This window comes from Pseudomonas umsongensis, assembly GCF_012647205.1.
Lineage (GTDB): Bacteria > Pseudomonadota > Gammaproteobacteria > Pseudomonadales > Pseudomonadaceae > Aquipseudomonas > Aquipseudomonas umsongensis.
This window is the reverse complement of the sequence record NZ_CP051487.1, coordinates 6108886-6166556: the sequence shown is the minus strand read 5'-3', so window position 1 is coordinate 6166556 and position 57671 is coordinate 6108886. Positions and strand designations below refer to the sequence as shown.

The 57671-nt window shown below is 58.8% G+C and carries 51 protein-coding genes (2 of these 51 only partly in view); 33 read left to right on the top strand and 18 right to left on the bottom strand.

The window, feature by feature from the left end:
- From HGP31_RS27925 to HGP31_RS27880, 10 genes are all read left to right on the top strand, one after another.
- A protein-coding gene (locus HGP31_RS27925; RefSeq protein ID WP_020796277.1) for a riboflavin synthase crosses the window boundary here: on the top strand, positions 1 to 505 show its 3' portion. It extends 161 nt beyond the left edge of the window; the window shows 505 of its 666 coding nt (coding positions 162–666); its start codon lies off the left edge, out of view; it ends in the stop codon at positions 503 to 505.
- Between the two features lie 31 nt (positions 506 to 536).
- Positions 537 to 1628, top strand: coding sequence for a bifunctional 3,4-dihydroxy-2-butanone-4-phosphate synthase/GTP cyclohydrolase II (gene ribBA / locus HGP31_RS27920; RefSeq protein WP_020796278.1), 1092 nt, complete (start codon positions 537 to 539; stop codon positions 1626 to 1628).
- A gap of 91 nt (positions 1629 to 1719) precedes the next feature.
- On the top strand, positions 1720 to 2196 hold the full coding sequence (gene ribH, locus HGP31_RS27915) for a 6,7-dimethyl-8-ribityllumazine synthase (RefSeq protein WP_003228649.1): 477 nt from the start codon (positions 1720 to 1722) through the stop codon (positions 2194 to 2196).
- Positions 2193 to 2693: a transcription antitermination factor NusB gene (gene nusB, locus HGP31_RS27910; RefSeq protein WP_008000432.1), complete on the top strand. Its 501-nt coding sequence runs from the start codon at positions 2193 to 2195 to the stop codon at positions 2691 to 2693. Before ribH ends, nusB begins: the two co-directional genes overlap by 4 nt.
- Positions 2694 to 2721: 28 nt before the next feature.
- Positions 2722 to 3687, top strand: a complete 966-nt coding sequence (thiL, locus tag HGP31_RS27905) for a thiamine-phosphate kinase (RefSeq protein ID WP_020796279.1) — start codon at positions 2722 to 2724, stop codon at positions 3685 to 3687.
- On the top strand, positions 3684 to 4187 hold the full coding sequence (locus tag HGP31_RS27900) for a phosphatidylglycerophosphatase A family protein (RefSeq protein ID WP_020796280.1): 504 nt from the start codon (positions 3684 to 3686) through the stop codon (positions 4185 to 4187). Before thiL ends, HGP31_RS27900 begins: the two co-directional genes overlap by 4 nt.
- 23 nt (positions 4188 to 4210) lie before the next feature.
- Positions 4211 to 4948, top strand: a complete 738-nt coding sequence (locus tag HGP31_RS27895) for a substrate-binding periplasmic protein (protein ID WP_033044775.1) — start codon at positions 4211 to 4213, stop codon at positions 4946 to 4948.
- 194 nt (positions 4949 to 5142) lie between these two features.
- Positions 5143 to 5760: a GTP cyclohydrolase II gene (gene ribA / locus HGP31_RS27890; protein ID WP_008059515.1), complete on the top strand. Its 618-nt coding sequence runs from the start codon at positions 5143 to 5145 to the stop codon at positions 5758 to 5760.
- Positions 5757 to 6176, top strand: a complete 420-nt coding sequence (locus tag HGP31_RS27885; RefSeq protein WP_020796282.1) for a hypothetical protein — start codon at positions 5757 to 5759, stop codon at positions 6174 to 6176. The genes ribA and HGP31_RS27885 overlap by 4 nt, the downstream gene beginning before the upstream one ends.
- Positions 6176 to 6976 carry a cobalamin-binding protein gene (locus HGP31_RS27880; protein ID WP_168759014.1) on the top strand — a complete coding sequence of 267 codons (801 nt, stop codon included), beginning with the start codon at positions 6176 to 6178 and terminating at the stop codon, positions 6974 to 6976. Before HGP31_RS27885 ends, HGP31_RS27880 begins: the two co-directional genes overlap by 1 nt.
- 54 nt (positions 6977 to 7030) lie before the next feature.
- Here the strand turns inward: HGP31_RS27880 and HGP31_RS27875 are convergent, their stop codons facing one another.
- From HGP31_RS27875 to HGP31_RS27860, 4 genes are all read right to left on the bottom strand, one after another.
- The gene (locus tag HGP31_RS27875) at positions 7031 to 8914 is read right to left on the bottom strand and encodes a TonB-dependent receptor domain-containing protein (protein WP_168759013.1); all 1884 of its coding nucleotides are present in this window, start codon (positions 8912 to 8914) and stop codon (positions 7031 to 7033) included.
- Positions 8915 to 9079: 165 nt separating this feature from the next.
- Positions 9080 to 10978 carry a 1-deoxy-D-xylulose-5-phosphate synthase gene (gene dxs, locus HGP31_RS27870; protein ID WP_168759012.1) on the bottom strand — a complete coding sequence of 633 codons (1899 nt, stop codon included), beginning with the start codon at positions 10976 to 10978 and terminating at the stop codon, positions 9080 to 9082.
- Positions 10979 to 11069: 91 nt separating this feature from the next.
- The gene (gene ispA, locus HGP31_RS27865; RefSeq protein ID WP_168759011.1) at positions 11070 to 11957 is read right to left on the bottom strand and encodes a (2E,6E)-farnesyl diphosphate synthase; all 888 of its coding nucleotides are present in this window, start codon (positions 11955 to 11957) and stop codon (positions 11070 to 11072) included.
- On the bottom strand, positions 11954 to 12196 hold the full coding sequence (locus tag HGP31_RS27860) for an exodeoxyribonuclease VII small subunit (protein ID WP_007970180.1): 243 nt from the start codon (positions 12194 to 12196) through the stop codon (positions 11954 to 11956). The genes ispA and HGP31_RS27860 overlap by 4 nt, the downstream gene beginning before the upstream one ends.
- A 464-nt stretch (positions 12197 to 12660) precedes the next feature.
- Between HGP31_RS27860 and HGP31_RS27855 the strand changes: the two genes are divergently transcribed.
- The 13 genes from HGP31_RS27855 (at position 12661) to HGP31_RS27795 (ending at position 28574) form a co-directional block, all read left to right on the top strand.
- A complete protein-coding gene (locus HGP31_RS27855) occupies positions 12661 to 13449 on the top strand; it encodes a YfaP family protein (RefSeq protein ID WP_020796287.1) in 789 nt (262 codons plus the stop codon).
- Between the two features lie 36 nt (positions 13450 to 13485).
- Complete coding sequence (locus HGP31_RS27850) at positions 13486 to 15213, top strand: DUF2138 domain-containing protein (protein ID WP_020796288.1); 1728 nt, start codon at positions 13486 to 13488, stop codon at positions 15211 to 15213.
- On the top strand, positions 15198 to 15848 hold the full coding sequence (locus HGP31_RS27845; protein WP_033045475.1) for a DUF1175 domain-containing protein: 651 nt from the start codon (positions 15198 to 15200) through the stop codon (positions 15846 to 15848). The genes HGP31_RS27850 and HGP31_RS27845 overlap by 16 nt, the downstream gene beginning before the upstream one ends.
- The gene (locus HGP31_RS27840; RefSeq protein ID WP_168759010.1) at positions 15845 to 20401 is read left to right on the top strand and encodes an alpha-2-macroglobulin family protein; all 4557 of its coding nucleotides are present in this window, start codon (positions 15845 to 15847) and stop codon (positions 20399 to 20401) included. Before HGP31_RS27845 ends, HGP31_RS27840 begins: the two co-directional genes overlap by 4 nt.
- A 1-nt stretch (position 20402) precedes the next feature.
- Positions 20403 to 22034 carry a DUF2300 domain-containing protein gene (locus tag HGP31_RS27835; RefSeq protein WP_168759009.1) on the top strand — a complete coding sequence of 544 codons (1632 nt, stop codon included), beginning with the start codon at positions 20403 to 20405 and terminating at the stop codon, positions 22032 to 22034.
- A gap of 3 nt (positions 22035 to 22037) precedes the next feature.
- Positions 22038 to 22847, top strand: a complete 810-nt coding sequence (locus tag HGP31_RS27830; RefSeq protein WP_168759008.1) for a YfaP family protein — start codon at positions 22038 to 22040, stop codon at positions 22845 to 22847.
- A gap of 221 nt (positions 22848 to 23068) precedes the next feature.
- Positions 23069 to 24337 (top strand): tyrosine-type recombinase/integrase, encoded by a 1269-nt coding sequence (locus HGP31_RS27825; RefSeq protein ID WP_168759007.1) that lies wholly within the window; start codon positions 23069 to 23071, stop codon positions 24335 to 24337.
- Between the two features lie 8 nt (positions 24338 to 24345).
- Positions 24346 to 25050 (top strand): hypothetical protein, encoded by a 705-nt coding sequence (locus HGP31_RS27820; RefSeq protein WP_168756986.1) that lies wholly within the window; start codon positions 24346 to 24348, stop codon positions 25048 to 25050.
- A gap of 134 nt (positions 25051 to 25184) precedes the next feature.
- A complete protein-coding gene (locus tag HGP31_RS27815) occupies positions 25185 to 25427 on the top strand; it encodes an AlpA family transcriptional regulator (protein WP_168759236.1) in 243 nt (80 codons plus the stop codon).
- The gene (locus HGP31_RS27810) at positions 25424 to 25828 is read left to right on the top strand and encodes a recombinase family protein (protein WP_168759006.1); all 405 of its coding nucleotides are present in this window, start codon (positions 25424 to 25426) and stop codon (positions 25826 to 25828) included. Before HGP31_RS27815 ends, HGP31_RS27810 begins: the two co-directional genes overlap by 4 nt.
- A gap of 199 nt (positions 25829 to 26027) precedes the next feature.
- On the top strand, positions 26028 to 26609 hold the full coding sequence (locus HGP31_RS27805) for a recombinase family protein (RefSeq protein ID WP_168759005.1): 582 nt from the start codon (positions 26028 to 26030) through the stop codon (positions 26607 to 26609).
- Between the two features lie 2 nt (positions 26610 to 26611).
- A complete protein-coding gene (locus tag HGP31_RS27800; protein ID WP_168759004.1) occupies positions 26612 to 27241 on the top strand; it encodes a hypothetical protein in 630 nt (209 codons plus the stop codon).
- 139 nt (positions 27242 to 27380) lie between these two features.
- Positions 27381 to 28574 carry a hypothetical protein gene (locus HGP31_RS27795; protein ID WP_168759003.1) on the top strand — a complete coding sequence of 398 codons (1194 nt, stop codon included), beginning with the start codon at positions 27381 to 27383 and terminating at the stop codon, positions 28572 to 28574.
- 98 nt (positions 28575 to 28672) lie between these two features.
- Here HGP31_RS27795 and HGP31_RS27790 read toward each other — a convergent pair whose 3' ends face one another.
- Positions 28673 to 30565, bottom strand: a complete 1893-nt coding sequence (locus HGP31_RS27790) for a nuclease-related domain-containing DEAD/DEAH box helicase (RefSeq protein ID WP_168759002.1) — start codon at positions 30563 to 30565, stop codon at positions 28673 to 28675.
- A 180-nt stretch (positions 30566 to 30745) separates the two neighbouring features.
- On the opposite strand from HGP31_RS27790, the gene HGP31_RS27785 reads away from it, so the two are divergent.
- From HGP31_RS27785 to HGP31_RS27775, 3 genes are all read left to right on the top strand, one after another.
- Positions 30746 to 31603: a hypothetical protein gene (locus tag HGP31_RS27785; RefSeq protein ID WP_168759001.1), complete on the top strand. Its 858-nt coding sequence runs from the start codon at positions 30746 to 30748 to the stop codon at positions 31601 to 31603.
- A gap of 129 nt (positions 31604 to 31732) precedes the next feature.
- The gene (locus HGP31_RS27780; RefSeq protein WP_168759000.1) at positions 31733 to 32944 is read left to right on the top strand and encodes a DUF4297 family anti-phage-associated protein; all 1212 of its coding nucleotides are present in this window, start codon (positions 31733 to 31735) and stop codon (positions 32942 to 32944) included.
- 16 nt (positions 32945 to 32960) lie between these two features.
- Positions 32961 to 34646 (top strand): ATP-binding protein, encoded by a 1686-nt coding sequence (locus HGP31_RS27775; RefSeq protein ID WP_168758999.1) that lies wholly within the window; start codon positions 32961 to 32963, stop codon positions 34644 to 34646.
- A gap of 140 nt (positions 34647 to 34786) precedes the next feature.
- On the opposite strand, the gene HGP31_RS27770 is transcribed toward HGP31_RS27775, so the two are convergent.
- The 10 genes from HGP31_RS27770 to exaC all read right to left on the bottom strand — a co-directional run bounded on the left by HGP31_RS27770 (position 34787) and on the right by exaC (position 48282).
- On the bottom strand, positions 34787 to 38245 hold the full coding sequence (locus HGP31_RS27770; RefSeq protein WP_168758998.1) for a class I SAM-dependent DNA methyltransferase: 3459 nt from the start codon (positions 38243 to 38245) through the stop codon (positions 34787 to 34789).
- A gap of 690 nt (positions 38246 to 38935) precedes the next feature.
- The gene (locus HGP31_RS27765; RefSeq protein WP_033045470.1) at positions 38936 to 39682 is read right to left on the bottom strand and encodes a S24 family peptidase; all 747 of its coding nucleotides are present in this window, start codon (positions 39680 to 39682) and stop codon (positions 38936 to 38938) included.
- 229 nt (positions 39683 to 39911) lie between these two features.
- Positions 39912 to 40439 carry an inorganic diphosphatase gene (ppa, locus tag HGP31_RS27760; RefSeq protein ID WP_020796295.1) on the bottom strand — a complete coding sequence of 176 codons (528 nt, stop codon included), beginning with the start codon at positions 40437 to 40439 and terminating at the stop codon, positions 39912 to 39914.
- A gap of 113 nt (positions 40440 to 40552) precedes the next feature.
- Positions 40553 to 41365: a M90 family metallopeptidase gene (locus HGP31_RS27755; protein WP_020796296.1), complete on the bottom strand. Its 813-nt coding sequence runs from the start codon at positions 41363 to 41365 to the stop codon at positions 40553 to 40555.
- A 4-nt stretch (positions 41366 to 41369) separates the two neighbouring features.
- Positions 41370 to 42026 carry a DedA family protein gene (locus HGP31_RS27750; protein ID WP_168758997.1) on the bottom strand — a complete coding sequence of 219 codons (657 nt, stop codon included), beginning with the start codon at positions 42024 to 42026 and terminating at the stop codon, positions 41370 to 41372.
- Positions 42027 to 42229: 203 nt separating this feature from the next.
- A complete protein-coding gene (locus HGP31_RS27745) occupies positions 42230 to 42691 on the bottom strand; it encodes a GNAT family N-acetyltransferase (RefSeq protein ID WP_020796298.1) in 462 nt (153 codons plus the stop codon).
- Between the two features lie 116 nt (positions 42692 to 42807).
- Positions 42808 to 43644: an ethanolamine ammonia-lyase subunit EutC gene (eutC, locus tag HGP31_RS27740; RefSeq protein WP_420850686.1), complete on the bottom strand. Its 837-nt coding sequence runs from the start codon at positions 43642 to 43644 to the stop codon at positions 42808 to 42810.
- Positions 43641 to 45035 carry an ethanolamine ammonia-lyase subunit EutB gene (locus tag HGP31_RS27735; protein ID WP_020796300.1) on the bottom strand — a complete coding sequence of 465 codons (1395 nt, stop codon included), beginning with the start codon at positions 45033 to 45035 and terminating at the stop codon, positions 43641 to 43643. The genes eutC and HGP31_RS27735 overlap by 4 nt, the downstream gene beginning before the upstream one ends.
- Positions 45036 to 45145: 110 nt before the next feature.
- The gene (eat, locus tag HGP31_RS27730; RefSeq protein WP_020796301.1) at positions 45146 to 46516 is read right to left on the bottom strand and encodes an ethanolamine permease; all 1371 of its coding nucleotides are present in this window, start codon (positions 46514 to 46516) and stop codon (positions 45146 to 45148) included.
- Positions 46517 to 46761: 245 nt separating this feature from the next.
- Positions 46762 to 48282, bottom strand: coding sequence for an acetaldehyde dehydrogenase ExaC (exaC, locus tag HGP31_RS27725; RefSeq protein ID WP_083349792.1), 1521 nt, complete (start codon positions 48280 to 48282; stop codon positions 46762 to 46764).
- A gap of 386 nt (positions 48283 to 48668) precedes the next feature.
- Between exaC and HGP31_RS27720 the strand changes: the two genes are divergently transcribed.
- The 4 genes from HGP31_RS27720 (at position 48669) to HGP31_RS27705 (ending at position 53025) form a co-directional block, all read left to right on the top strand.
- Entirely contained in the window at positions 48669 to 50582 is a 1914-nt protein-coding gene (locus HGP31_RS27720) for a sigma-54-dependent Fis family transcriptional regulator (RefSeq protein ID WP_168758995.1), read from the top strand.
- Positions 50583 to 50769: 187 nt separating this feature from the next.
- Positions 50770 to 52119 (top strand): UDP-N-acetylmuramate:L-alanyl-gamma-D-glutamyl-meso-diaminopimelate ligase, encoded by a 1350-nt coding sequence (gene mpl / locus HGP31_RS27715; protein WP_020798772.1) that lies wholly within the window; start codon positions 50770 to 50772, stop codon positions 52117 to 52119.
- Positions 52116 to 52748, top strand: coding sequence for a flavin prenyltransferase UbiX (gene ubiX, locus HGP31_RS27710; RefSeq protein ID WP_020798771.1), 633 nt, complete (start codon positions 52116 to 52118; stop codon positions 52746 to 52748). Before mpl ends, ubiX begins: the two co-directional genes overlap by 4 nt.
- Positions 52741 to 53025: a YceK/YidQ family lipoprotein gene (locus HGP31_RS27705; RefSeq protein WP_122592679.1), complete on the top strand. Its 285-nt coding sequence runs from the start codon at positions 52741 to 52743 to the stop codon at positions 53023 to 53025. Before ubiX ends, HGP31_RS27705 begins: the two co-directional genes overlap by 8 nt.
- Before the next feature lie 85 nt (positions 53026 to 53110).
- On the opposite strand, the gene HGP31_RS27700 is transcribed toward HGP31_RS27705, so the two are convergent.
- The 3 genes from HGP31_RS27700 to HGP31_RS27690 all read right to left on the bottom strand — a co-directional run bounded on the left by HGP31_RS27700 (position 53111) and on the right by HGP31_RS27690 (position 56066).
- Positions 53111 to 53752, bottom strand: a complete 642-nt coding sequence (locus HGP31_RS27700; RefSeq protein ID WP_033045415.1) for an oxidoreductase — start codon at positions 53750 to 53752, stop codon at positions 53111 to 53113.
- A gap of 27 nt (positions 53753 to 53779) precedes the next feature.
- Positions 53780 to 55498, bottom strand: a complete 1719-nt coding sequence (locus tag HGP31_RS27695; protein WP_033045413.1) for a C13 family peptidase — start codon at positions 55496 to 55498, stop codon at positions 53780 to 53782.
- Between the two features lie 112 nt (positions 55499 to 55610).
- Positions 55611 to 56066: a MaoC family dehydratase gene (locus HGP31_RS27690; protein WP_168758994.1), complete on the bottom strand. Its 456-nt coding sequence runs from the start codon at positions 56064 to 56066 to the stop codon at positions 55611 to 55613.
- A 194-nt stretch (positions 56067 to 56260) separates the two neighbouring features.
- Here HGP31_RS27690 and HGP31_RS27685 point away from each other — a divergent pair, with 194 nt between their 5' ends.
- The 3 genes in view from HGP31_RS27685 to HGP31_RS27675 are tightly spaced (at most 11 nt apart) and all read left to right on the top strand, a layout consistent with a single transcriptional unit that may run on beyond the window.
- Positions 56261 to 56623: a CidA/LrgA family protein gene (locus HGP31_RS27685; RefSeq protein WP_033045411.1), complete on the top strand. Its 363-nt coding sequence runs from the start codon at positions 56261 to 56263 to the stop codon at positions 56621 to 56623.
- Complete coding sequence (locus HGP31_RS27680; protein WP_008065952.1) at positions 56620 to 57336, top strand: LrgB family protein; 717 nt, start codon at positions 56620 to 56622, stop codon at positions 57334 to 57336. Before HGP31_RS27685 ends, HGP31_RS27680 begins: the two co-directional genes overlap by 4 nt.
- An 11-nt stretch (positions 57337 to 57347) precedes the next feature.
- Positions 57348 to 57671, top strand: the 5' portion of a protein-coding gene (locus HGP31_RS27675) for an LON peptidase substrate-binding domain-containing protein (protein ID WP_020798765.1). It continues 267 nt past the right edge of the window; 324 of the gene's 591 nt are visible here — the first part of the coding sequence; the start codon lies at positions 57348 to 57350; the stop codon falls past the right edge of the window.

Sequence of the window (57671 nt, the reverse complement as noted above, 5' to 3'; positions counted from 1 at the left end):
GCCGGGCAACGGCTTTGCAGCTGACGTCAGTCGCGAAACCCTCGACTGCACCGCCATGAATGACCTCAAGAGCGGCAGCCCGGTCAATCTGGAAAAAGCCCTGACTCCGACTACACGCCTGGGCGGGCACCTGGTCAGTGGCCACGTCGACGGCGTGGGCGAAGTCGTTGCCCGTACCGAGAACGCGCGTGCCGTGGAGTTCCGCATCCGCGCGCCGAAGGACTTGGCCAAGTACATCGCCCATAAAGGCTCGATCACCGTCGACGGCACCAGCCTGACCGTGAACGCGGTCGATGGCGCCGAGTTCCTGCTGACGATCATTCCGCACACCCTGAGCGAAACCATCATGGCGTCGTACCAGCCAGGTCGCCGGGTGAACCTGGAAGTGGACTTGCTGGCCCGTTACCTGGAGCGTCTGCTGCTGGGCGACAAGGCCGCTGAGCCAACTACCGGCAGCAACATTACCGAAAGCTTTCTCGCCGCCAACGGCTACCTCAAATCCTGAAACTCAATTTCTAAAAGAATGGGGGTGCCTTGTGGCGCTCAATAGCATCGAAGAACTGGTTGAAGACATCCGCCAAGGCAAGATGGTCATCCTCATGGATGACGAAGACCGCGAGAACGAAGGCGACCTGATCATGGCCGCCGAGTGCTGTCAGGCCGAACACATCAACTTCATGGCCAAGCACGCCCGTGGCCTGATCTGCATGCCGATGACCCGCGAGCGCTGTGAACTGCTCAAGCTGCCACTGATGGCCCCACGCAACGGCTCCGGTTTCGGCACCAAGTTCACCGTATCGATCGAAGCGGCCACAGGCGTCACCACCGGCATCTCTGCCGCCGACCGTGCGCGCACCGTGCAAGCGGCTGCCGCCCGTGATGCCAAGGCTGAAGACATCGTCAGCCCCGGCCACATTTTCCCGCTGATGGCCCAGGCCGGCGGCACCCTGGCCCGCGCCGGCCACACTGAAGCCGCGTGCGATCTGGCGCGCATGGCCGGTTTCGAGCCGAGCGGGGTGATCTGCGAAGTGATGAACGACGACGGCACCATGTCCCGTCGTGCCGAACTGGAAGCCTTTGCGGCTGAACACAATATCAAGATCGGCACCATCGCCGACCTGATTCACTACCGGATGATCCACGAACGTACCGTTCAGCGGATTGCCGAGCAGCCTCTGGACAGCGAACTGGGCCAATTCAACCTGGTGACCTATCGTGATTCCGTGGAAGGTGACGTGCACATGGCCCTGACCTTGGGCAATGTCTGCGCCGAAGAACCGACCCTGGTGCGCGTGCACAATATGGACCCGCTGCGCGACCTGCTGATGGTCAAGCAGCCGGGCCGCTGGAGCCTGCGCGCCGCCATGTCCGCGGTTGCCGAGGCCGGCAGCGGCGTGGTGCTGTTGCTCGGACACCCGCTCGATGGCGACGTGTTACTGGCGCATATCCGCGAAACCGCAGACCACGCGGCGGTGAAAAAACCGACCACCTACAGCACCGTGGGAGCCGGTTCGCAGATCCTGCGCGACCTCGGCGTACGCAAAATGCGCTTGATGTCGGCACCGATGAAGTTTAATGCGATATCCGGTTTCGATCTGGAAGTTGTAGAATACGTGCCCTCCGAATAATGACCGGTTGTTTCCGGCCTTGAATTCGCGGTTCAAATATCACTGAGGGGCGCGTACGAGACGCGTCCCGGCTCTTTAAGAGATCTATCGAATGACCCTGAAGACCATCGAAGGTACCTTCATCGCCCCTAAAGGCCGCTATGCTTTGGTAGTAGGCCGTTTCAACAGTTTCGTCGTTGAAAGCCTGGTCAGCGGTGCTGTTGATGCCCTGGTTCGCCATGGCGTGAGCGAAAGCGACATCACCATCATCCGCGCCCCTGGCGCCTTCGAAATTCCGCTGGTTGCGCAGAAAGTCGCTCAGAAGGGCGAGTTCGCGGCAATCATCGCCCTGGGCGCGGTCATTCGTGGCGGTACTCCGCACTTCGAATACGTGGCTGGCGAGTGCACCAAGGGCCTGGCCCAGGTGTCCATGGAGTTCGGCGTACCGGTCGCTTTCGGCGTCCTGACCGTCGATTCCATCGAGCAAGCCATTGAACGTTCCGGCACCAAGGCCGGGAACAAAGGTGCCGAAGCTGCCCTGTCCGCTCTGGAAATGGTCAGCCTGCTGGCGCAGTTGGAGGCCAAGTGATTAGCGACGAAAGCGATCGTTTCAACCCGCGCGATCCAAAACCTGCGGATGCTGGCAAGCCATCGAAAAGCGTCAAGCGTCGCGAAGCCCGTCAGCTCGCGACTCAGGCGCTGTACCAATGGCACATGGCCAAGCAATCGCTGAACGAGATCGAAGCGCAGTTCCGGGTCGATAACGATTTCACCGATGTCGATGGTGCGTATTTCCGCGAAATCCTGCACGGGGTTCCGCAGTTCAAGACCGAAATCGACACCGCGCTCAAGCCTTGCCTGGACTTGACCATCGAAGAGCTGGACCCGGTTGAACTGGCGGTTCTGCGTCTGTCCACCTGGGAGTTGCTCAAGCGCGTCGACGTACCGTATCGCGTTGTGATCAACGAAGGCATCGAACTGGCCAAGGTCTTCGGTTCTACCGATGGCCACAAGTTCGTCAACGGTGTGCTCGACAAGCTGGCCCCGCGTCTGCGTGAAGCTGAAGTGAAGGCGTTCAAGCGCTGATTGGCGCTTGGAATGTCGACACGAAGCCATGGGCGAGTTTGAGCTGATCCGCAATTTCTTCGCCGCCGCGCCCTGTGCGCAGGGCGGCGAAGGCGTTGCCCTCGGAATTGGCGATGACTGCGCCTTGCTGGCTGTCCCTCCCGGGGAGCAGTTGGCGATTTCTACCGATACCCTGGTGGCCGGCGTACATTTCGCCGACCCCTGCGATCCATTCCTGCTCGGTCAGCGCTCGCTGGCCGTGGCGGTGAGCGACTTGGCTGCCATGGGCGCCACGCCCGTTGCCTTTACCCTTGCCCTGACTTTGCCGACGGTGACCGCCGATTGGTTGCAGGCCTATGCCCGTGGTTTGAACCTTATGGCTTCGAGCTGCGGCGTGGCGCTGGTGGGCGGCGATACCACCCGCGGGCCGCTGAGCCTGACCATGACGGTGTTCGGGCGCGTGCCGGGCGGTTTGGCCCTGACCCGCAGCGGTGCGCGGCCGGGCGACCTGCTGTGTGTGGGCGGCGACCTTGGCAATGCCGCCGGTGCCTTGCCATTGGTGCTCGGCCAGCGCACGGCCCAAGCGCGCATTGCCGAGCCGCTGCTGGCGCATTACTGGTCGCCGCAACCGCAGCTTGGATTGGGCCAGGCGCTGCGTGGCAAGGCCACTTCGGCCATGGATATCTCCGATGGTCTGCTCGCTGATTGCGGGCATATCGCGCTGGCCTCGAAGGTCGGCATCGAAGTCGAGCGGGATCGCTTGCCGCTGTCGCAAAGCCTGGTCGATTTTCTTGGACTGGCGCACGCACAGGTTGCGGCCCTGAGTGGCGGCGACGACTACGTACTGGCTTTCACCTTACCGTCTGTCGAATTGCCGCTGTTGCTGGCCGACGGCTGGCCGATCCATGTGGTCGGGCGGGTGGTAGCAGGGCAGGGCGTGACGCTGCTGGACGCCGACGGCAAGGACATCACCCCGCAAACCCGGGGCTACCAACATTTTCGGGAGACACCGTGACAGATCACCCCAATCAGGTTCCGGCGGAGTTCGTACCGCCATCGGTCTGGCGCAATCCCTGGCATTTCCTGGCGTTTGGCTTTGGCTCCGGCACCTTGCCAAAGGCTCCGGGCACCTGGGGGTCGCTGGTTGCGCTACCCTTTATCCCGCTATGGCAGATGTTGCCCGACTGGGGCTACTGGTTGATGCTGGGCATTACCATGCTGTTCGGCTTCTGGCTGTGCGGCAAGGTGGCCGATGATTTACGGGTACACGACCACGAAGGTATCGTCTGGGACGAGATGGTCGGAATGTGGATCACCCTGTGGCTGGTGCCGGAAGGTTGGCAGTGGCTGCTGGCAGGATTTTTGATGTTTCGCTTCTTCGACATCCTCAAGCCGTGGCCGATTCACTGGGTTGACCGGCATGTGCACGGAGGCGTTGGCATCATGCTCGATGACGTGTTGGCTGGAGTGTTTGCGTGGTTGGCGATGCAGGGGCTGGTATGGATTTTCGCCTGAGGGATTAATTGGGAGAACTAGGGATGGCTCGACGCTGGTGGGTAGCGATGGTGATGGTGCTGTTCGGTGCGCTGGTCCAGGCGGAGGAGGCAATCACCGCGCCGTCCGTGATTCATCTGGCCAGCGAAGACTGGGAAGACTATACCGCTGCCGACGGCCACGGCCTCGGCTGGGACGTGTTGCGCAAAGTCTTCGAGCCGGCGGGGGTCAAGCTGGACATCCGCAGCGAACCCTATGTGCGCTCGATGGGACTGGCCGAGCGGGGTGAAGTCGATGCATGTGTCGGTTCCTACCATGAAGAATCCAGCGATGTGCTTTATCCGCACTGGAACTTCGATACCGACCATATCTACGCCCTGGGCCTGGCCAGCAGCCCGCAACCGACCCCACAAACCCTGGGTAATTACCGTCTGGCGTGGGTGCGTGGCTACGATTATCAACATTATCTGCCTAATGTCCGCCGCTACAACGAAGTACTACGTCGTACCGGCATCGTTTCGATGCTGACGCAGAACCGCGCCGACTTCTACATAGACGCACTGACCGAAGTCGATTGGGTGCTCAGTCGGGCGAAGGATCCTTCGCAGTTTCGCCGCACGCATATCGCCGAATTACCGTTGTACCTGTGCTTTGCCAAGACCCCGGCGGCCCGCAGCCTGATGGCGTTGTTCGACCAACGCATGGCGCAGTTGGTTAAAAGCGGCGAGCTCAGACCGATCTTCGAACGCTGGAAGCAACCCTACCCGTTCGATGAGGAATAACCTGTAGGAGCTGCCGCAGGCTGCGATCTTTTGATCTTAAAATACAAAATCAAAAGATCGCAGCCTGCGGCAGCTTCTACAGAGATCAAACTTTTTGATAGTTATGGCCGATAATTCAGCCTAAGCGTCGGTTGGAACCTGCTGTTACAATGCCGGCCTGCGAATCTTCAGACTTTTAGATCAGGAGCACACCGGTGCCTGTCGTTTTTGTCGCCGCTTCCAAGCTGCCAACGCCTTTTGCGCAATTCATCATGCACGGCTTTCTCGATGAGGCCACCGGCCGCGAGCACGTCGTGCTGAGCCTGGGTGAGATCGCCGATGGTGCCCCGGTACTCGGTCGGTTGCACTCCGAGTGCCTGACGGGCGACGCCTTGTTCAGCCAGCGTTGCGACTGCGGCTCGCAACTTGAGGCTGCGCTGCAGGCCATCGCTCGTGAAGGTCGGGGCGTATTGCTGTATTTGCGCCAGGAAGGCCGTGGCATTGGCCTGCTGAACAAGATCCGCGCCTATGAGCTGCAGGACGGCGGTGCCGACACCGTTGAGGCCAACGAGCGCCTGGGCTTTGCCGCCGACCAGCGCGATTACGCCATGTGCCTGCCGATGCTTGAGCACCTGGGGGTGAAATCCCTGCGCCTGATGACCAACAACCCACGCAAGGTCAAAGCCTTGACCGACATGGGCATCGCGGTTGCCGAGCGCGTGCCGCTGCACACGGGTCACAATCCGCACAACAAACTCTACCTGGCAACCAAGGCCAGCAAACTCGACCATATGATGGGCAATGAACATCAGGGCGAGGTAGACCGGGCGTGACCCGCGGCCAGGTACGGCGGCGGCTGTCCGTCAATTGGTGGCAATACCTGGCGTTGGCCTTGTTGCCGCTGTTCGTGATCAACGCAGTGTTCGGCCAGGGTGAAGCCATACTGCCGGTGCTGGCAATGCCGTTGTTCATCGCCGGTGTCGCCTCGATGTTTGTCAGCCTGAAGTTTTTTGGCGGCTATAAACATGCGTTGATCGCCACCCAGAAAGCCCTCGATACCCCTGAAGAGCCTGATGCATGGATCCGTTTGGCGGCCAAGCGGCGCACGGCGTTCCTCGCGGCTGGCTTGCCGGCCTGGATCGGTGCATTGGCGGTGTTTGTCGGTCTCGAAGCGGTGCCGCTGATGCTGCTGGCGCTGTCGACCGCGGTGCTGTTCTACCTCTACCGAATTCCACGTCAGCTCGGTTGATGCGCCCTGTCTGGCTGGCGGTTTTGCTGCTGGCGATCAGCGGCTCGGCCATGGCGGTGGAGCGGGTTGTCAGCCTCGCTCCGTCCCTCACTGAGATGGTCGTCGAACTGGGTTCGGCCGACTTGCTGGTCGGCGTGCTGGATGCCGGTGAGCGTCCCGCCGAACTCAAGGATTTGCCCTCCGTGGGGCGCTACGGTCAGCTGGACATGGAGCGTTTGCTCAGCCTCAAGCCTGATTTGTTGCTGCTCTGGCCTGGCAGTGTCGGCCCGGCCCAGCGTGAACAACTCAAGCGCTTGAACATCCCGACCTACGTCGCTGAACCGCATGATTTCGCGCAACTCACCGCACAGATCGAAGCCATTGCCTCGCAACTCGGGCGGCCTGAGCGTGGGGCGGTATTGGCCAACGATTTGCGTCAGCGCCTGGCGCAGCTGCGTCAACGCTATCGGCGGGAGCATCCGTTGCGTGTGTTCTATCAAGTCTGGGATAAGCCGCTATACACCGTGGGCGGAGGGCAGATCATCAGCGCTGCGCTTGAAGTCTGTGGGGCGCAAAACGTCTTCGGCGACCAGGCACTCCCGGCGCCGCAGATCAGTGTCGAAGCGGTCCTGCAGCGCGATCCCGAGGTGATTCTGGCCGGTGATCAGGCGCAACTTGATGCGTGGAAGGCGTGGCCGCAGGTGGCGGCGGTGCGGCAGGGGCAGTTGCGGCTGGTTACGGACAAGGGCCTGGAGCGGCCGAGCGGGCAGATGGTCGAGGCGACGGCCAAGTTGTGCCGCGAGATTGCACCTGACCGCTGAGACCGAGGTGCGGCCTTCGCGGGCTTGCTCGCGAAGAGGCTAGCCCAGAGACCATCAGAGCTCCGGGGTCCAAGTCACCCCAAACACCCACGCCCGACCTTCCTCGCGATATCCGTACTGGCTGCCTTCATGGCTGTACAGTGCCCGGCTGTAACCCTTGTGCAGCAGGTTGTCGACCTTAAGCTCCAGGCTGATCTCTCGATTGAGTGCCCAACTGCTGCGCAACCCCAGCAACCCATAACCACCCAATGGCTGTTGATTGTTCAGGTCGTCATAGCTGCTGCTAACAGCTTGCCAACTGGCGCCCAGGCCCAGGCGGTCGAACTGTCGATCCAGATCCCAGCTCAATGTGCGACGTGCGCGACGGGCCAGGGTATGCCCCGTATCGCGGTCACGCGGGTCGATAATCGCCACGCCGAGGTTGCTCTGCCAGCCGAACAGTTCCTGTCTTAATGTCGCTTCAAAGCCGTTGATGCGTGCCGACGCCACGTTCTCTGGACGTGAGTTGCTGCCGAAGATGATCGCGTCTTCGAGGTCCGTACGGTACAGCGAGGCCTCCAGGCGACTGCTCTCGGTCAATTGGCTGCGCCATTGCAGTTCATAGCTTTTCGAGGTCTCGGGTTTAAGGTCCGGGTTGCTGAAGTCGGGGTAGTACAGGTCGTTGAAGGTCGGCGCACGGAAACCTTCGCTGTAGGTCAGCAGCAAGTCGTTGTCGGGGTTTAGCGGCAGGGTGAAGGTGCCGCTCCAGCTGTTCTGGCCGCCGAACTGTTGGTTCTGGTCGCGGCGCAGGCCCAGTTCGGTAGAGAATCTGTCAGCCTGATAACGATGCTGGACAAATGCCGCGCGGTTCCAGCGACTGTCCTCGTCGAACGGCGTGCTGCTGTTGACGCGGTCTTCGTACCAGTCGCCGCCGAGGATCAGGCTGTTGCGCTGGTTGAGTGTCAGGTCGTTCTGCCAGTTCACCGAGTCTCGATAGGTATTGAACACGCTGCGCTCATCGCTGAGCTTGTCGAACGTCTTCTCGCGGTTTTCGCTGTGGCCGAACTCGACGCGGGTTTTCCACAGGTCGTTGACCCGTGCGTCGATGTAGCTGCTGACACTGCTCACATCGAATTCGTTGTAGGGCTGCTGCTGGACTGACTCGAACGTGTTCAGGTCGAAGCGACCGAACGGATTGTCGAATTCGCTTTTACCACGGTTATCCAGCAGATTGGCGCCGATCTCGACGTCGTCGCTGAGGGCGTGACTCACGCTCAGGCTCAGGGATTTGTTGCGGTAGGCGTCGTGATCACTGTCGCTGGGATACGACTCATGGGTGCGATCGATCCCGGCGGTTTCATCCAGGCTGGCGCCGAGGTTGAAGCGGGTCTGCTCATCGCCCCCAGACAAGCCGAGGCTACGCTCCCAGGTCTGGTTGCTGCCAAACCCCATATGCAGCCTGGGTTGCAGGCCGGGGTCGCTGCCACGCCGAGTGAAGATCTGGATCACCCCGCCAATCGCATCGCTGCCGTAGATCACCGAACGGGAGCCGCGCAGCACTTCCACGCGCTCGACCTGGTCGATGTTGATGTGTTGCAGGTTGCTGTCGCCGGAGGACGAGTTGCCGATCCGCTGGCCGTCCACCAGCACCAGGCTCTGGGCCGACTGCGTGCCGCGAATGTAAATTCCCGGCAGGCTGCCGCGCCCGCCGGTTTGTGCCACTTGCACCCCCGGTACACGGCGCAGCAGGTCAGTGACGCTGTTGGGTTGCAACCGGTCGATGTCTTCGCGGGTGAAGACCGTGTTGGCGGCGCTGCTGTCGTTGCGCGCCTCGACCTGGCGGTTGGCGCTGATCAGTACGTCGGGCAGCTTCAGGGCCTGGTCGCGTTCGAAGGTGTCGGCCAGCACTGGGCCGGCTGGCAGCAGGGTCAGCGTCAGGGCGAGGGGGGAGAGTTTCATCGACAGTCCGTTGGTGCTTGAGGTGTACACAATTTTGATAGCGCCACAAACCACTGTGGGAGCGGGCTTGCCCGCGAAGGCGTCGGCACATTCAACATTGATGTTGGATGTGTCGGCCTCTTCGCGGGCAAGCCCGCTCCCACAGGGGGGAGTGTGTATAGCGGTTTAGCGGTTTAGCAGTTGCAGACGCTCGCGGATCGAAGCCTCGATCCCGGCTTCATCCAGTCCACACTCAGCCAGCATTTGCGCCGGCTTGGCGTGTTCGACATAAATGTCCGGCAAGCCCAGGTGCAGCATCGACTTGAGGATATTCTCGCGAGCGAGAAATTCGCTGACCGCACCGCCGGCACCACCCATGATGGCGTTTTCTTCGACGGTCACCAGCAGCTCGTGGCTGCCAGCGATTTCGCGAACCAGCTCTTCATCCAGCGGTTTGACGAAGCGCATGTCGACCACGGTCGCGTCCAGCGTCTCGGCGACTTTCAGCGCCTCGGCCAGTTGCACGCCGAACACCAGCAAAGCGACCTTGCTACCCTGGCGGCGAACCACGCCCTTGCCGATTTCGATCGGCTCGAGGTCTTTCTCGATGGTCGCATTCGGGCCGTTGCCGCGCGGGTAACGCACGGCGGCCGGGCCGTTATATAGATGACCGGTCGAGAGCATCTTGCGCAGTTCGTTTTCGTCGCTCGGGGTCATCACCAGCATGCCGGGGATGCAGCGCAGGAACGACAGGTCGAAGCTGCCCGCGTGGGTCGGACCGTCTTCGCCCACCAGGCCGGCTCGATCGATGGCGAACAGCACGTCGAGGTTTTGCACCGCGACGTCATGCACCAACTGGTCGTAGCCGCGTTGCAGGAAGGTCGAATAGATCGCCACCACCGGCTTCGCGCCTTCGCAGGCCATGCCGGCCGCAAAGGTCACGGCGTGTTGCTCGGCAATCGCCACGTCGAAGTAGCGCAGCGGGAAGCGCTCGCTGAAGGCCACCAGGTCCGAGCCTTCCTTCATCGCCGGGGTGATCCCGACCAGGCGCGGGTCGGCAGCCGCCATGTCGCACAGCCACTCACCGAACACACCGGAGTACTTCGGCCCGCTGGCTTTCTTCGGAGGGTTGGCCGGCGCATCGACAGGTTCGAGCTTGGTGATGGCGTGGTAACCGATCGGGTCGACCTCCGCCGGGGCGAAGCCTTTGCCTTTCTTGGTGACGATGTGCAGGAACTGCGGGCCCTTGAGATCACGCATGTTGCGCAGGGTAGCGATCAGGGTTGGCAGGTCGTGGCCATCGATCGGGCCGATGTAGTTCCAGCCCAGCTCTTCGAACAGCGTGCCGGGCACCAGCATGCCTTTTGCGTATTCTTCGGTGCGACGGGCGATTTCCCAGGCGCCGGGCAGGCGCGACAGGACTTTCTTGCTGCCCTCGCGCATGCTCGCGTAGGTACGGCTGGAAAGGATCTTCGCCAGGTAGTTCGACAAACCGCCGACGTTGCGCGAGATCGACATGTCATTGTCGTTGAGGATCACCAGCATGTTGGCGTCCACTTCCGGCGCGTGGTTCAGCGCTTCGAACGCCATGCCGGCCGTCAGTGCGCCGTCGCCGATTACGGCAATCGCCTTGCGATCACTGTTTTGCAGGCGGGCGGCAATCGCCATGCCCAGGGCTGCGCTGATCGACGTGCTGGAGTGGCCGACGCCAAAGGTGTCGTACTCGCTCTCGGATCGACGCGGGAAGGCGGCAACGCCGTCCTTCTGGCGCAGGGTGGCCATGCGCTCGCGACGACCGGTGAGGATCTTGTGCGGATAAGCCTGATGACCCACGTCCCACACCAGCCGGTCGTCCGGGGTGTCGAAAACGTAATGCAACGCGATGGTCAGCTCGATGACGCCCAGACCTGCACCGAAATGCCCACCGGTCTGACCGACCGTGTAGAGCAATTCCAGGCGCAACTCATCGGCCAGGGTTTCCAGCTCGGCTTCGCCTAACCGGCGCAGGCCGTCCGGCGTGTTCGCGCGGTCGAGCAGGGGCGTGGTCGGGCGCTTGCGGGGAATCTCATGAAACGTCGTGGGCATCAGGCGAATCGTTATAGGTATAAAAGATGCGGCAGTTTACCTGATGCATCGGCCCCTGCCCACGCGTTGGTCTTTTTTGGCGGATTCGCCGTCAGTTGCGTCGCTCGACGATGTAGCGGGCCAGCTCACGCAGGGGCTCGGCAGCCGCGTCAAACGGTCGCAACGCATGCAGCGCCTGATCGCGCAGTTCCAGGGCATAGGCCTTGGCGGCGTCCAGGCCCAGCAGTGCCGGGTAGGTCGGCTTGTCGCGGGCAATGTCGGCGCCTTGGCGTTTGCCCAGGGTTTCGGTATCGCTTTCGACGTCGAGAATGTCGTCCTGGACCTGGAATGCCAGGCCGATGGCCTGTGCATAAGTCTGCAGGGACTTGAGTTCGCCCTTTTCAGCGCGACCACTGGCCAGGGCGCCGAGCTTGACGCTGGCTTCGATCAGCGCGCCGGTCTTGTGCCGGTGCATGTATTCGAGCGCCTGTTGATCGAGCTTCAGGCCTACCGAGCCAAGGTCGATGGCCTGGCCGCCGACCATGCCCGCCGGACCTGCCGCCAATGCCAGTGTGCTGACCATTTCAAGACGGATCTCGGCGTCGACGTTGCTCAGGCGCGGGTCGAGCAGGGCGCTGAACGCCAGGCTCTGCAAGCCATCGCCAGCGAGGATCGCGCAGGCTTCATCGAATTTCTTGTGCGTTGTCGGCTGGCCGCGGCGCAGATCGTCATCATCCATGGCCGGCAAATCGTCGTGCACCAGCGAATAGGCATGGATAAGCTCCACCGCGCAGGCCGCGCCGTTGGCTTGCTCCGCCTTGCCGCCCAGCGCTTCGCATGCAGCGTAGGCCAGCAATGGGCGCACCCGTTTGCCGCCGTTCATCACGCTGTAGCGCATGGCGTCGTACAAGCGCACCAGCTCAGGGCCTGGCGCGATGAACAGGGTTTCCATGGCGGCGTTGACGCGGGCCTGGCTGGTCGCTGAATACGCTGCAATCATTCTGGTTGATCCGCGTCGAAGGGTTCCTCGGCCAACTCGCCATCACGCTCGAGCAACACTTGAACCTTTTGCTCGGCCTGGGCCAGCGCCGCCTGGCAATCGCGGGTCAGGCCGATGCCTTGCTCGAAAGCGGCCAGCGAGTCTTCCAGCGATAATTCGCCATTCTCCAGACGCTCTACCAGCGTTTGCAGGTCAGCGAGGGACTGTTCGAAATCCAGTGCAGCTTTTTTGCGGGCCATGGCGGCGATTTCCGGTTGACGTTAAACCGGCGCGACACTAGCAGATAGGGGGTTTATGGGCAAATGAGCGGGGTGTTTCAGCCACCGTTTCCTGAGAGGAACCAGTCCTGTGGCGAGGGGATTTATCCCCGTTGGGCTGCGAAGCGGCCCCTGACGTCTGTTCCGACTGTATGCGTTGTCCGGATTTACGACTGCTTTGTAGCCGAACGGGGATAAATCCCCTCGCCACAAAGTGAGTGGCGATTCGGCTCATTTTGTGAGCCGAATAGAAGCGTTAATCGGCTCACCGTGACTCTCCCCGCAAATCCGGACGCATCCGATTGTTAAAAAACACCCGCACGTCTAACCTTCGCGCCATCGACGACCCGCTATTCATGGGTCTTTCAGACGAAACGCAGTACCCGCATCTGTAACGCGCCGAGGATCAGGCGCAAGGTTTCGTCATGCATGGCAGGAGGCATCACATGCGCTCATTTCTTTTGCTGCTGATCGGCTGGGCCTGTGCGCCCGCCCTGGCCGCGCCCAGTGCCGAGCTGTCGGAGCCGGTGGGCGGCTGGCGCTTCAACGGTTTGCTGGACCGTACGGAAAACCCGCAAGTCGCCTATCCCACGCCACCCATCGACCGTGGTGTGCAGCGCAATCGCACGATGATCCAGGGCCAGCTCAAGGCCATCGGTGCCCAGCGCGGACCCCACACGCTCGCAGTCAACGGTAATCCGTTGAACCTGTACACCGACGATCAGGGCCGGTTTGCCCGGCCCTATGCATTCGGAGCCGGCTCCAACAGCGTCGAAGTGCGCAGCGCCGAAGGCCAGTCGCTCAAACGCGTGCAATTCTATGAAGCCAACAATTTACGCACGCCCGCACGGATTCGCGTGGTGCTGGGGTGGGACGATCCAAAAGCCGAACTTGACCTGCACATCGTCACCCCCGACGGCCAGCACGCGTTCTGGGCACGGCCGGCGATGAGCAATGGTGGTGGCCTCGACCCGGACGGCGTCGACGGCCCCGGCCCGGAAATGTTCACCATGACCGCGTCGCTGCATGGCACCTATCTGGTTTACGTCAACTATTGGGGCAACTTCGGTAGCGGCGGCTATAACTTCGATGAGACCAGCAATCAGAACGAGGTCATTACGTCGCAAATCAACCTGGTGCTCAACGAAAACACCGTCGACGAAAAACGCGAAACCTTCATCGTGCCCCTGCGCGCAATCGGTGACCTGCTGCTGGTCAAGACTTTCAACTATTAAGCATCCCGCTCCACGGATGAATTCGGGTTTTGTGAAATGAGCGATGACACTGTTTCCCCGGCCGCTGTAACACCTGGCCCCAAGCCGTCCCGCTATTGGGCAGGAAAAAATGTCCGGGCCATTGTGATCGGGCTGTGTCTGGTCGTGGGCGTGGCTGCTGGCATGGGCTGGCTGATGCTGAAAAGCAAAGCCCCGGCCCCGCAACTGGCGGCGGAAAAACTCGGCATGAGTCGCCCCGATGGCTTGCTCGAGACCCACTCCTTGAGCCAGTTGCCCAGGGACCTGCTGGCGGTACCGTTCCTAAAGGAAACCCTGACCGAAGATTTCGTCTTCTATTACGAAACCCACGCCGATCGCCTCGGGCTGATCGGCAGCTTGCGGCGGATCATCTACGAGCATGAGCTGAAGTTGCAGGACACGCTGATCGAGCAGCTGTTCGATCAACCGGCGGACGTTGCGTTGTGGCGCGGGGCGGATGGCAGGCTCAAGGATTTCCTGCTGGTGATGGATCGCGGTGGCCTGGCCAAGGTGCTGGAGCCGCTGGCCAAAGTGGCGCTGGATGATTCGCAGTTGAGCAAACTCGCAGACGTGAAAGTCGGCAACGACGACGTGGCGCTTTATCAGCTCAGCTACAACGCCAGCAAGGCGCTGCTGTTTGCCTCCCATGGCGACAAACTGGTGGTGCTGTCGAATCCAACCAAACTCTACGATCCGCAAAGTGGAGCGACGCAGGAGTCGGGCAGTGTCTCGACCCAAGCCATCGCCGCACTGCTCAACGGCGACAAACTGTTCCCCGAAGCGTTTGGCTTGCAACCCCGCGCGCCGGAAGTGAAGCAGCGACTGTCGGTGAATGCCAGCGTGCTCGCCATGGGGTATCAGCGCTTCATCCCGAATTTCGCCGGGTTGCGCTTCGACATGGATGACAAGGGCTGGCACAGCTTCCTGGCCATGGATGAACTGGACGATCAGCCGGACTTTGATTTCAAGCCGATCTGGCAAGCCATGCCGATGGGCGCCAGCGCTTGCGTGGCCGTGCCGCTGGCTGCCGAGCAACAGAAGCCGCTGCTGCTCAAACTCGGTGCTGACGAGACTGCGGCCCAGGCGTTGACCGAGCACATGGCCGGTGCGGCGGGCCTGTGCTGGTACGCCGATTCGCGGCTGTACACACCACTGCTGGTCGCCAGCCTAAAGGATGAAGACAGCGCCAGCCTCGATGGCGAACTGGGCAGGCTGTTCGGCTCGATGGTCGGCGCTTATGAAGGCAAGGTCGATGAGCATGTGTTCCCGGTGATTGAGAAACAGCAAGGTGACAACCGCCAGTGGCAGCGTCAGGTCAGCTCCCGTTTCGGTCCGTATGCGGCCAAGGATGCCGCGAATCCCGATGCGATCACCGGCCAGGCTTTCATGAACGTCAGCCTGGCGCGCCACGGGTCGACGCTGTTGTTTTCCCTCGATGACAAACTGCTGGACAAGGCCCTTGGCACCCTCGACAAACGCTTCCCGCCGATGGCCGACGTGGTGCCCAAGGACCTGCTGATGCCGGTGTACTTCGGCCCGGACGCCATGGCGCAGTTGATGCAGCGCGAAACCCTCGACAGCCTGCCGCAAGACATGGAACCGGTGTTCTACAACGCGGCGCAAACCTACCTGATCCCCAAATTGCGCAAGCTCGGCGGATACGGCAAGTACGCCCTGACCCTGCCCGAGGGCACCGAACCCGATGGCCACTGGCAATGGCTGCCGCTGCAATGGAAAGCCCTGTGAACGTACTGATCCGCAGCCTCGGCGTGCTCGCTTTGCTGTTGAGCGCGGGCGCCCGAGCGATCGAAACACCGGCGCTTGATCCGCAGCAATCCCAGGTGTTCCGCGCCTGGTTCGTGCGCATCGCGCAGGAGCAACTGAGTCGGGGGCCGAGCCCGCGCTGGTATCAGCAGGACTGCGCGGGCCTGGTGCGTTTTGCCGCCAACGAAGCGCTGAAAGTCCATGACGACAAATGGCTGCGCAGCAATGGCCTGTCCAACCGCTACCTGCCGCCGGAACTGGAGTTGAGTGCGGGTCAGCGCGGGCTGGCCCAGCAATGGCAGCAAGGTGGTGGCAAGGTCGGCCCCTACGTCAACGCGATCAAGCTGATCCAGTTCAACAGCCAGCTGGTTGGCCGCGATATCGCACAGGCGCGTCCCGGCGACCTGATGTTTTTCGACCAGGGCGACGACCAGCACCTGATGATCTGGATGGGCCGCTACATCGCCTATCACACCGGCACCACTACTCCCACCGACAACGGCATGCGTTCGGCAAGCCTGCAACAACTCATGACATGGAAGGACACCCGATGGATACCCGATGCAGCCAACCCCAACTTCATCGGCGTCTATCGACTGAATTTTCTCTCCCAATGATGGGTGCCCGCATGCTGCGTTTTCTGCCTCTGCTGTTGGCGTTGGTGCTGCCATTTTCGACGGTCAACGCCCAAGACGCTGTCGAACCCAGCGGCTATACACCGGTGGCCGGTGAAAGTTTTTTCCTGCTGGCCGACAGCAGTTTTGCCAGCGACGAACAGGCGATGGTCCGCCTTGAAGCGCCGGGTCGCGACTACCGTCGCTTGCGCATGGAACCCTATGGCGGTGCCGACATTCGGGTGTACCGCATCGACAAGCCGCTGGACTTTCTCAAGCGCCAGAAGAACCTGCACCGGGTCGTCAGTGACGGCCAGTTCAAGGGCGAAGGCCTGTCGAATACGCTCGCCTACTTGTGGGACACCTGGTACCGCAAATCTCGTCGGGTCATGCAACGGGCGTTTTCCTACGAGTCGCGTAAACAAGTCACCGAAGAAGTGCCGGAATTGAAGATGGGCAACGCCATGGCCGCGCCAACGCCCTACGACGCGCAGCCACAATTCGCCCTGATTCCGGGCCTGCCGGTGGTCAGCCAATTCCGCTACCCGCTGTGGCAAGCCAAACCGATCCAGCCGCCTGAAGGCGTGAACCTCGCCGGGTCTTCCAGTGAGTTCGTCAGTGTGGCGCCGGGCAACGTCTACATCCCGTTGGGCAACTTGAAACCAGGCCTGTATCTGGTGGAAGCGCTGATCGGCAAGTACCGCGCGACCACCATGGTCTTCGTCTCTAACACCGTGGCGGTCAGCAAGATTGCCGGGGATGAACTGCTGGTGTGGGCTGCGCGTAAACACGAAGGCAGTTCGGTGCCCAAGGTCAACGTGCTGTGGACCGATGGCCTGGGTGTGATGAGCAGCGGTGCAACCGATGCCGATGGTTTGCTGCGCCTGAAACACGTCAGTCCCGAGCGCTCATTCGTGATTGGCGAGGATGAAGAGGGCGGCGTTTTCGTCTCGGAGAACTTCTACTACGACAGCGAAATCTACGACACCAAACTCTTTGCTTTCACTGACCGCCCGCTGTACCGACCGGGGGATTGGGTGTCGCTGAAAATCGTCGGGCGCGAGTTCAAGAACGCCCGTGATTCGGTGCAGCCCGTCGCAGCCGACGTTAACGTGACCGTATTGGATGCGACCGGGACGGCGCTGCAATCCCTGGCCTTGAAGCTCGACTCCAAGGCCGGTACCCAAGGCCGTTTCCAGTTGCCCGACAATGCTGTGGCCGGTGGGTACGAGTTGCGTTTCAACTATAAGGATCAGGCCTACAGCAGTGCCTTTCGCGTCGCTGAATACATCAAGCCGCACTTCGAAATTTCCCTGAACCTGGCCAAGCAGGATTACCGCACCGGCGAACCGATCAAGGGCAACCTGGTGCTGCTCTATCCGGACGGCAAGCCGGTGGCCAACGCCAAGTTGAGCCTGAGCCTGCGTGCCCAGCAATTGTCGATGGTCGACAACGAGCTGCAATACCTGGGGCAATTCCCGGTGGAACTGACCAGCACCGAATCGACCACCGACGCCAAGGGTAATGCCGTTGTCGATTTGCCAGCCGCCGAGAAACCGAGTCGCTACATGCTCACCGTGTTCGCCAGCGATGGCGCGGCGTATCGGGTCAAGACCACCAAGGAAATCCTCATTGACCGCGGCGCGGCGAATTTTCGCCTGAGTGCGCCGCGGCGCTTCAGTGCGGTGGGCGACAAGGTTGCGTTCAGCTACGTCAATCAAAGCGAGCAGAGCGCAGCGGTCACGCCTGCCAGCTACGGCTGGGTACGCCTGGAGGATCAAAGCACCGGCGAGGGCAAGCTCGCGGCAACCGACAAGGGCTTCAGCCTGGCCTTCGAGCGTCCCGGTACTTACAACCTCTCGCTCAAGGATGACCATGGTCGCACCCTCGGTGCCACCGGCCATTCTGTCACCGGCGAGGGCGTCAAGGCGGTACCGGGAACCGTGGAAATCGTCCTCGACAAACCCGAGTACAAGGCTGGCGATGAAGCGCTGGCGCTGATCACTTTTCCCGAGCCGATCAGCGATGCGCTGCTGTCCCTGGAGCGCGACAAGGTCGAGGCCACGGCGCTGCTGTCCAAGGGCGGCGACTGGCTGAAGCTGGAAAAACTCAGCGACACTCAATACCGCGCACGCATTGCGGTGCAGGACAGCTTCGCGCCGAACCTGACGTTCTCGGTGCTGTACACCAAGGGCGGCCAGTACAGCTTCCAGAACACCGGTATCAAGGTGATCACGCCGCAGATCGAAGTGGCCATCGCCACTGACAAAGAGACCTACCGACCCGGTGAAACCGTGTCGGTCGACCTGAGCACGCAGTTCGCCGGCAAGCCGATCCCGGCGCATCTGACGGTCAGTGTGGTCGACGAGATGGTCTATGCCTTGCAGCCGGAAATCGCGCCGTCCATCGACCAGTTCTTCTACCATCCGCGCCGCAACAACGTGCGCACCAGCGCCAGTCTGTCGTTCATCAGTTACGACGTCGCGCTGCCTGGCAGCCCTGGCGCGCCGGGCAAGGCCAACCGCAGTGAGCGGGGCGTCAAGGTGCTGGAGCGCCCGCGTCGCGAAGACGTCGACACCGCGGCCTGGCAACCGGAGCTTGTGACCGATGCCAGTGGCAAGACCCGCTTCACTTTCAAGATGCCGGACTCGTTGACCCGCTGGCGCATCACCGCCCGGGCCATCGCCGATGGCGGCCAGGTCGGGCAGAAGAAGCAGTTCGTGCGCTCGGAGAAACCGCTGTACCTGAAGTGGAGCGGGCCGACTCGATTCCGCGCCGGCGACAAACCGGATCTTGGTGTGTTTGCTTTCAGCCAGGCGCAAAACCAGGTCAAGGCCGAGCTGGTGATTCATTACGCGGGCAGCGAACAGCGGGTTCCCGTCACGCTCGACAGCGGCATCAACTACATACCGCTGCCGGCATTCGGGCTGGTCAATGGCGAATGGAGCGCGGAACTAGTGCAGGACGGTAAAACCGTCGATGCCTTGACCGTGCACCTGAGCGCAACCGGCGAAGGCTGGCAAGTCACGCAAAGCCAACGCCTGGACGTGGTCAGCGCAGATACACCGTTGAGCCTGCCTGCGGATGCATCGGATATCCGCTTGCGTCTGGATGACAGCCCGCAAGCACTGTTCCGTGCTGCCCTCGATGATCTGCTGAGCTATCCGTACGGCGGCGTCGAACAGACCGCCAGTCAATTGCTGCCGTTGAGCATCGCCTATCCAGCCTTATCGTCGAACCCGCAGGTCCGCGATCGCTTGCGCCTGATCATGCAGAACAGCCGCCTGCGCCTGGTGCAAATGGCCGGCCCTTCGGCGAGCTTCACTTGGTGGGGCCTGGACGGCGAACCGGATGCGTTTCTTACCGCCTACGCCTATTACGCCGACTGGCACGCCAGCCGGGTAATGGAGCTGAACTTACCCCCAGAGCACTGGCAGCGAGTGTTGGAGGTGTACGCGAAACAGGCGAAGAACACGCCGCTGTTGCAACGGGCGCTGATCCTGTCGTTCGCCAGACAGATGCAATTGCCGGTCGAGACTTTGCTCACCGGATTGATGGAGGACCTGATGCGCGCCGGTGAGGGCAGTGCCGCAAACGTCATGGACGTGGCTGGCGATAGCCTGGTCATGACTGATCCGGATTCGGCGTTGGGCCTGGCTGCTGCGCGCACATTGACCGCCTCGCTGGCGGGGCAATCGAAGGTCGCTCTGCCAGCCGCATTCAAGCGGCAATTGGCTGACGCACAGCAGCGACTGGCCACCAGCTCCGAGCCATTTGCCGAGGCGCTGAATGCATCGCTGCAGCCGTTCGATCAGGCGCATGCGCAAGCGTTGTTGCTTCGGTTACTGCCACAGCAATCCACGCTGGAACGTGCGCTGGCACTGACCTGGTTACAACGCAACATCGAACAGGCGGCGCCGGCTGTGACCTTGAAACCGGGTGACGGCTGGACGCAGGAGCAGGGCGCAACCGGTGAAATCTATTGGACATGGCAAGGCGCACAGGTCCCCGGCGTCTTGTCGCTGAGCGGTGCGCAGGAGCGTCCACTGAGCGCCGCGTTGAGCTTCCAGAGCAAACAGCCAGCGGTCGATCCGCTGCCTGTGACCATCACCCGTCGCCTGTCGCGACTGGTGCCGGGCGATGAAGCCTTCACCTTCAAGCTGCAGCCTGTCGGCAGTGCTCCCTTGTCCAGCGACAACCTGTATCTGGACGAAGTGATCCTGACCAGCAAAGCCGCCAGACCCTTGCGTTACGGCCTGCTCGAAGTGCCGCTGCCACCGGGCGCGGATGTCGAACGCACGACCTGGGGCATCAAGCTCATGGGCAAGGCCGGGACCGAACCTTCGGCGCTGGAGAAGGCCCGTTTCGAGCCCGGACAAATGGCCTATGCAGTGCCGGTGGATGCCTTGAGCGGCGAACTGCGTTTGCGTCACCTGGTGCGCTTCTCGCAGAAAGGCCAGTTCAGCCTGCCGCCGGCGCGTTTTACCCAGGTGTACGCGCCACAGCATCAGGCTCAGGAGCAGAAACCGGCGCTCGGTCAGGTGACGGTTCACTGATATGTATCGGCCTTGGGTCTGGTTGCTGCTGTGTCTGATTCCCGCGCTGGCCAGTGCGCAGGAAGAGCCCTTGCGCCTGGCTTTCAAGGATCAGTTGCTGACGTTGAGCCGAACGCAGGTGCTGTCGCGCGAACCTTTGCCCGACAGTTTGCAGGCGCCCCTGGGCAGTGTCTGGAAGCTGTTTGTGTACGCCTGGCTGGTGGACACCGGCGCGCGTGAGCCGGCGTACGAGTGTCGCGGGCAGTCGAAGGAAGACGTCTATTGTTGCACCGCCGGTGGCAAGATCGATCGGGATCAGGCGTTGGTGAAATCCTGCGGGCTGTATTTCGAGCCGGCGCGATTGGGTATTGATGTTTCTGGTTGGCGAGCGTATTGGCAGGCTCGTCAGGCGCCGGAGTGGCTGCTGGACTTGCCATCCTTGCAGCCAGCCACCCGGGTTTCGGTGGTGGAATTGTTGCGCATGTTGGCGCTGATGCCGGCGCAGGACCAGGCGCGTCGCGTATTGCTGGATGTGCTATTGAACGCGGCGGATGGCAACGTCGTGGGCGAACTCGGCAGCCGCTTGCGGGTGAAGACTTGGAGCTGGCTCGGGGATCGGGATGCAGCGTCGCGCCAGGGTGGGTTCGCCGGTTGGACGGCGGATGGCACGCCGATCTGGGCGGGAGGGCGCGGAACCAGCCAGCGGGTGCTGCGCGATTACGCCCAGGCGTTGTCCGTGGTGCTGCCGACGTCCTGGCCGGTGGAGGCTGGGAAGTGTGTCGAAGTCGATCTTTTCTCCCGCTATCCACTGCAACGGGTCATGTCAGATGACCGTGTCATGTCGTCCGGCCTGTTGCGGGGCGATTACCGGGTCGAGTTCGTCAACGGTAACCAACTGGATATCCACAGTGACGGCGACCTGTTTTTACTCAACGACAGCCCTTCATCAAAACTGGTCGCCCGCCTCGATCGCGAAGAGTACGTCGCCCGAGTCCTGCAGCGTGAAGCCAGTGCCGAACCCGTTGAGGCCGCCAAGGCCCTGGCCGTGGCCATCCGCACCTACCTGCTGCAAAACGCCACGCGCCGCGGTGATTGCCTGAGCATCGACGACAGCAGTCAGCACCAGCGCGTCGCCCCACGCCCAGCCACGGCGCAGGTACGCAGCATCGCCGCCTGGACCAGCGACCTGGTGCTCACCGGGAGCACCGTGACCTACCACTCCAATCAGCCAGGCCTCGACAGATTGTCCTGGCAACTTGCCGTGGACCAAGCCAACGCCGGCCAGCGCTACGACGCCATCCTGCTCCACGCATACCCGCGCGCCAGCCTCAGCCGCTGGGATAATCCTGTTGCTTCCTGCGAGGCGCTGCCCGCCGCGCAAGACTGGCTGCAAAAGCAACGCCGCGGCTGGCGCCCCCGTCTTGAAAGCGAAGCCGGCTACAACGAAGTCAGCACCTTCGCCGTATGTCGCCTGGCCTTCGGCCGTCCTTTCGTCGACCGTGAACGCCAGCGCATCTACGCGCGCGGCGTGCTTTCGCTGCAGGACCGCCTCGACCTGACCCACGAATACCTGCACCTGGCCTTCGAAGCGCATCCCAACGGCCAGGATGAAACCTATATCGAAGGGCTCGCCCGCCACCTCTTGCTGGAATAGGCCATGACAGATCGTTATCCACAGGTCTTGCTGCTGCTCTGCGCGCTCGCCCTGTTATCCCCGGCAACCGCCGCCGACAGCGTCAAACTCGACACCCCCTCTGGCGGCTGGCGAACCGGCGCCGCCGAAGGGGAAGGCGAAAATTTTCGGCAGATCGTCAACTACCCGGCCTCATCGGTGAACACCCCGGCGGGACAGGCAAACACCGCACGTATCAAAGGTCAGATCAACGCCGCGCCTAAGAACGGCGAACCCGGCCGACTAATCGTCAACGGCGTCAGCATGCCGCTGAAAATCGATACCGCGGGAGGCTTCGATCGACCGTTCTCATTCCCCAGTGGCAGTAACAGCGTCGAAGTCCGCAGCCCCGACGGCCAGCAACGGCGCCGTGTGCAATTCCTCAACGCCAGTGGCGGAGCAACTCCAGCCAAACTGCGCGTGCTGTTGGCCTGGGACAGTGACGGTACCGACCTCGACCTGCACCTGATCACCCCCGACGGCGCCCACATCTGGTACGGCGACCGCGCCGTGGCCAACGGCGCCGCACTCGATGTCGACGTCACCACCGGCTACGGCCCGGAAATCTTCGCCATGCCCGCGCCGATCAAGGGGCAGTATCTGGTGTATGTGAATTACTTTGGCGGTGGGTACCGCAGCGATGAGGAAGGGCAGGATGCGGTTCAGCCGTTGACGACGGCGCAGGTGACGGTGATTACGGAGGAGGGGACGCCGAGTGAGAAGATGGAGACGTTTCTGGTGCCGATGCGGGCGGTGGGGGAGCTGACGTTGGTGAAATCGTTTAGTTATCCGTGAGAGAAAGGGGCGGGATGACATTATTACGGGCATTAAAAAGCCGGCTTGTGGGCGGCTTTTCTATCGTCCATCAAAGTCCATGCTCATCTGAGCGATCATCTTAAGTGGCCTGTAAATAAAGGCTTTAATGCTGATTTATGTCCACTGCTTGCCAGTACCCGCCAACATCATCTACCTTTCTTGGTATGGGCCTGGGTATGGGCTGAGTTTCTGGTGGGGATATGGTCAAGCTGACAGTCAAAGGAATAGCCGGGTTGTTGAAGTCCGGTAAACGAGGTTATGCCGGTGACGGCGGAAACCTGTATTTCAAGTACAACGTTGATGGTAAGGGAAGCTGGATTTTTCGCTACAAGTGGAACGGCAAGTCACGTGATATGGGGCTTGGGTCTTATCCTGATATCAGCCTTCCTGATGCTCGTGCAAAGGCTCTGGAGGCTCGTCGGGTGCTGAATTCAGGCGCAGACCCACTATCGGAGCGAGAGGTCGTGCGCGAAGCTCACAGAGCTGTAGAGCGGGCTGCTGAGGCCAAGCGTCACTCGTTCAAAAGCCTTGCCATTGAGTACCACCAAGCGCATAGCGGAAAACACTCTGAGAAGTGGCGAAAGGGTTGGGTGCGAAAAATGGAGAAGTATGTGTTTCCGTTGATCGGTGACTTTCCTGCTGAGGCAGTCGAGGTGGATCATGTGCAAAAGATTTTGAATCCTATATGGGTTGAGAAAACTCGCACAGCGGACGAGGTTCGGGGGCAAATCGAGCAGGTGCTCGATGCTGCAAAAGCACGTGGTCTACGAGCGGGTGAGAATCCGGCGCGTTGGCGGGGGAACCTGGAGCATCTTCTTTCCAGAGATGCTAAGAAAGCAGCTCGAAAGCGCGAGCACTTTGCAGCTATGAAGTGGTCTGAGTTGCCTGTGTTGATGGCGAAGCTTCGAAAGGATGACACTCTGCCGTCGTTTGCTGCTCAGTTATTGATCTTGACTGGTGCGCGGGCTCACATGGCCAGGTTTGCATGTTGGGAGGAGTTCGATTTTGAGTCCAAGACCTGGGTGCTATCGGCTGAACGCATGAAGGCGCGTAAAGCCTTTGCAATACCACTCTCCGAGCAGGTTTTAGGCGTGCTCGCTAAGATCCCACGCATTGAGGGGAGCACATTCCTATTCCCTGGGCGAGGAAAGAGCGGGGTGATGCATGCAAATGCAGTGCGTACTCTTCTGCATGGAATGAAGCATGCTGACATCACCCGTCATGGGTTTCGATCAACATTTCGCGACTGGGCAAGTGAGTCCACCAGCTATCCGCGAGAAGTCTGTGAAATGGCTCTTGCACACGATGAGCGAGACCAAACCGAGGGTGCATATTCCCGGACTGACTTCCTTGAGAAGCGTCGACCGTTAATGCAGGATTGGGCTGAGCATGCCTCATCAGAAAAGACTGTCGAAACGGAAATGCCCTCTTTGGCCGACGCTATCGCATCTCCTACTTCTCTCCTCTAAGGTTTGATATGCCTGACCACCTCTCACAGCTCAGTTGGTTCACCACCGAGCAAGCGTTGCGATATTTAAAGCAAGAGAAGTCTATCGAGCTAACCCAGCACGATTTATTCAGCCACTGCGAGCAGGGGAACTGCATCGCCCTTATCAACCCAGGTGGTCTTGCGGGCAAGAGCACCTCATATATAGCGGGTGAGGACAATTCGTATTTTCAGACTGTTTACGCCGACGGCGAGTCCCGGATACTCAATCCGCTCACTATCCTAGACTCAGTCGCTACGAGCCCGGTCACGATCTATCTATCCGGACAAGTGCGGGAAAAGCATGAAACCGATGCAGCGTCATACCCGTGCGAAGAATGGGCGATTGAGCTGTTGCCGCAGGATTGTAAGGTACGATTCGAGCGCTCGGGAATTGACTCATTTGCTGCCAGCATTAACCGTAAGGCCACCGCCACCGCCACCGCCACCGCCACCGCCACCGCCACCGCCACCGCCACCGCCGGCCCTGCGGAAGAAATACCATCTCACTCCCTTGTAATTGCAGCCTTGCTGGAGCTGCTGCTTGAGCCTGGCAGCCGTAACTACAATCAAAGCGGCGTCACCAAGGAAATCGTCAAGCGCCACGGAAAGTGGTACGGCATCGGCGACAGCAGTCTTCCCAAGCTTTTCGCGTTGTGCAACAAAGCTGCTAAAGAGGCCGATAAGTCCGTCTGAATTTCAATTGCAAAACTGTTATTTGCAATTGAAATGACTCCGGCACGCTCGTTGGATTGAATGGGTGCATCCAGTCCACGAAGCACCATAGGGTGCCAAGGAGTCTCCAGATGCACACGTCTATATCTTCCCAAATGCCGCAACCTCGGCGCGTCTCTCAAAACCGTCGAATCCTTCGACTTCCAGACGTAGAGAGTTGCGTAGGGTTCAAGCGAGCCCACATTTACAGTTTGATGGGCCAAGGATTATTTCCACAGTCAGTGCGCCTCGGTCCGCGAGCTGTAGGGTGGGATTCGCTCGCCATCGACGAATGGGTAGAAGATCGCATTTCCGGCGAACCGTCTCGCCGCTCCGATACAAAGGGAGATCTTCAATGAGGACTCTTGCTTACGTCAGCACCAACAGTCTGAGTACCGAGATTCAGCGTTGCGAGATCGCCCAGTTGCACAATGTTGAACATTGGTTTGCAGATGAGGCGCTCAGCGAATCAGTCAGTGTCTTAGAGCAGCCCGGTTTCATGGATGCACTCAAGTTTGCACGCAGGGGCGATACCCTGATCGTCCACTCGATCCAAAGCCTGGGTAAATGCAGTCTCGAACTATTTGACGCTCTCAAAGCTCTACGCGCGAAAGGTGCAAATGTGATCTCGGTGCAAGAAGGCTTCGATCTTTCAAGTCCTCAAGCAAAAGCATTCCTGAAAACGGCAGGCGGCCTCGCGCAACTGAAACGCATTATCTCCGGAGGGCAAAACTCGACGGCTAAGCGGGCGAATCACTAGGAGGCGCTGAGGACGGCTGCTGAAAATGCGTTTCTTTGGATATGGAGTAGCTCAGAGAGTGTACTTTTTGAGCCGCCAAATATGCTCAGCGCTACCAATGGAAAGGCTGGGCTTTAGAGTGGCTCAAATGTGTTGTTTTAATCTGAGCTATCACGTATATTCTGAGCCATACTTTTGAGCCATATAGTGAAGCGCCCCGGTGACAGTTCTAGCCTACGTCCGAGTCAGTACAGAAGATCAGAGCACCGAAGCACAGCGTCACTCTATTGCTCAGACGCACAACGTTGAGCACTGGTTTGACGACGAAGCAACCAGCGGCGCAACAAAAGCGGCACAGCGCTCCGGGTTTGCTGCGTTACTCAAATTCGCTCGCAAGGGCGATACGCTCATTGTGTCCGCCATTGATCGTTTAGGACGGGACACAATCGATGTACTCGAAACAGTCGAAGCATTGACCGCAAAGGGTGTAGCCGTCGTGTCAATGCGTGAAGGCTTCGATCTGTCCAGCCCCATAGGCAAAGCCATGCTAACCATGCTTGCTGCCGTAGCTGAGCTGGAGCGCTCAAATATAAAGGCCAGACAGATGGCAGGTATCGCCCGAGCACGTGCCACAGGCCAGAAGCTCGGAGCCCCCAAGAAAATCGATGACGCCGCTGTTAGTGCGTGGCGTAAGGCCCAAGAAGCGACCATCCAGCAGACGGCTCATCAGTTCGGGATTTCCATTGCAGCCGTGAAACGAGCCTGCGCCAGCAAATCATTACACATCGTAGAGGGGCAGTGATCATGGCAGGCAAGCAGAAAACACCGGATCAAGCTGCGCAGGCAGTAATACTCAGAGAGGCAGGCTGGACGATTCCGGCAATCGCCAGTCAGCTGGAAATCAGCATTAGTACAACTCAGCGTTTATTGAAGAAGCACGGGGCAGTCTCAGGTGCCGCCACGCAAGCGCTGATTGAGAAAGCCAGGGAGGGAATGCTCAACATGGCGTTCTCTATGGAGAGCGTTCAACAGGCAGCAGCCTCGCTCGTTCTCGATGATCTGGCGCTCAGTCAGAACATCCGGATGAAACTTGCTTCGGCTTTGGACATCCTCGACCTGAGCAGTCCCATAGCTTTCCGGTCTCTAGCTGCAAGTGCCACGACCCTCAAACTGACACAGGACGTTGCACGCCGGGCGCTACCTCTCGAAAAACTGAACCAGACGCTTGAAGTAGAAGAACTCCCAGTCCTCCAGATTCAAATCATGAACGCTGACGATGTAGCAGAGATGCGAGCGCAGCAACGCCGAGAAGAGGCGGAGATCAGCGGAGATAGCGAAGGCGTGGATGATGAGATTGAAACACTGAGCTGGCTTGCGGAGAGAAGATCAATCCAGGCCCAACAGTTTGACGGCGATATCGTTGTCGAAGGGTGATAGCACCTTGATCAAAGGATGACCGGGACAAAGTGTCAAACCCTTAGAGCACAGTGTAAGTTCCGAACACCCTGGCGCCATCCAGGGAATCAAGAAAATGAAAATCTGCCCCGGATCTATTCCGGGCAATGAGACTGCCATGACCATCAAGCATCAGAGCCCATTCAAGGAGGGTGAGGTTTTACAGATCCAAAAGCGCCTGCTCGATAGCGCTCGTAGCCGCCACGCAGAAAGCATGGTGAAGAGGGAGGCCTACAGAGCTCTTTTCGGAGACGACTGGCTTGAGCAGGGCGAAACGGTCGGCGCGGAGCTAGATGGGGGTGAATGGTCAGCGGACTTGGATGCGCTGCTCGACAAACTTCCACTGGAACTGCCAGCCAGTCCTCGCACGATGATCCATAGTGAGTCTGACGAGCATGCGGCTATAGAGTCGGGTCTGTTTGCGGGCGAGTCTTCATATAGTCTCCAGACCTCTTCCAGGCCTCACTTGGAAGACAGAGAGGCTGTACCTTTCCCAGGTGAGCAGATCATTCCGCGAGGGATCGACTATGCCAAATCTGGAGTAAATGCAAAAACTAATCGCTCAAAACGACGCGGCCGTTCTGTCTCGACACCAAGCAGGGCGGGGCTTATAGCTAATTTCCATATGAGTCATGCTGAACGTGTTGTAGCTATTAATAAACTACACCCAGACTTTGATCATGATCAGATAGAGAAGCTACTGAGAACAGATGCCTTCATTCAGAAGCTGGTGCAGGAGTATCAGGGAACTGGTGAGCTCCCAGGTTGGGCTAAATTTGTTAGCCCGGAAATCAAACAGTTCTTCCGTCTCTTTCGGCTGTGTACGAAGCCCGATGCCAAATCGATCACCATCCGGCTCGATCACAAAACGGCTGAGGCTGCTCTGGCTGCTCCACGCGGCCCGGCTAACTACCTCGCTGCGATCATCAAGCGAATCCTGTCGAAGCTGGGCATTGAGACTGATCTGGTCTTCAATCTTGAATTCAATCATACCGGCCGCACAGAAAATCACCCTGCTCACATCCATGGCGCGCTGTGCATTCCAGACGACAGAGTAGATGAGGTGACAGAGGCTCTAAGAGGGGCGCTGGCGATGGGTTACAGACAACGCTATCACAACGTTGCCGTTCACATCGAAACACCTCGGAGCACCCGCTGGTGGGCAACCTACTGCATCAAGGAATACGACAGCAGCGCTATTAAACTAACAACTGAACGGGGGCGAAAAAGCCGCCCGGACTACGCTAGCCAGGAACTCGCACAGCAGGCGAAGGCTGTCTATGAGGACATTGGTGCTTGGGTCAATGCTTGATAGTGCTTCGCCAGCACCATTTGATTACGGTGCCCTGGAAGTGACGTTCTCATAGGGAGGTGGCAGGTGACTGTCATTGCTACCGTGACCACTCGGATCTAAGGGGCTGACAGAGCTATTTCTCCTATCGAGTGAATTTTTCCTGCTCCTGACTGGCCACTAGCTACAACAGCATGGTCTCGGAAATTTTTTCCAAAGCTCTGCAGTTCGGGTGCGCAACAGACGACCGTCAACCAGCTCCCTTCCTGGCTTCGCTTCAGCCGCGTCAAGCCTGCATAGACTAGCGCCAGGCTTTGCGCATTTGCAGCTTCAGTCACATAGACGACCAGCAGGCGAGACTCCCATCCCTTGAAGCTGTGCAAGGTAGTTGCTTTGATCTTGGCATCACCCATGTAGAAGCCCATCTTCCTGCGGCGATGGTCAGTGCCAAATGTATCAACAGCTCGAATATTGTATTCATCGAGCCGACGTACCACTTCGGCCCCAGATGCCATATTTCCCGTCAGCATGGTGATGTCTGCATTAGCCAAACCGTTCTTGCCGGTCTGATGCATCAAGGCACGGATCTCGTCCGAGCACACTTCCGTGGCATTCTCGTGGTTACATTGCACCCAGCGAAGGTGACAGGGGTATAGATCAAGTGATCCTTGCTCAGGCTGCGGTAAGTCGACGACATCTGCAGGAAGGAACATTTCCGCAAAGCTTCGTGCAAGGTTCAGCGCATCCGGCGGCAATCTGTAGCTGACATCAAGCTGTGCCCACCGTCCCCCTGGAAATCCGGCACCCTTCATCACGTCATCTGTCCATGCGGTAGCTGTACCGTAAATGTCCTGTGTCGCATCCGCGACTAAAAGCATTTCTCCGCCTGGTTTGCATGCTTTGCGCAGTACATTCCACCACAGCGGGCGATAATCCTGCCCTTCATCTACCAGAATAGCGTCGTACCTTGAAGCACCCGGATGCATGACAGCCTCGTCTGCCAAGAGCGGCAATTCACTGTTCAGAACATCCTCTCGGCCATTAGCCCATAGAGCGTCATACCTCTGCTCCCATCCCGCTTCATAACAGACGTGCTTGCACCACAAATGGAAGTGTGTGAACCGAATATTCCTAATCCGTTCTGGTGCATCGAGGTTCCGAACAATGAGATCACGAAGGTAATGCCAGAGCGTAATGTTGAAAGTAGCAACCAGAACGGACTTGCCTTCGTTAGCCAGCCGTGCGGCTCGCGCTGCAAGCACCAGGGACTTTCCTGAGCCAGCTGGCCCTTTTATCCGGCGATAGCCAGTCTCAGTGCGAGTGTCGGCTAAGGCCCGCTGGTTACGATCTAAGGCCAGAGGCGTTCTCTGCGCCGATGCGAAGTCCGGCTCAACAAGCCAGCCACGCAGATCTTTGGCCAAGCTCTCCGATATGAGGAAGGAACCATTGCGGGTAGCTTCCGGGAATATGGCCTTTAAATTTCCGACCGAAATTTCGTCAATGCCGCTGATTGGCTGATATTTGGCATACTCACCATTACTCAGGAAAGGAGATAGGAGATTTTTGACCTGATCCGCCCGTGCGAAAGGGAAGATGACCCCCGCAGTGATAGCTGCCCATCCGTTTTTTGACTGAATACGTGGACAATAAAGGTCGAAAATCTCTTTCTTGTAGAGGTTTACTTTGGTGACAGGATTCTCGCTTTGGAGACAGAACTCTTTGCCGTCCTTCTCTGCCCAAAGGGCCTGATTCCCCCAGTTATCCTTCTTTGTGAAGTACCTCATGGCGCTCAGGTTCCAGTCTTTGACCTCGAACACTGCGATGCCCCCACTCGGATTCAATAGAACGAAATCCGGGCGCAATCCATTCAAATGGGGCTGTATGTAGATCTCCCAATCAGATGGCAGATTCTGGTTGAACATCTGAAAAACTTTTTGCTCGCCTGCGGTCAGTGCTTGCCTTAATTTGGCGTGCTCAAGCAAGGGCGGATAGATCACTCTTTCATCAGACATTTAAATCATTCTTCCCTGAGAAATTGCCTTGCTAGCGCGACGAGACTAACCGGTGGCACCTGCCTGCGTAGGGCCATCCTGCCACCGGAGTTGTACGTGGGGCGCGGCAGTATGGCTTAACGCTAGACTGGTTGCTGGCTTTTTGCTACTAACGCATCTCTTTATGAGGAGTGCCTTGCGATGGATCGTACACACCAAGCCTTAACCAGGGCCTACAGTGAGATTCTTTCAGAGCTCCCGATGCACTGGCTTGACCGGAGTCGAGCCCACGAACCTGAGTTCGCGAAGCTTTCGGGTCTGTTTCTTCCTGGGACGTCGTCGGTTTACGAGCAGGCTCTCCGGCGCATCATGGTAGTGGGCCGCGAGACGCGACTGTGGAACGTAGTGTCCAGCCAGGCTCCATTCCTGCATTTGGACGAATACATACAGAGGGCCATGGCCAAACAGCAGGCGCATTTGGCCCGACACCTGGCAGGGCCACCGGACAAGGGTGCCAGTTACTTCAACCTGCTTCGTTCCCTAGCATCCGACCACGGGTCCGATGGCATCGCCTGGGCTAATTTGTTTGGCTTTGCCTGGAATGGGAAATCGCCGATGCGTTGGCCGAACTTCCCCATGCTTCTGGATATCTCGGAGCGGCTGTTAAAAGCTCAGATTGAAATTCTCAAGCCGGACATAATCCTCTTCGCTAACGGTGCCAGTAGCGCCAGATTTCGCCGGAAGTACTTCCCGTACACAGGCGAGCACAGTGTATGCACCAACCTTGCTGACTACCGTGAGCAAGGCATTGCCAACGATCAGCTATGGCAGTTTCATTTGAATGGGACAATCCAGTGTTATCGCATCCAGCATCCAAGCAGTATCAGCGCAGCCTCTCGGGAAGCCAGGGACTTTTTGCTGAATCGAGTGCTGAGCAACGGTGCGGCCAAAGCTATGAGTACTCAGCTATGGCGACTAGCTGCCGCTGGTGCACAAATCGGACAGTATTCCATGCTATCCACAGTGTATGCTCAGCCAAAACTGTCACCGCCCACATGATGGTAACGCGTGCTCGGCGTATCGCGAGTCCTCACCAGCATCAACGGAATGGCACGTTGGAATACTTGCACCGGCTTGCATTGCTAAATGCGAGCAATTACTGATAGAGACATAGCAAATGGACATGCCATGACCGACAGAAGCGCCGTTGACACTATCCGAGGGTATTTTTACCAATTCGATCTGTCCATCCTCAGTGTCTTGCAACTGGCTTCGCCGGACGATTCCATCGAGATTGAGTGCACCGAGGACATCGATATCCGGACCGCAAGCGACGTCACAGCCACGCAGTGCAAGTACTACGCGAAGACCGAATACAACCATTCCGTGATCAAAGATGCGGTCAAGCACATGGTGTCCCACTTCAAGGAAAGCTTGGCGGGAACGAAACCGAAGGTTGCGTATTCCATTAAGGGACACTACGCCTCCGGCCAGGAAAAACTGGACGGCGGTGTAGACGTCGATTTCCTGAAGAAGCACTTCCTGACCTACACGAAAGAAAAAGTCACCTATTACCATTACTTGGACTTAGGCCTTTCCGATACTGAACTCGAGGAATTCCTAAAGCGCCTGACTATCGACATCAGGGCGAAAGCGTTTGACCAACAGTTCCGAGAGGTGGTCGGGGCCCTCCAAGTTGCGTTGGGAGGGACATCATTCTCTGCCGAATACTTTTTCTACAATAACGCGCTAGCGGTTATCCGCGATCTATCGATCAAGGCTGCGCCGACGGACCGGGCAGTTACGAAGAAGCAATTCCTGGCCAGGATCAATACCTCAAGCATTCTGTTCAACGAGTGGTTTGTCGAGAGGAAGGGCAAAAAAGCCCACTTGGCAGCGCTTCGTAGGGAGTATTTCACGGAGCTCAACGTGCCGCCGTATGAACGCTTCTTCATGGTAGAGGTAGACACAGGCTCATATGATCGAGGCGACCTAAAGGACCTATTCCTCGAGCTTTCAAGGAAATGGGCCAAACTGTCCGCACGTGAGCCTTCCCCTTTCTGCCCGTACATTTATGTTCACGGAGTACCAGACAGTGAGCTTCTCGAGCTGAAGAGGGAGCTCAGCACAGAAGGGTTTAAGCTCATAGACGGCCATGACTTCCAAGGGGCGGACTTCAGCCACCAATCGATCACGCAGACGGCCACGCATGGTAACGGTATAAGGATCAAGGTCCTAAACACGCTTCCCAACGTCGAGCAAACCGTAGACGCAGTTACCAAGACACGGCGCATCTACCAATTCCACATAGGCAACTGCTACTTCCAATACGACAAGCCAGCGGTCCGGCACGTCAAGATTCAGGTAGAACGGCTGTCGGACGTCAAATCCATCATCTAACCGCAGGGACGTGAGCATGGTACACATACAGGAAGAAGAGAAAATAAATGCCCAGGTAATCGCGGTCTTTCCCGACAAGGTGCGCATTGTTGTGGATGACCTCGAAGACTTTAAAACAGCGGAAGAGTCGCTGAGGGTCGGTTCCTATGTGAAGATTGCGGATAACGAAAACGCGGTTCTCATAGCAATTATCGAGAACTTCCAGATTGCCGTCAGCGCAAATGGGAAGCGGGATTACATCATCGAAGCATTCCCGATCGGCATCTTGAGGGACGGCAAATTCGAACGCGGCGGCGATTCGCTAGCGATCCCGCCGAAGGAAGTCCAGCCTGCGACCATCGCCGACATTAAAAAAATTTACGACGACTCGGTCCCCCAAGGTGAGAGGTTCCTATTTTCGACGCTGGCTTCAAATGGGAACGTCCCCGTACCCGTCAACGGAAACAAGTTCTTCAACAAGCACATCGCAGTGGTCGGCTCGACCGGCTCCGGTAAATCACACACCTTGGCTACTATCATCCAGAAGGCAGTGTCGGGAAAAGACGGCGACTTCTCCCTTAACAACTCGCATGTAATCATTTTCGACATCCACGCGGAGTACAAGTCGGCGTTCCCTTCCGCAAACCATATCGACATCTCAAACTTAGTCTTGCCATACTGGATGCTAAACAGTGAAGAGTTGGAGGAGTTCTTCCTCGATACCGAAGCAAACGATCACAACCAGAGGAACATTTTCAAGGAAGCGATCATTAGGGACCGACGCGCAAAATTCAGCGGCTCCGAAACCGAAAAGCAAAAAATTCACCTCGACACGCCTATCCTATTCGACATCAAAGAGGTGCTGGCGTACGCAATCGCTAAGAATGAAGAGATGGTCGATAGCGGAGAAGTCTACGCAGCCAGTAACAAAGAAAAGGCCGGACAGCCTAAATACACGCAGGGAAGCCTTTACGGAAAGTTGACTAACTTCGTGAACCGACTCGAGAATAAGGTGAACGACACCAGGCTCGAATTCTTCCTAGGCGAAAAATCAAAGAACATCACGTTCGAAGAAACACTTCAGCAGTTGCTCGGATACCCCTTGCAAAGCAGATCAAACGTTACCGTCATTGACCTTAGCGGAGTTCCGTTCGAAGTACTGAGCATCACAGTATCACTCATCTCGAGGCTCGTTTTCGAGTATGGGTACATCTACAAACGCATACGCTGCGCCAAAAACCCTAGCGAGAAGGTGAACAATGACGTGCCAATCCTGCTTGTTTACGAGGAGGCGCACAAATATGTCCCTAACAGCGAGCTTTCGAAGTACCGGTCATCCAAAGCCTCTATTGAGCGGATTGCCAAGGAAGGACGGAAGTATGGCGTCACGCTATTGTTAGCGAGCCAGCGGCCATCAGAGATATCTGAAACGATCTTCTCCCAATGCAGCAATTTCATTGCGATGCGTCTCACCAATCCAACGGATCAAGGCTACGTTAAAAAGCTACTTCCGGACTCGCTCGGCTCATTGATCGACAAGATGACATCGTTTCGGCAAGGTGAAGCTTTATTAGTAGGTGAATCCATCATTCTTCCTTCAATCGTCCAGATTGAACCTTGCGCCGACGCTCCCTCCTCCAACGACATTCCTTACTGGCAACTGTGGAAGGAGGAATGGAAGGACATGGACTTCGCGGCGATCAAGGCTGAATGGTACAAGTAATGTCCGCACCCTGTATTCGTAGAGGTGCTTAGCAGGATTAAGTTGCTCACCAGATCGAACAGGTAGCGAATATCGCGCCTACCTGTTCGTCATGATTCCGCCCACTCTGCCTTTTCCAGCTTCAGCAAACTACGCAAGGCTTAGCTGGCAAGGCGGTAGTGATCATCCTGCTGATAGACCATTCCCAACTCCTCCAAGGCTGCCAGCGCTTCAATGATGAGCGGGGAGGTTTTCTTGGGCTCCTTGAAGTTAGCGGCGATGGCTTCTGCTGTCATAGCGTCGATGCTCAACGCGCTGCGCACAGCCGCAATCTGTTCACGCATACCCTTCGGCCAAGCGGCTTTCTTCGCCCTGGCAGCAAGTGCCGTGGAGCCTTCAATCTCTGTTTCCAACTCCGCCTCAACCTGTTCTGGCATTGCTTGGGCGGTGGGGTTCTGGTAGTCCGGGCGCAACCAGCGGATCTGGCCACGAGCTTCATCGGCGGCTCGTTTGCCATTGAGTTCGACTAGGCGGCATAACAGCTCTTCCTCAGCTTCAGCCTGCGCCTCTGGCTTGTCCTGCAGCGGGGTTGTGGCTCCAGGTAGGCCGATCAGTTTCTTGGCTAAATCGCCCCAGCCGTAAGCTGCGAATACGGCGTGGTCGAGCTCATCGTGTAGTTCGCCCAGTATTGACACCAACCCCTGTTGGTGTGCTGTCTTTTCCTTTGTAGTTAGCGGTCTACCAGCACGAAGCGCGTCAAGCGCGTTATACATGCCGGTGAGGGTTAAATCAGGGAAATGTGCCTGCTGGTGTTTGCGATGGGCATCTATTTGCTCTGCGAGATGACCGATGCGCTTCCGTTGCTCTGAAGTAGTATCCGGAAACGGGAACGTTTCGAAACAATCTGTATGATTGTAGGTGGAGTCGTTCCCTACCCCAAGCCATGCTCCTGATGACATCGCCCAGCAACAATGCAATCTTGACGACAAGCACCCAAGCTCATAATCAGCGTCAACAGCAACGATAACAATTTTGCTTTCAGCAACAACCGAGCTATTTAGAAACTGAAAAACTCTGTGCTTTGCGGTTCTAGTCGTTGCGACGTAACGATCTAGTCCGCAAACAGCGTCACGAAACGCTTGCCCTGATCTGCGGAATAGCCACCACTTTTCAGCAGTTCGGCTTTCTCGGTTCAAGGTTCGAGTATCCCGCACACGGTCATAGATAATCTGATAGAGCTGGGGGTATTTTTGACGAGCCTCTTCATTACTCAATCCATGGAAATCCAAAACGTAGAATTTAAGCTCTCCATCAACAAGTTGACTTCCATTCATATAGGGCTTTAGCACGTCACAAGCACCCGGCTGTGCTTCAAGAAGCTTCAAAGCCTGCATTTTATCAAGCAAGAAACCCTGGTTGCCGAGTTCGAATCCCTTAACTGCGACTTTTTTATTAGCTTTCAGTTGCGACGCGCCTGCGACATTGGCACCGATCTTCAAGTCAGCAAACAATCGCCCTTGTTGCTCCTGTAGATTTACCTGGATTTCATCTTGATCGCCGCTAATCTCATCGCGTACCTGAAGCAGACGCCCCTCCTGTATGCCAGCAGCGCCAACAGTCATGGCAATCCGCACCTGAGCACCATCCGCAGCATCGACCCACGGATGGTCAGGAATGGCAAAGGCCAGCGACAGAGGATTCTTAGCTTCCAGTTGCGCCTGTACGACGCGGCGGTTGAAGGTTTGCTTGATACTGTTGGTGGTGATGAAGCCAAAGCGCTTGGCTGTACCAGCACGGGCTGCTTCTGCGGCAATATGCCACCAGTGCATGACGAAATCCGCCGACTCCGGAACTTCCGCCCAGGTGCTGCGCACAGCATCCACATAGCCGTCGCCCAAGGCCCGTCGCATGGTCGAAGCGCCGATAAACGGAGGATTGCCGACAATGTACTCAGCCTGCGGCCACTTTGCTTTGCGGGGACTGTGGTAGCGGTGTTGCTCGACCTGTGCGGACTCGTCTGGAATCGACTCCCCGGTAATCGGGCTGATCTTGTAGGTCAGACCATCCCAACGAGTAACGGGTCTGCCGGATTCGTCAGTGATCAACTCAACCGCGTCATAGGTGATCAGCGCATCACGGTGCTCAATGTTGTGGAAGTCGCGCAACACGGGCTCAGGCGGGTTGACCTTGCCGTAGGTGCGGAAGTGCCATTGCAGGTACCCGATCCACAACACCATTTCTGCGATCTTGGCTGCGCGGGGGTTGATCTCCATGCCTAGGAATTGGTGAGGATCGACCGTTAGCCCCTCCAGCTCGAAGGAACCCGACTTCACAATACTGCCGAGCACCTCTAAAACTTCACCTTCCAGCCGCTTCATGTGCTCCAGAGTGACGTACAGGAAGTTGCCACTGCCACAAGCCGGGTCAAGTACGCGAGTCTGGCAAAGCTGGTGATGAAATTTGCGAATCTCGGCAACGGCCTCTTTGGTTTTCCGCTGCTGCTTATAGGTCAGTGCGGCGGCCTGGACTTCTGCCCATTCGGAGCGCAACGGCTCGATGATAGTAGGCAGTACCAGACGTTCAACATAGGCACGGGGGGTATAGTGCGCACCCAGTTTGTGTCGTTCGCGGGGGTTCAGGGCACGCTCTAGCAAAGTGCCGAAAATAGCTGGTTCAACATAGCGCCAATCAGCCTTGGCCGCGCCAGCCAAAAGGTTGAGTTGATCCACATTCAGTTCGATGACTTGAGCATCCGCGAACAGTCCGCCATTGAACTGCAACACATCCGTATCGAGTGCGGGCGCAAAACCACCGGTATTCATTGTTTGCCAAAGGCTTCTCAGCTGTCTGCAAAACGACTCCGGCTTGGCCTTCAGGCGCTCCAAGAGCTCGGTGAAGCCTCTATCCGGCAGTAACCCTACATCTTCTGAGAACATGGTGAACAAGCAGCGCATGAGAAAACTGGCGACTTGCTCGGCTGGGTGGCCGCTGTCTTCGAGTGACTTGGCCAGCTTAGCTAATTGGTCGGCGATGACGCGAGTGATCTTGCCAGCATAGCGGGTAGGATCAAGGTTCTTTGGATCAAGCCAGACTCGCTTTAGAAGTTCGCGAGTCTCAGCGTCACGCAGTTTCTCCAGAGGAATCTTGTGACTTCGTGGGTCAGGGTACGCAACGTAGTTGCCACCTGAGAGGCTGAATTCGGAATACAGCGCAAGAGACTTGCCGACATCAGCAACGATGATAAACGGCGGGCGGCCTTCTTCAGCAGGCAGTGAACGAGCATAGTTCTCAGCCTGTTTCAACGCTTTGGTGATGGCGGCATCCCAGCCATCGCTGTGGGTTTGCTTGCCCGTGTCCTTGCCTTCGAGAATGAAACAGCCGCGCTTGTAGAGGTCGAGCGCTCGGGTTGTTTTGCCCCCATCTGCGAAAAGCTCGGTCACAGAACGTTCGAAGATGTATGCGTTGTCGCTACGCTTCGCCGTCGCCGGTTCAGGCTGTGGCAAATCCAGCAGGGTGCAGAGCTCGGTGATGAACATCTGTAAGTTGGCGCGCTCGTTACCTCCACGGCTCATACCACCGCCCCAACGCTCGATGTATGCCTCTACCTTTTGCTCAATCACGCCAGCTCTCCCTCACAGCGATAAAAGGCGCGATTCTAATGGATAACGGCGACGGTGATGGCGCATTGTTGCCAGACAGGCATGACTTTCCGCAATGATCCGGCACGCTGTGCAGAAATATCTCAAAGCAACGCCGTCATGAGCGGTAAATCCGCTGTGCCAGATCAATGAATGTCTTGCTGTAGTTGGAGCGGACAGAAGAAGGTGATCGTGATAGATATCAACCAGCCCACAGCGAGGTGTCTGGAGTATGGGCTGAGGTGTGGGCTGGCTCGATGATCTTCTAAAAAAATCTTATTTTACAAAGTGTTATGGCATTAAAAAGCCGGCTTGTGGCCGGCTTCTCGGGGACTGGCTTGGTTCATTTTTGGTAAACCGCGCCAGCCTTCAAAACGTACACCCGGATCTTGCGTCCGGCTGTGGGACTTGGCGAGAAAGTCATCTGCCTTGTCGGTGCGATCAGGGCCGCTTGGCGGGTCGATGCGCAAATGTGGGGCGCAGCATACTGATTTTTTTGTGAAATTCCCAGCTTGGTGTGTGAGATGGGGTTCCTGGGTGGGCGAATTGGGTGGTCTGGTGTTTGTTCGCTAGCTCTTGTAGGAGCGAGCATGATCGCGAAAAACCGGAGAACGCTGCGGGGTGCCAGATTTCCCGCGTAATCGTTGACGTCCATCGCGAGCATGCTCGCTCCTACAGAAACGGAAGCGGTGGCCGGCGTTTGTTCAGTGTCGACCACCAGAACACCCAGCCCAGTACCCTGATGTTCTGCTCTTCGATTTGCGCGGGCCTGAAGATTTCATCCGGGTAGTCCGCGCGGTTATGGCTGCGCAAGCGCAGGGAGTTGCCCGGCAGTCGGTGCAGGTATTTGATTCGCAGCATGCCGTCATGTTCGATAGCGTAGATTTCGCCATCGACAATCTGGGTCAGCCCGCGATCGATCGCCAGGGTGGAGCCGTCATCGATTTTCTCGGCCATGCTGTTGCCGATCATCGCGGCGCCGATGGCATCGGTGTGATTAATTTCCAGGAAGTCGAGGTGGCTGCGGGGCAGGCGCAGGCATTGTTCGCGGTCTTCGATGACGTGGGTCTTGTTGGAGCCGGGGGCCGTGATCACTTCCTTGTAGAACGGCAATTCGATGTCGATGGGTTCGACCACGGTGTAGACACCTCGGATCGCCTGGGCGTCGAAGGTGTTGCCGGAGTCGTCGAGCAGGCGCAAGTGCCTGGCGTCTTTCAAGCCTTCGCCGGTTTTCAGCCAGTCGCTGTTGACCGAGAGTTTCCTGGCGACTTCTTCCATGCAGTGGGCGGGCACGCCGCGGCTGTACCAGTTGTGTACATTTTGCGGAGCCGTATCCAGGAATTCGGCGAATCCTGTCGTCGTGATGTTCGCTGCTTCAAGGAGCGCTTTAAACCGAGGGCCGCTAGTGTTCTTTTTCATGACCGGGAGTCTACTGGCGCCGGTCAGGGGTTTGAATAAACGTCCCGTTCAAATTTCGCGGGAAATTTACGACTGGATGTGAGACGCGTTGGGTAAAAAATAAACATGAAAACCTTGAGATGTGGCGAGATCAACAAACTGTTTAAAGCGGCTTTACAGGCGCTCAAAAAAAACCCCGGATCAACCGGGGTTCTTCTTGAAGCTAATGGCTCAAAGCCTGCAGCTGCTCTTAGCCTTTATAGTTGGCAACCGACTGGGTGATCGCAGCACGGGCGGCGTCTGCGCCGTCCCAGCCTTCGATTTTTACCCATTTGCCTTTTTCGAGATCTTTGTAGTTCGCGAAGAAGTGCTCGATCTGCTGGATCAGCAGTGGAGGCAGGTCGGTGTATTCCTTCACGTCGACGTACAGCTGGGACAGCTTGTCGTGTGGAACCGCGATCACTTTGGCATCGCCGCCGCCATCGTCGGTCATGTTCAGGATGCCGACTGGGCGAGCGCGGATCACCGAACCTGGAGCAACCGGGTAAGGGGTTACGACCAGCACGTCGAGGGGGTCACCGTCGTCTGCCAGGGTGTTCGGGATGTAACCGTAGTTGGCCGGGTAGAACATAGGGGTGGCCATGAAACGGTCAACGAACAGGCAATCGCTGTCTTTGTCGATTTCGTATTTGATCGGCGCGTGGTTGGCCGGAATCTCGATCGCGACGTAGATGTCGTTCGGCAGGTCTTTGCCAGCCGGAATCTTGCTGTAGCTCATTGGGCGTTGCCCCCGTTAGTTGACCAGAAACACTTGGCCGGATTGACCAAAAAGTGGCGGCGATTATAGGCATATTCCTACGGCGACGCCACGTACCAGAGGTCGTGTAGACCTTAGTCGTGTGCCTGATAGACCGGGTTCTCGGCCAGAAGTTGCCGCAGCCTCGCCAGCGGGTCCTGGCGATAGAACAGCTTGAGTTGCTCGTAGACCTGTGGATAAGCCTCGTGCAGCAAATCCGGGGCACTGAAGAAGTATTCGCTGGTGACGGCGAAAAACTCGGCCGGGTTTTCCGCGGCATACGGATCAATGGCAGTCTCGGCGTCTGGATTGCGCTCCAGTTGGCGGTCGAGGTCGTCGTAGGCCTCTTGCATGATCCTGGCCCAGTCGCTGACGCGCATATTCGCGTGCAGCGGGGGCAAGCCGTTGGCATCGCCATTGAGCATGTCGAGCTTGTGCGCCAGTTCGTGGATCACCAGGTTGTAGCCCTCCCAGCCACCGCTGGCCATGACCCCGGGCCAGGCCAGGATGATCGGCCCTTGCTGCCAGGCTTCACCGCTGTGCTCGCCGTCCCATTCGTGCACGACCCCACTGGCGTCGCGATGGCGCTGGGGGCTGAGGAAGTCGTCGGGGTAGAGGACGATTTCGTGAAAGCCCTGATACCAGTTCAGGTCGCCCAGATGCAGCAACGGCAGTTGCGCCTGGGCGGCGAGCAGCAGGCGTTGTTCCTGATGCAGCTCGACACCGGGCAGGGCGGTCAGGTGTTTGTCTTGCAGAAACAGTACGCAGGCTTCACGCAGCCACTGGTCTTCGGCGGCGCTGATGCCATCCAGGAAACTCAGGTGATGACGCACCCGCTGCCACATGTCGTCGGCTATCGGGTGCCTGGCCAGGATGCGTCGACGTCGCCAGGCGGCAAGGGACCACATCCTGTCAGCGCGATGCGGTTTTGGAGTTCGAACTGCCAAAACGGCTGCGCACGACACCAATGATCATCGGCACCAGCGACAGCAGGATGATGCCGACCACCAGCAGCGAGAGGTTCGATTTGATGAAGGGTACGTTGCCGAAGAAGAAACCCAGGGTGACCAGGCCGCCGACCCAGAGCACCGTGCCCAGCACACTGAAGGCGAAGAAGCGCGGGTAAGGCATTTTCGCGACGCCGGCGACGAAGGGGGCAAAGGTGCGGATGATCGGCAGGAAACGCGCCAGGGTCACGGTTTTGCCGCCGTGTTTGTCATAGAAATCGTGGGTTTGTTGCAAGTAGTCGCACCGGAAGATCTTCGAGTTCGGGTTGCTGAACAATCGTTCGCCCGCCGTTCGTCCGATGATGTAGTTGGTGCTGTCACCGAGGATCGCCGCGAGCATCAGCAAGCCGCCCAGCAATACCGGGTCCATCCCGCCACCGGCCGCGACGGCGCCAGCGATGAACAGTAGCGAATCGCCCGGCAGGAAAGGCATGACCACCAGGCCGGTTTCACAGAAGATCACCAGGAAGAGAATGGCGTAGATCCATGGCCCGTAGTTGTTGACCAGCAAATCGAGGTAGACATCGAGATGCAGGACGAGATCGAGCGGGTTGAAATCCATGGACGGCACCTGTGGTAACGGCCCGGTTCGGCAGGCCTGCGGATGACTTCGCGTAAGACTACAGACAGGAGGTAGTTTTTCTTACAAGCCGGAAAGAACGGAATTATACGGGCTGGGAAGTGAAAAGCGCGTAGGGTTTGTAGCAGGGGATTTCTGCGAGAACCAGATCGCAGCCTTCGGCCGAACGCTGCGATCTTTTTTCCTTACAACTCGTCGCTGATCGGCAATACGTAGTTCTTGAACTCGGTGTCTTCCTTGAATCCGATGGATTCGTAGGTTTTTTGTGCCACTTCGTTGTTGCTGCTGGTGGACACGCGCATGCGCACCGCGTTGGTTTCCTTGGCCATTTTCTTCGCGGTGCGGATCAGGTTGTCGGCGACCAACTGGCGGCGGGCGTCTTCGGCGACGTAGATGTCGTTTAGGATCCAAACGCGCTTGAGCGAAAGCGAAGAAAAGCTGGGGTACAGCTGACAGAAGCCCAACAGTTTGTTGCTGTCGTCATCGGACAGTGCCAGGTAGATCACCGATTCCTTGCGCCGCAGGCGTTTCTCGAGGAACGCCCGGGACGAGTCCGGGTACGCCAGGGAGCCATAAAACTCGCGATATTTGACGAACAATGGGGTGAGCAGGTCCAGGTGTTCGAGGGTCGCTTGAATAATCCGCATGGTAGTTCTCGTCTTCAAGTGGCTGTCTTCACGTGCTTTGGCGGCAAAGGATACTCACTGGCAGCCGTGCATCGATCCTGCCTGAAAAGGATGAGAAAGTGCAATGCGGAAGCGGTTCAGGCTTGCGGTGAATCCAGTAGGAAATTTCCTTTAATGTCCGCTCCTGCGTCTGACTCCAGCGTTTGCACCTGCGCTTCGTCCTTCAGGTTGACTCCGGATAACTGTCGCCGGCACGCCTCGCGCATCAAATAAAGCAAACGGTGTGCCGCCATGCCGTAAGTCAGGCCTTCGAGGCGTACATTCGAGATGCAGTTGCGATAGGCGTCGGTCAGGCCGACCTTTGGATTGTAGGTGAAATATAATCCCAGGCTGTCTGGAGAGCTCAGGCCAGGGCGTTCGCCGATCAGTATCACGGTCATTTTTGCACCCAACAGTTCGCCAATTTCGTCGGCTACCGCGACCCGGCCCTGTTCTACCAGTATCACCGGTGCCATAGACCATCCGTCGGCTGAACTCTGCTCTGCAAAGCGTGCCAGGAACGGCAGTGTGTGGCGATGCACAGCCAATGCCGACAGCCCATCGGCGACCACGATGGCGAGATCGACCCCCGCAGGATTGGCTGCGGCGTATTCACGCAGTTTTTTTGCCGACTCCACGCTCAATTTTCGCCCCAGATCGGGGCGTTGCAGATAGCTGTTGCGATCAGTTGCAGCGCTATGCAGCAACAGGCTGTCACGACCGCATTCGGCCAATTGCTCGCTGAGGGCGACATGATCAAACGGCAAGTGCACCGCGTCTCGCGCCTGGGCGTGGGCAAACTGAAAGTCCAGTTGTGCACGGGTCGGCAGGCTGGTGCCGGTGCGGCCCAGGGCAATGCGTGCGGGGGTCAGGCGTCGCAGTTCCAGCCACGGGTTGTGCGGATCAAAAGGTGGTTTTTCCATATCGACACTCATCCCAATTGCGCCAAGGCCTGGCGGAAGGCCGGCGGCAGGCTGTTACCGAAGAGGACCTTGCCGTCCGGTTGCGTGAAAATGCCCATTTTCGCCAGCCATTGCTCGAACTCCGGCGCAGGCTTGAGCCCCAGCGTCTGGCGGGCGTACAGCGCATCGTGGAACGACGTGGTCTGGTAGTTGAGCATGATGTCGTCGGAACCGGGGATGCCCATGATGAAGTTGATCCCGGCGACCCCGAGCAGGGTCAACAGGGTGTCCATATCATCCTGGTCGGCCTCGGCATGGTTGGTGTAACAGATGTCGCAGCCCATCGGCACGCCCAGTAGCTTGCCGCAGAAGTGGTCTTCGAGGCCGGCGCGGATGATCTGCTTGCCGTTGTAGAGGTATTCGGGGCCGATGAACCCGACTACGGTGTTCACCAGGAACGGCTTGAAATGGCGGGCCACGGCGTAAGCCCTGGTTTCGCAAGTTTGTTGGTCGACGCCGTGGTGGGCATTGGCCGACAGGGCGCTGCCCTGGCCGGTTTCGAAATACATCAGGTTCTTGCCGAGCGTACCGCGGTTGAGGCTCAAGCCGGCGTCGTATCCTTCCTGGAGTACATTGAGATTGATGCCGAAGCTGGCGTTGGCCGCCTCGGTGCCAGCGATCGACTGGAATACCAGGTCCAGGGGGACGCCGCGATTGACCGCTTCGATCGAGGTGGTGACATGGGTCAGCACACACGCCTGGGTCGGGATTTCGTAGCGTTGGATGATCGCATCGAGCATTTCCAGCATGGCGCAGATCGAGGCGATACTGTCGGTGGCCGGGTTGATGCCGATCATGGCATCACCGTTTCCGTGCAGCAGGCCATCCAGAATACTCGCGGCAATGCCGGCCGGTTCGTCCGTCGGGTGGTTGGGTTGCAGGCGGGTAGACAGGCGACCGCGCAGGCCCAAGGTGCCGCGGAACTGCGTAACGACCCGGATTTTCTGCGCGACCAGCACCAGGTCCTGTACGCGCATGATCTTCGACACGGCAGCCGCCATTTCCGGGGTCAGGCCGGGGGCGAGGGCGCGCAGGACCTGTTCGTCGGCGGCGTCGCTGAGCAGCCAGTCGCGAAAACCGCCGACAGTGAGATGGCTGACCACTGCGAAAGCCTGTTTATCGTGGGTGTCGATGATCAGTCGGGTGACTTCATCGGTCTCATAGGGAATCAGGACTTCCTGCAGGAAGTGGCTCAGCGGGATGTCGGCCAACACCATCTGCGCAGCGACGCGCTCGCCGTCATTGAGGGCGGCGACGCCGGCCAGGTAGTCCCCGGAGCGTGCCGGGGTGGCCTTGGCCATCACTTCCTTGAGGTTTTCAAAGCGGTAGGTCTGGGCGCCGACGGAATGGGCATAAACGGCCATGGGCGGTGTCCTCCAAATAACTCAAATTCACTGCTTATCCTTTGTAGGCGCTGTCGAGTGCAGCGCCTACAGGGGCGTGGTGTGCACCTTGATAGGGCGGTGCCGGGCTGCTAGATACCTTCGAGCATAGCGTCCGCCGGTGCTTCGGAGCGCTGCCGCGCGGTCAATTGGAAATACAGGTAGCCGGCCGCCATGAAGCCAAGGAAGACCAGGCCGATCAAAGTGTTGAACCACGCCATCGCGACCAGGCACACCAGCGCCAGGAACAGCGCGATCCCCGGTACGATCGGATAACCCGGTGCGCGGAAGGTGCGCTCGAGGTTCGGCTCGGTTTTACGCAGTTTGAACAGGCTCAGCATACTGATGATGTACATGACGATGGCACCAAATACCGACATGGTGATCATCGCCGCCGTCAGTGACATGCCTTGCAGGTTGACCAGGCCATCGCTGTAGATGGCTGCAATGCCGATCACGCCACCGGCCAGGATCGCCCGATGTGGGGTCTGGAAACGCGAAAGCTTGGCCAGGCTGCGTGGCAGGTAACCGGCGCGGGCCAGGGCGAAGAATTGCCGCGAGTAACCGAGAATGATCCCGTGGAAACTCGCCACCAGGCCAAACAGGCCGATCCAGACCAGCATGTGCATCCAGGTCGAATTGTTGCCGACTACCGCTTTCATGGCCTGGGGCAGCGGGTCATTGATGTTTGCCAGTTGACGCCAGTCGCCGACGCCACCGGCCATTACCATTGTGCCGATGGCCAGGAATACCAGGGTCAGGATGCCGCTGACGTATGCCCGGGGAATTGTACGTTTCGGGTCCTTGGCTTCCTCGGCGGCCATGGCGGCGCCTTCGATGGCGAGAAAGAACCAGATGGCGAAGGGAATGGCGGCGAAAATGCCGGGAATGGACGCGATAGTGAATTCACTGGAGCCAGACCAGCCATTGAGCACGAAATTGCTGAAACTGAACCCAGGCGCGACCACACCCATGAACACCAGCAGTTCGGCGACGGCCAGCACGGTCACCACCAGTTCGAAGGTGGCGGCGATGCTGACGCCGAGAATATTGAGGGTCATGAACACGAAGTAGGCGCCGACGGCGGCGATTTTCGGGTCCAGTTCCGGGTATTGCACATTCAGATAGGCACCGATGGCCATGGCGATGGCCGGCGGCGCGAAAACAAACTCGATCAGGGTCGCGATACCGGCGATTAATCCGCCTTTTTCACCGAAGGCTCGCCGACTGTAGGCAAATGGCCCGCCGGCATGGGGAATCGCCGTGGTCAACTCGGTGAAACTGAAGATGAAACAGGTATACATCGTTGCCACCATCAGGGCGGTGACGAGGAACCCCAGGGTCCCGGCGGTGCCCCAGCCGTAACTCCAGCCAAAGTACTCGCCGGAAATCACCAAGCCAACGGCAATGCCCCATAAATGCAGGGTGCCGAGTGTGGGTTTGAGCTGTGTGGTAGTTGTCATAAGTCCTCGCTGGCCTTTTTGATTGGACTTTCGGGTGCTGCGTTTGGGTGGATTGCGGGCAAGCAAAGGCCGTGCCAGAGCGGCCAGACCTAGAGTGGTTGTGTCATTCAGGACGCCATCGCCGGCAAGCCAGCTCCCACAGGTGGATGCGTCGGCTCACACACTACAAAACCCTGTAGGAGCGAGCTTGCTCGCGATGACTAGCGCAAGGGCGACACAGACCTGTCCGCATCGCCCCCGATTTTTTAGAAGAAGCCCAGCGGATTGATGTCGTAGCTCACCAGCAGGTTCTTGGTCTGCTGATAATGGTCGAGCATCATCTTGTGGGTTTCACGGCCGACGCCGGACTTCTTGTAGCCACCGAACGCGGCATGCGCCGGGTACAGGTGGTAGCAGTTGGTCCACACGCGACCCGCCTTGATCGCCCGGCCCATGCGATAGGCGCGGTTGATGTCGCGGGTCCACAGGCCGGCCCCGAGGCCGAACTCGGTGTCGTTGGCGATGGCCAGGGCTTCGGCTTCGTCCTTGAAGGTGGTGATGCTCACCACCGGGCCAAAGATTTCTTCCTGGAACACGCGCATCTTGTTGGTGCCCTTGAGCAGCGTCGGCTGGATGTAATAGCCGCTCGCCAGGTTGCCCTCGAGTTTTTCCACCTTGCCGCCGGTCAGCAGCTCGGCGCCTTCGCCCTTGGCGATTTCCAGGTAGGACAGGATCTTGTCGAATTGCTGCTCGGACGCCTGGGCGCCGACCATGGTGTCGGTGTCCAGCGGGTCGCCGCGTTTGATCGACAGGACTTTTTTCATCACCTCTTTCATGAAGTCGTCGTAGATCGATTCCTGCACCAGGGCGCGGGAAGGGCAGGTGCAGACTTCGCCCTGGTTGAAGAACGCCAGCACCAGGCCTTCGGCGGCCTTCTCGATGAAGGACGGTTCGGCCTGCATGATGTCTTCGAAGAAGATATTCGGCGACTTGCCGCCCAGCTCCACGGTGGACGGAATGATGTTCTCGGCCGCGCATTTCATGATGTGCGAGCCGACCGGGGTCGAGCCAGTGAAGGCGATCTTGGCGATGCGCTTGCTGGTGGCCAGGGCTTCGCCGGCTTCTTTGCCGAAGCCCTGCACGATGTTCAGCACGCCGGGTGGCAGCAGGTCGCCGATCAGCTCGACCAGTACGGTGATGCCCAGCGGGGTTTGTTCGGCAGGCTTGAGCACCACGCAGTTACCGGCGGCCAGGGCCGGGGCGAGTTTCCAGGCGGCCATCAGGATCGGGAAGTTCCACGGGATGATCTGCCCGACCACGCCCAGGGGTTCATGGATGTGATAGGCCACGGTGTTGCCGTCGATTTCGGCAGCGCTGCCTTCCTGGGCGCGGATGCAGCCGGCGAAGTAGCGGAAATGGTCGGCGGCCAGCGGGATGTCGGCATTGAGGGTTTCGCGCACGGCCTTGCCGTTGTCCCAGGATTCGGTGATTGCCAACAGTTCCAGGTTCTGTTCGATGCGGTCGGCGATTTTCAGCAGCACCAGCGAACGCGCCTGGGCGGACGTGGCGCCCCAGGCATCGGCGGCCGCGTGGGCGGCGTCCAGGGCTTTGTCGATGTCTTCAGCCGTGGAGCGCGGGAATTCGGCAATCGGTTGGCCATTCACTGGCGAGGTATTGGTGAAGTACTGACCTTTGACAGGCGCGACGAACTCGCCGCCGATGTAATTTCCATATTTGCTCTTGAACGAAACGATAGCGCCTTCAGTACCGGGGTGAGCGTAACGCATGATGGTTTCTCCTTGGGTTCTTGTGCTTATAAGGAAGACGCGCATGTGCGCTTGCTTTAAGCGTAGAGCAAAGGCCGGGCCACCGCCTTGCAGGTCAGGTAAATCAAGACCTTGCGCGATTTTTGTCGGACGGGCGGGAGGCGCCTGTGACGCTTTCGGTACAGTCCCTGTGACACTTTGTACCGGTTCTGGTGCGGCCTGTGACTGGACGGTCTTGCCAGCGTTGCAATGCGGCCCAGGCTGGAGGATGCTCAGACGCTGCATCACCCTGTAGGAGCTGCCGCAGGCTGCGATCTTTTGATTTTTTTAAGATCAAGATCAAAAGATCGCAGCCTGCGGCAGCTCCTACAGGGAACGTGAACCTTTCGGGGGGAGAATAATAAGAAATGCACGACAACCATTTGAGTCGCCATGCCCAGCAAGTGTTGACCGTGACCCAGGGCAAGGCTCACCTGCACGGCCCTGGCAGCGACCCGTCGATCGCCCGTTCCTGGCTGCGCTGCCTCGAGGACTACCACCTCGACCCGGCCTTGAACATGGCGCCGACGGTGCTGGAACATGGCCGCGTGCTGGAAAGTCGCGAACGCTTGCAGCAAGTGCTACACATCGCCGGCAATGAAATGACCAGTCTGCATCAGCAGCTCTCCGGTGCCGGCCATGCCGTGCTGTTGACCGATGCTCGCGGCGTGATCCTCAATTGCGTGACGGCGCCGGCCGAACGCAAGATTTTCGAACGTGCCGGCCTCTGGCTGGGTGCCGACTGGAGCGAGGCCTGTGAAGGCACCAATGGCATCGGCACCTGCCTGGTGGAGCGCCAGTCGCTGACCATTCATCAGGACGAACATTTTCGCGGGCGGCATACCGGCCTGACCTGCTCGGCCAGCCCGGTATTCGATCCGCACGGCGAACTGCTGGCTGTACTCGACGTGTCTTCTGCCCGGCACGAGGTATCGCGGCAAAGCCAATTCCATACCATGGCTTTGGTCAATCTGTCGGCGAAGATGATCGAGAGCTGCTATTTCCTGCGTTGTTTCGATAATCAATGGCTGCTGCGTTTTCATCTGCAGGCCGAGTCCGTCGGCTTGTTCAGCGAAGGGCTGCTGGCGTTCGACGGCGAAGGGCGGATCTGCGCGGTCAATCAGAGTGCACTGAACCTGCTGGGGCATATCCGTGGCGGTTTGTTGGGCAAGCCGGTGGAGGCATTTTTCGACTGCTCGCTGGACGAACTGCTCGGCCGCGCGAGCGTCAATGCCAGCGCGAGCTGGCCGCTGCGTACCCGGGACGGGCGCAATCTGTTCGCCGTGTTACGTGGGCAATCGCGAAAAGTCCCGGTACCGTTGGTGCCAGGCCCGGTGGTTGAAGAGCGCCCGAACCTGTCGGGCATCTGCCTGGGTGACCCGGCCTTGCAGGCGGATTTTCGCAAGGCCTTGCGCGTATACGAACGGGACGTGCCATTGCTGATCAACGGCGAAACCGGTTCGGGCAAGGAAGCCTTTGCCAAGGCCGTGCACCATGCCAGCCAGCGCGCGGAAAAAGCCTTCGTCGCCCTCAACTGTGCGGCCATCCCCGAAAGCCTGATCGAGAGCGAGCTGTTCGGTTACCGCGGCGGCAGCTTCACCGGTGCACGCAAGGAGGGCATGCGCGGCAAGCTGCAGCAGGCCGACGGCGGGACGTTGTTCCTCGATGAAATCGGCGACATGCCCCTGGCCTTGCAGACCCGTTTGTTGCGCGTGCTGGAAGATCGGCAAGTGGTGCCGATCGGTGGCGAGCCGGAATCGGTCAATGTGCGAATCATCAGTGCCACGCACCGCAACCTGCTGGAAAGGGTGCAGGATGGCAGTTTTCGCGAGGATCTGTATTACCGCCTCAATGGCTTGGAAGTCGCGTTGCCAGCGTTACGCGAGCGTAGTGATAAATCGCAGTTGCTCGACTTCTTGCTGGCCGAAGAGGCGCGTGGGGAAACCGTATTGATCGACGGACCGGCGCGTGAGGCGTTGTTGGGATTTGCCTGGCCGGGCAATGTGCGGCAGATGCGCAATGTGTTGCGTACGCTGGCGGCGTTGTGTGACGGCGGTCGAATCGCGCTGGAGGATCTGCCGGCGATGATTCGTCAGGTGCGGCAAGTGGTCATGCCGAAAATTGAACGGCCCTGCGAGCATCCACTGGAAGATGCCGAGCGCCTGGCGCTGTTGAATGCGCTGGAGCATACGCGGTGGCATATGACGAATACGGCTGAACAGCTGGGAGTCAGCCGCAATACCCTGTATCGAAAACTTCGCAAGCACGGCATCGCCCGGTAATCCGCGGCGTGTCCATTCGCGAGCAGGCTCGCTCCCACAGGATGTTGGGTTGAACCCACAATTCGGGGGCTGACCCAGATCTACTGTGGGAGCGAGCCTGCTCGCGAATGGCGTCATTGAGGACGAAACAAAGGTGCGAATTTTTCCCCCCTAAGCTAACCTGCGGCCATGTTTTACGAGGTCGACTATGCACATTCATATTCTGGGTATCTGCGGCACTTTCATGGGTTCGATGGCAGTCCTGGCCAAAGAGCTCGGCCATCACGTGACCGGCTCCGATGCCAACGTCTACCCGCCGATGAGCACTCAACTCGAGGCACAGGGCATCGAGTTGACCCAGGGCTACGACCCGGCGCAACTGGACCCGGCGCCTGATCTGGTGGTCATCGGCAACGCCATGTCGCGAGGCAACCCGGCGGTCGAGTACGTGCTGAACAAAGGACTGCCTTATGTCTCCGGCCCACAATGGCTGGCCGACCACGTGCTGCAAGGTCGCTGGGTACTGGCCGTGGCCGGTACGCATGGCAAGACCACCACCAGCAGCATGCTCGCCTGGGTGCTGGAGCACGCAGGCATGAGCCCGGGCTTCCTGATAGGCGGTGTACCGCAGAACTTCTCGGTGTCGGCACGCCTGGGCGACACGCCGTTTTTCGTGATCGAAGCCGATGAATACGACAGCGCGTTTTTCGACAAGCGCTCCAAGTTCGTTCACTACCGTCCGCGCACGGCAATCCTGAACAACCTGGAGTTCGACCACGCCGATATCTTCCCGGATCTGCCGGCGATCGAACGGCAGTTCCATCATCTGGTGCGGACTATTCCGAGCGAAGGCCTGGTGATTCATCCGACCACCGAGCCGGCCTTGCTGCGTGTCATCGAGATGGGTTGCTGGACCCCGGTGCAAACCACCGGTGCGGGCGGGCAATGGCAGGTCAAGCTGCTCAGCGACGATGGCTCGCAGTTCGAAGTGATGTTCGAAGGCGTCGCTCAAGGCGTGGTCGAGTGGGACATGACCGGCCAGCACAACGTGGCCAACGCATTGGCCACGTTGGCCGCGGCGCGCCATGTTGGCGTGGCGCCAGCCCTGGGCATTGCCGCCTTGAGCGCTTTCAAGAGCGTGAAGCGACGGATGGAAAAAGTCGCCGAGGTGCGTGGCATCACCATCTATGACGACTTCGCCCACCATCCGACGGCCATTGCCACCACGCTCGACGGCCTGCGCAAGCGCATTGGCGATGCGCCGTTGATTGCGATCATCGAGCCGCGCTCCAACTCCATGAAGCTTGGCGCGCACCGTGACGGCTTGCCAGAGAGCGTGGTCGATGCCGACCAAGTGATCTGGTATGCACCGGCCAATCTCGGCTGGGATCTGGCAGGCACCGCCGCACTGTGCACGGTACCGTCGATAGTCAGCGACTCGCTGGAAGGCATCATTGAACGGGTCAAGAGTCAGGCCCAGCCAGGCACCCACGTGGTGATCATGAGCAACGGCGGCTTCGGCGGCCTGCACGGCAAGTTGGCCGAGGCGCTCAAATGAGCAACGGTCCCGATCGCATCACGCTGGCGATGACCGGCGCTTCCGGCGCCCAGTACGGCTTGCGCCTGCTCGATTGCCTGGTGCGCGAAGACCGCGAAGTGCACTTTCTGATTTCCAAGGCCGCGCAATTGGTGATGGCCACTGAAACCGACGTCACGTTGCCGCCCAAGCCACAGGCGATGCAAGCCTTCCTTACCGAGTACACGGGTGCCGCCGCCGGGCAGATTCGGGTCTACGGCAAGGAAGACTGGATGTCGCCGGTGGCTTCGGGTTCCGGCGCGCCAGCGGCGATGGTGGTAGTGCCATGCTCTACCGGGACGCTGTCGGCCATCGCGACAGGAGCCTGCAACAACCTGATCGAACGTGCCGCCGATGTGACGCTCAAGGAGCGGCGCCAGTTGATCCTGGTGCCGCGTGAAGCGCCATATTCAAGCATTCACCTGGAGCACATGCTCAAGCTGTCGAACATGGGCGTGACGATTTTGCCGGCATCGCCGGGTTTCTATCATCAGCCACAAACCATCGACGACCTGATCGATTTCGTTGTGGCGCGGATCCTCAATCTGCTGAGCATTCCCCAGGACATGCTGCCGCGTTGGGGTGAATATCATCTGAGCAGCGATGAATAAGCTGCTGGTGATTGTGCTGGCGCTACAGCTGGCGGGATGTGCCACGGCGCGTACGCTGGATGCTGCCAAGCCGGGAGCGCCAGTGGTCTACTCCGGGACGCGGCTGGATTTGTATGCGCTCAATGGCGGCTGCTGCGCGATGGACCGTTTTGGTGCCGAGGCACCGAGCTATCCGGGTGTAGATCTGCCGGCCAGCGCGTTGCTCGACACGCTGCTGTTGCCGTTGTCGCTGCTGACTGTGATCGGGGTCAGCTTTCAGGCAACGGGTGGACTGTAAAGACAAAAGATCGCAGCCTGCGGCAGCTCCTACATTGGGAGTGTGTACACCCTGTAGGAGCTGCCGCAGGCTGCGATCTTTTGATCTATTTCCCCAACTTCCTCAACTCATCCGACTCCACAATCCGCACCCCATCCTGCTCCTCCAGAGCGAGGCGCCACATCGCGCGGGCCAGTTGGCAGGCTTCTATGCCTCGGTATTTGCCGGGAATCAGTTTCGACAAAGGCCCGGCGAACTGCTCGCCCAAGCGTGGTTCAGTGCGTTCGCCCAGCAGCAACGATGGACGGCAGATGGTCAACTGTGGCCAATTCTGCGCGCGCAATGCATGTTCCATCTCGCCTTTGACCCGGTTGTAGAAAATCGAGGATCTGCGATCGGCCCCCAGGGCGCTGATCACGATCAGGTGCCGGGCGCCCATCTCCCGGGCACGTTTGGCGAAAGCCACCACCATGTCCAGGTCCACCGCGCGAAACGCCTCCTCCGAGCCGGCCTGTTTGATTGTAGTGCCCAGGCAGCAGTAGGCGATGTCAACGCGGCCGTTCAATTGCGGCAGAAACTCAGAGGGATCGCCCACCGGATTTTCCAAGTGGGGATGCTCGGCCAGTGGCCGGCGTGAGGGGGCCAATACTCGCGATATCGTTGGCTCGTTGAGCAAGCGATCAAGTAAGTGTTCACCGGTTAATCCGGTGGCTCCGGCAAGCAACACGTGCTGAGGCGTCAAGTACATAGTGTTTCTCCCTTGATACTGTTCAGCTTAGTTGTTCTTTGCATCCTTGTTGTCAATGGAAACACTTTGCAGGGCTTTTCTTGCCTGCTGCTTGCGTAACAGTTGCCAGTGCGAGAGCACGGTTCTAGGCGCCCAGATCTGCGGTTCGGAGGCTTCGAAATTGTCTGTCAGCTCGCGCTCGGCGACGGTGGCCTTGGCCAGTTTGAAGGCTTGTTCCAAGTCATCGGTCTGGTTCAGTGCCCGGGCAAACAGGGCATCGCCGAAGTAGGTGAAGTTGGCTTCTTCGGAACAACCGAAAGACACGCGGTCAGCGCGCGAGGCGGTCATGATCAGGGTGCGTTCGTCTTTCAGGGCGGGGATGAAACCGCCGGAGTAGCAGGACGAAATCACGATGATCTTGTCGCGGTTTTTCAGTGGGGCGAGGACGGCGGCAAGCTCGTCGGCCGGCAGATCGGCCAGTTCCATGCGCGGCTGGTCGAGCACCAGTTCGTGCTCGCTGGTGCCGTGACTGGTCAGGTAGATGAAAATCAGGTCTTCCGGGCCAGTGCGTTCGGCCAGCGTCACGGCGGAGCGCCTCAGGTTCTCGCGGGTGGCCATCGGCCGGTCGCCGAGGTGGTCGCGATGGTTCACCAGGCGGATTTGGCCATAGGCACCGAAACGGCTGGTGAGCATGTTCGCGACATAGTCCGATTCACGCAGGAAAACACTCTGCTTGCCATCGCCGCCAAGGGTCAGGGTGTACAGCTCCACCGCCGGGGTTGAGGCTGGGACGTTGGTAAACGCTTCTTCGAGCAAGCGTCCCTGGGCCAGCAAACCCAGCTCGAGGGTGTCTGGCAGTAATTTGCCTTCGGCGTCGCGCACCCGCTGGCCGTTGATCCAGGTGCCACTGAGCACGGCGCCGTCGGTGAGGACCAGGGTGCCGCGTCCGGAATAAGTGTCGTTGTCGAATTGGCCGGTGTAGAAACTACCGTCGGCCAGGTTCAAGCGACCTTGGCCGCTGAAGCGCCAGTCATTGAAGTGGCCGATGTAGTGGCTGCCGTCGGCGCCGATCAATTCGCCCTTGCCGTTTAGCGAGCCTTCCTTGAATTGACCCAGCCATACGTCGCCATCGGCATTTTCATAACGGCCCTTGCCGTGCAATTGGTTGTTTTTGAACGCGCCGACATAGATGTCACCTTCCGCACTGTTGAAGGTTCCGTTACCTTCCAGCTGACCGTCGACGAAGTGTCCGGTGAATTGATTGCCGCTGCCGTCGCTGCGCTGGCCCTCGCCGTTGGGCTTGCCGTGGGCGAATTGGCCCTGATAGGCACTGCCATCTTCGAGTTCCAGGCGACCGAGCCCTGAAAATTGATCGGCCTTGAATTCGCCGCGGTAGATCATGCCGTTTTCTTTGAGGGTGCCTTCGCCGTCGCGACGGCCAAGCTTGAAACCGCCGTTGTAGCTGCCGGCGTTGGTGGTCAGGGTTCCCTGGCCGTCAAACAGGCCTTGCTTGAACTGGCCGCGATAAGCCTCGCCATTACTGCCATGCCACTCACCCTGGCCATGCCATTGTCCCTGGTCGAACTCGCCGGCGTACCAGCTGCCGTTCGGGTAATCGATACGGCCCTGGCCCTGCAGCAATCCGTTGACCAGGTCTCCGCGATAGCGTCCGCCGTCCGGCAGGCGGGCGTCCGCGGGCAATAGCGATTCGCCGTCGCCGCAAGCGGTGAGCATCAGGGTCAAGGCGAGGAGTGCAAGTGGGCGCATAGCGGGTTCCGGGCAATTAGGCGACCGAGTATGCCGCAGCCATGTGTCCATATACAGCCGGTAGAAAAGCATCTGGTGCGAAACAGCGTGCGCTGCTTCGCACCGGCAGGGCTTACACGAAGCAGAGTGACAGGGATTCGGCGACGTACGCCGGTTTCTCCATGCCTTCGATTTCCAGTGTGGCGATGGCCTTGAGCAGCAATTGGCCGGGTTTTTTCTCGGTGACCTCGGACAGTTCGACCTTGAGGCGCACCTTCGAGTCGACCTTGACCGGCTGAATGAAACGCACGCTATCCAGGCCGTAGTTGACCACCATCTTCAAGCCTTCGGGCATGACGAGGATGTCTTCCATCAATTTTGGAATCAGCGACAGCGAAAGGAAACCATGGGCGATGGTGCTGCCAAATGGCGTTTGCGCGGCTTTGGCCGGGTCGACATGGATGAACTGGAAGTCCCCTGTGGCTTCGGCGAACAGGTTGATGCGTTCCTGATCGATGGTGAGCCATTCGGAACATCCAAGTTCCTTGCCGACATAATCTTTGAGCTCTGCAACAGGTACAAAGGGCATTGAGACTCTCCTTGGGTTCATCGGTTTTATAGTTTTTAGGTGGGGGGATTTGACCTCCCGGATTACCACTTTAGATCACCATGGCAAAACGCTGCGGTCAACTGACCATGCTTATGGCGAATGCCGATCCATAGCGCAAGCGTGCTTATAATGCGTCGGCCAATGCGGGTGACGGATTTTGCGGGGGATCATTGATGTTGTTACGTGGCCTGACCTGGCTGGTGCTGTTCCAATTGCTCGGTACCGCGACCAACCATTTGTTTTTACCCTTCCTGCCGGGGCCGATTATCGGTCTGCTGCTGTTACTGATATTTCTCATCGGTCGTGGCCAGGTCGGCGAGCCGTTGAACCTTGCAGCCAGCAGCCTGCTGCGCTACCTGCCGTTACTGCTGGTGCCACCGGCGGTGGGGGTGATGGTGTACGCCGCGGACATCGCCGCCGATTTCTGGGCGATTGTCGGCGCGCTGGTGTTGTCATTGTTGCTGTCGATGGCGTTCGCCGGAGTCCTCATGCAGCGCATGGTCAAGCGCCATGTTCATCCTGAGGACGGCCAATGATCCTTGACTGGCACGGCGCCTGGACGTCAGTGATTCATCATCCGTTGTTTGGTATCGGCATCACGCTCGGTGCCTATCAGCTGGTACTGGCAGCGTTCGAGAAAACCCGCTGGATCTTTTTGCAGCCCGTGCTGGTCTCCATGTTGCTGGTGATCGGTGTGCTGGTGGGCTGCGGCCTGACCTACGCCGAGTACCGCAAGAGCACTGAGATCCTGAGTATTCTGCTCGGCCCCGCGACGGTCGCGCTGGCGGTGCCGCTTTACCTCAATCTGCGGCGGATTCGACAGTTGTTCTGGCCGATATTTACTACGCTGGTGATAGGTGGTGTGGTCGCCACATGCATGGGGGTGCTGTTGGGCTGGTGGTTCGGGGCCGAACACATGATCCTGATGACCATGGCGCCGAAATCGGTAACATCGCCTATCGCCATGCTGGTGGCCGAGCAGATTGGTGGTGTCGCCGCGCTGGCGGCGGTGTTCGTTTTGATCACCGGAGTGATCGGGGCTATCTTCGGTCCGAGTCTGTTGACCCGGCTCGGTGTCCACAGTCCAGAGGCTCGCGGCATGGCACTGGGCATGACCGCCCACGCGGTGGGCACTGCGGTAGCGATGCAGGAAAGTGACGAATGCGGCGCCTTCGCGGCGCTGGCGATGAGTTTGATGGGCGTGGCCACGGCGGTATTCCTGCCGTTGGCGGTGTCGATGGTGGTGTAAGGAATATGTCTATGAGTCTGCCGCTTTTTCCGCTGAACACGGTGTTGTTTCCTGGTTGCATCCTCGACCTGCAGATCTTCGAGGCGCGTTACCTGGACATGATCGGTCGCTGCATGAAACAGGGCGGCGGCTTTGGCGTGGTGTGCATCCTTGAGGGAAGTGAAGTCGGTATCGCGCCGCAGGGCTTTGCCATGGTCGGTTGTGAAGCGCGTATCACCGATTTTCAGCAGCAGGACAACGGCCTGCTGGGTATTCGGGTCGAGGGCGGGCGACGGTTCAAAGTGTTGTCTACCGAAGTCCAGCGCGACCAACTGATCCTGGCCGAGGTCGAATGG

Excerpts from the sequence above, each read along its gene's own strand:
- HGP31_RS27700 (WP_033045415.1), bottom strand. The coding sequence starts at position 53,752 with ATGTACTTGACGCCTCAGCACGTGTTGCTTGCCGGAGCCACCGGATTA.
- HGP31_RS27705 (WP_122592679.1), top strand. The coding sequence starts at position 52,741 with ATGAATAAGCTGCTGGTGATTGTGCTGGCGCTACAGCTGGCGGGATGT.
- HGP31_RS27795 (WP_168759003.1), top strand. The coding sequence starts at position 27,381 with ATGACCATCAAGCATCAGAGCCCATTCAAGGAGGGTGAGGTTTTACAG.
- HGP31_RS27780 (WP_168759000.1), top strand. The coding sequence starts at position 31,733 with ATGACCGACAGAAGCGCCGTTGACACTATCCGAGGGTATTTTTACCAA.
- HGP31_RS27835 (WP_168759009.1), top strand. The coding sequence starts at position 20,403 with ATGTATCGGCCTTGGGTCTGGTTGCTGCTGTGTCTGATTCCCGCGCTG.
- HGP31_RS27820 (WP_168756986.1), top strand. The coding sequence starts at position 24,346 with ATGCCTGACCACCTCTCACAGCTCAGTTGGTTCACCACCGAGCAAGCG.
- HGP31_RS27815 (WP_168759236.1), top strand. The coding sequence starts at position 25,185 with ATGCCGCAACCTCGGCGCGTCTCTCAAAACCGTCGAATCCTTCGACTT.
- ppa (WP_020796295.1), bottom strand. The coding sequence starts at position 40,439 with ATGAGCTACAGCAAGATTCCGGCTGGCAAAGACCTGCCGAACGACATC.
- HGP31_RS27720 (WP_168758995.1), top strand. The coding sequence starts at position 48,669 with ATGCACGACAACCATTTGAGTCGCCATGCCCAGCAAGTGTTGACCGTG.
- HGP31_RS27695 (WP_033045413.1), bottom strand. The coding sequence starts at position 55,498 with ATGCGCCCACTTGCACTCCTCGCCTTGACCCTGATGCTCACCGCTTGC.
- eat (WP_020796301.1), bottom strand. The coding sequence starts at position 46,516 with ATGACAACTACCACACAGCTCAAACCCACACTCGGCACCCTGCATTTA.
- ispA (WP_168759011.1), bottom strand. The coding sequence starts at position 11,957 with ATGATTGCAGCGTATTCAGCGACCAGCCAGGCCCGCGTCAACGCCGCC.
- HGP31_RS27750 (WP_168758997.1), bottom strand. The coding sequence starts at position 42,026 with ATGGATTTCAACCCGCTCGATCTCGTCCTGCATCTCGATGTCTACCTC.
- HGP31_RS27840 (WP_168759010.1), top strand. The coding sequence starts at position 15,845 with ATGATGGGTGCCCGCATGCTGCGTTTTCTGCCTCTGCTGTTGGCGTTG.
- HGP31_RS27680 (WP_008065952.1), top strand. The coding sequence starts at position 56,620 with ATGATCCTTGACTGGCACGGCGCCTGGACGTCAGTGATTCATCATCCG.
- HGP31_RS27860 (WP_007970180.1), bottom strand. The coding sequence starts at position 12,196 with ATGGCCCGCAAAAAAGCTGCACTGGATTTCGAACAGTCCCTCGCTGAC.
- eutC (WP_420850686.1), bottom strand. The coding sequence starts at position 43,644 with ATGAGTGTCGATATGGAAAAACCACCTTTTGATCCGCACAACCCGTGG.
- HGP31_RS27855 (WP_020796287.1), top strand. The coding sequence starts at position 12,661 with ATGCGCTCATTTCTTTTGCTGCTGATCGGCTGGGCCTGTGCGCCCGCC.
- HGP31_RS27845 (WP_033045475.1), top strand. The coding sequence starts at position 15,198 with ATGGAAAGCCCTGTGAACGTACTGATCCGCAGCCTCGGCGTGCTCGCT.
- HGP31_RS27690 (WP_168758994.1), bottom strand. The coding sequence starts at position 56,066 with ATGCCCTTTGTACCTGTTGCAGAGCTCAAAGATTATGTCGGCAAGGAA.
- dxs (WP_168759012.1), bottom strand. The coding sequence starts at position 10,978 with ATGCCCACGACGTTTCATGAGATTCCCCGCAAGCGCCCGACCACGCCC.
- thiL (WP_020796279.1), top strand. The coding sequence starts at position 2,722 with ATGGGCGAGTTTGAGCTGATCCGCAATTTCTTCGCCGCCGCGCCCTGT.
- HGP31_RS27735 (WP_020796300.1), bottom strand. The coding sequence starts at position 45,035 with ATGGCCGTTTATGCCCATTCCGTCGGCGCCCAGACCTACCGCTTTGAA.
- HGP31_RS27765 (WP_033045470.1), bottom strand. The coding sequence starts at position 39,682 with ATGAAAAAGAACACTAGCGGCCCTCGGTTTAAAGCGCTCCTTGAAGCA.
- HGP31_RS27875 (WP_168759013.1), bottom strand. The coding sequence starts at position 8,914 with ATGAAACTCTCCCCCCTCGCCCTGACGCTGACCCTGCTGCCAGCCGGC.
- exaC (WP_083349792.1), bottom strand. The coding sequence starts at position 48,282 with ATGCGTTACGCTCACCCCGGTACTGAAGGCGCTATCGTTTCGTTCAAG.
- ribH (WP_003228649.1), top strand. The coding sequence starts at position 1,720 with ATGACCCTGAAGACCATCGAAGGTACCTTCATCGCCCCTAAAGGCCGC.
- mpl (WP_020798772.1), top strand. The coding sequence starts at position 50,770 with ATGCACATTCATATTCTGGGTATCTGCGGCACTTTCATGGGTTCGATG.
- HGP31_RS27790 (WP_168759002.1), bottom strand. The coding sequence starts at position 30,565 with ATGTCTGATGAAAGAGTGATCTATCCGCCCTTGCTTGAGCACGCCAAA.
- HGP31_RS27785 (WP_168759001.1), top strand. The coding sequence starts at position 30,746 with ATGGATCGTACACACCAAGCCTTAACCAGGGCCTACAGTGAGATTCTT.
- HGP31_RS27880 (WP_168759014.1), top strand. The coding sequence starts at position 6,176 with ATGCGCCCTGTCTGGCTGGCGGTTTTGCTGCTGGCGATCAGCGGCTCG.
- HGP31_RS27825 (WP_168759007.1), top strand. The coding sequence starts at position 23,069 with ATGGTCAAGCTGACAGTCAAAGGAATAGCCGGGTTGTTGAAGTCCGGT.
- HGP31_RS27810 (WP_168759006.1), top strand. The coding sequence starts at position 25,424 with ATGAGGACTCTTGCTTACGTCAGCACCAACAGTCTGAGTACCGAGATT.
- HGP31_RS27850 (WP_020796288.1), top strand. The coding sequence starts at position 13,486 with ATGAGCGATGACACTGTTTCCCCGGCCGCTGTAACACCTGGCCCCAAG.
- ubiX (WP_020798771.1), top strand. The coding sequence starts at position 52,116 with ATGAGCAACGGTCCCGATCGCATCACGCTGGCGATGACCGGCGCTTCC.
- HGP31_RS27775 (WP_168758999.1), top strand. The coding sequence starts at position 32,961 with ATGGTACACATACAGGAAGAAGAGAAAATAAATGCCCAGGTAATCGCG.
- HGP31_RS27745 (WP_020796298.1), bottom strand. The coding sequence starts at position 42,691 with ATGCGGATTATTCAAGCGACCCTCGAACACCTGGACCTGCTCACCCCA.
- HGP31_RS27830 (WP_168759008.1), top strand. The coding sequence starts at position 22,038 with ATGACAGATCGTTATCCACAGGTCTTGCTGCTGCTCTGCGCGCTCGCC.
- HGP31_RS27895 (WP_033044775.1), top strand. The coding sequence starts at position 4,211 with ATGGCTCGACGCTGGTGGGTAGCGATGGTGATGGTGCTGTTCGGTGCG.
- HGP31_RS27755 (WP_020796296.1), bottom strand. The coding sequence starts at position 41,365 with ATGTGGTCCCTTGCCGCCTGGCGACGTCGACGCATCCTGGCCAGGCAC.
- HGP31_RS27800 (WP_168759004.1), top strand. The coding sequence starts at position 26,612 with ATGGCAGGCAAGCAGAAAACACCGGATCAAGCTGCGCAGGCAGTAATA.
- HGP31_RS27685 (WP_033045411.1), top strand. The coding sequence starts at position 56,261 with ATGTTGTTACGTGGCCTGACCTGGCTGGTGCTGTTCCAATTGCTCGGT.